35 protein-coding genes and 2 CRISPR repeat arrays are annotated in these 45159 nt (G+C 71.1%); of the genes, 22 read left to right on the top strand and 13 right to left on the bottom strand.

Annotated features, from left to right (window positions below):
- Nucleotides 1–173: 173 nt before the first annotated feature.
- Nucleotides 174–1448 carry a ricin-type beta-trefoil lectin domain protein gene (locus tag ACFXOA_RS27060; RefSeq protein WP_385033764.1) on the bottom strand — a complete coding sequence of 425 codons (1275 nt, stop codon included), beginning with the start codon at nucleotides 1446–1448 and terminating at the stop codon, nucleotides 174–176.
- 388 nt (nucleotides 1449–1836) lie between these two features.
- On the opposite strand from ACFXOA_RS27060, the gene ACFXOA_RS27055 reads away from it, so the two are divergent.
- Entirely contained in the window at nucleotides 1837–2244 is a 408-nt protein-coding gene (locus ACFXOA_RS27055; RefSeq protein WP_385033761.1) for a VOC family protein, read from the top strand.
- Nucleotides 2245–2902: 658 nt separating this feature from the next.
- Nucleotides 2903–4195, top strand: a complete 1293-nt coding sequence (locus tag ACFXOA_RS27050) for a YeeE/YedE family protein (protein WP_385033758.1) — start codon at nucleotides 2903–2905, stop codon at nucleotides 4193–4195.
- A gap of 138 nt (nucleotides 4196–4333) precedes the next feature.
- Here ACFXOA_RS27050 and ACFXOA_RS27045 read toward each other — a convergent pair whose 3' ends face one another.
- A complete protein-coding gene (locus ACFXOA_RS27045; RefSeq protein WP_385033755.1) occupies nucleotides 4334–5485 on the bottom strand; it encodes a PP2C family protein-serine/threonine phosphatase in 1152 nt (383 codons plus the stop codon).
- A gap of 202 nt (nucleotides 5486–5687) precedes the next feature.
- On the opposite strand from ACFXOA_RS27045, the gene ACFXOA_RS27040 reads away from it, so the two are divergent.
- From ACFXOA_RS27040 to ACFXOA_RS27010, 7 genes are all read left to right on the top strand, one after another.
- Nucleotides 5688–8036 (top strand): GH92 family glycosyl hydrolase, encoded by a 2349-nt coding sequence (locus ACFXOA_RS27040; RefSeq protein WP_385033752.1) that lies wholly within the window; start codon nucleotides 5688–5690, stop codon nucleotides 8034–8036.
- 274 nt (nucleotides 8037–8310) lie between these two features.
- A complete protein-coding gene (locus ACFXOA_RS27035; protein ID WP_385033749.1) occupies nucleotides 8311–9840 on the top strand; it encodes a glycoside hydrolase family 43 protein in 1530 nt (509 codons plus the stop codon).
- A 340-nt stretch (nucleotides 9841–10180) separates the two neighbouring features.
- A complete protein-coding gene (locus ACFXOA_RS27030; RefSeq protein ID WP_385033746.1) occupies nucleotides 10181–13216 on the top strand; it encodes a hypothetical protein in 3036 nt (1011 codons plus the stop codon).
- Nucleotides 13217–13486: 270 nt separating this feature from the next.
- Entirely contained in the window at nucleotides 13487–14641 is a 1155-nt protein-coding gene (locus ACFXOA_RS27025; protein WP_385033743.1) for a polyprenyl synthetase family protein, read from the top strand.
- Nucleotides 14638–16170 (top strand): phytoene desaturase family protein, encoded by a 1533-nt coding sequence (crtI, locus tag ACFXOA_RS27020; protein ID WP_385033740.1) that lies wholly within the window; start codon nucleotides 14638–14640, stop codon nucleotides 16168–16170. Before ACFXOA_RS27025 ends, crtI begins: the two co-directional genes overlap by 4 nt.
- The gene (locus ACFXOA_RS27015) at nucleotides 16167–17153 is read left to right on the top strand and encodes a phytoene/squalene synthase family protein (protein ID WP_385033738.1); all 987 of its coding nucleotides are present in this window, start codon (nucleotides 16167–16169) and stop codon (nucleotides 17151–17153) included. The genes crtI and ACFXOA_RS27015 overlap by 4 nt, the downstream gene beginning before the upstream one ends.
- The gene (locus tag ACFXOA_RS27010; protein WP_385033735.1) at nucleotides 17150–18151 is read left to right on the top strand and encodes a DUF5914 domain-containing protein; all 1002 of its coding nucleotides are present in this window, start codon (nucleotides 17150–17152) and stop codon (nucleotides 18149–18151) included. The genes ACFXOA_RS27015 and ACFXOA_RS27010 overlap by 4 nt, the downstream gene beginning before the upstream one ends.
- A gap of 2 nt (nucleotides 18152–18153) precedes the next feature.
- Here ACFXOA_RS27010 and ACFXOA_RS27005 read toward each other — a convergent pair whose 3' ends face one another.
- From ACFXOA_RS27005 to ACFXOA_RS26985, 5 genes are all read right to left on the bottom strand, one after another.
- Nucleotides 18154–19707 (bottom strand): FAD-dependent oxidoreductase, encoded by a 1554-nt coding sequence (locus tag ACFXOA_RS27005; protein ID WP_385033732.1) that lies wholly within the window; start codon nucleotides 19705–19707, stop codon nucleotides 18154–18156.
- Complete coding sequence (locus ACFXOA_RS27000; RefSeq protein ID WP_385033729.1) at nucleotides 19704–20438, bottom strand: class I SAM-dependent methyltransferase; 735 nt, start codon at nucleotides 20436–20438, stop codon at nucleotides 19704–19706. The genes ACFXOA_RS27005 and ACFXOA_RS27000 overlap by 4 nt, the downstream gene beginning before the upstream one ends.
- Nucleotides 20438–21643 carry a lycopene cyclase family protein gene (locus ACFXOA_RS26995; protein WP_385033726.1) on the bottom strand — a complete coding sequence of 402 codons (1206 nt, stop codon included), beginning with the start codon at nucleotides 21641–21643 and terminating at the stop codon, nucleotides 20438–20440. The genes ACFXOA_RS27000 and ACFXOA_RS26995 overlap by 1 nt, the downstream gene beginning before the upstream one ends.
- Nucleotides 21640–22905: an NAD(P)/FAD-dependent oxidoreductase gene (locus ACFXOA_RS26990; RefSeq protein WP_385033723.1), complete on the bottom strand. Its 1266-nt coding sequence runs from the start codon at nucleotides 22903–22905 to the stop codon at nucleotides 21640–21642. Before ACFXOA_RS26990 ends, ACFXOA_RS26995 begins: the two co-directional genes overlap by 4 nt.
- 378 nt (nucleotides 22906–23283) lie before the next feature.
- Nucleotides 23284–24813, bottom strand: a complete 1530-nt coding sequence (locus tag ACFXOA_RS26985) for an alpha/beta hydrolase (protein ID WP_385033720.1) — start codon at nucleotides 24811–24813, stop codon at nucleotides 23284–23286.
- Between the two features lie 91 nt (nucleotides 24814–24904).
- Here ACFXOA_RS26985 and ACFXOA_RS26980 point away from each other — a divergent pair, with 91 nt between their 5' ends.
- Complete coding sequence (locus ACFXOA_RS26980) at nucleotides 24905–25852, top strand: MerR family transcriptional regulator (protein ID WP_385033717.1); 948 nt, start codon at nucleotides 24905–24907, stop codon at nucleotides 25850–25852.
- 271 nt (nucleotides 25853–26123) lie between these two features.
- Here the strand turns inward: ACFXOA_RS26980 and ACFXOA_RS26975 are convergent, their stop codons facing one another.
- The 3 genes from ACFXOA_RS26975 to ACFXOA_RS26965 form a co-directional block, all read right to left on the bottom strand.
- Entirely contained in the window at nucleotides 26124–26549 is a 426-nt protein-coding gene (locus ACFXOA_RS26975) for a hypothetical protein (RefSeq protein ID WP_385033714.1), read from the bottom strand.
- 138 nt (nucleotides 26550–26687) lie between these two features.
- Nucleotides 26688–27899, bottom strand: a complete 1212-nt coding sequence (locus ACFXOA_RS26970; RefSeq protein WP_385033711.1) for a phosphatidylserine/phosphatidylglycerophosphate/cardiolipin synthase family protein — start codon at nucleotides 27897–27899, stop codon at nucleotides 26688–26690.
- 527 nt (nucleotides 27900–28426) lie between these two features.
- Nucleotides 28427–28558 (bottom strand): hypothetical protein, encoded by a 132-nt coding sequence (locus tag ACFXOA_RS26965; RefSeq protein WP_385033708.1) that lies wholly within the window; start codon nucleotides 28556–28558, stop codon nucleotides 28427–28429.
- Nucleotides 28559–28679: 121 nt separating this feature from the next.
- On the opposite strand from ACFXOA_RS26965, the gene ACFXOA_RS26960 reads away from it, so the two are divergent.
- Entirely contained in the window at nucleotides 28680–28955 is a 276-nt protein-coding gene (locus ACFXOA_RS26960; protein ID WP_385033705.1) for a hypothetical protein, read from the top strand.
- A gap of 128 nt (nucleotides 28956–29083) precedes the next feature.
- Here ACFXOA_RS26960 and ACFXOA_RS26955 read toward each other — a convergent pair whose 3' ends face one another.
- Both ACFXOA_RS26955 and ACFXOA_RS26950 read right to left on the bottom strand, forming a co-directional pair.
- Nucleotides 29084–29329: a hypothetical protein gene (locus ACFXOA_RS26955; RefSeq protein ID WP_385033702.1), complete on the bottom strand. Its 246-nt coding sequence runs from the start codon at nucleotides 29327–29329 to the stop codon at nucleotides 29084–29086.
- A 291-nt stretch (nucleotides 29330–29620) separates the two neighbouring features.
- A complete protein-coding gene (locus ACFXOA_RS26950) occupies nucleotides 29621–29992 on the bottom strand; it encodes a VOC family protein (RefSeq protein WP_385033699.1) in 372 nt (123 codons plus the stop codon).
- Nucleotides 29993–30193: 201 nt separating this feature from the next.
- Between ACFXOA_RS26950 and ACFXOA_RS26945 the strand changes: the two genes are divergently transcribed.
- A complete protein-coding gene (locus tag ACFXOA_RS26945; RefSeq protein ID WP_385033696.1) occupies nucleotides 30194–31057 on the top strand; it encodes a metallophosphoesterase family protein in 864 nt (287 codons plus the stop codon).
- Nucleotides 31054–31731 (top strand): 4'-phosphopantetheinyl transferase, encoded by a 678-nt coding sequence (locus tag ACFXOA_RS26940; protein WP_385033693.1) that lies wholly within the window; start codon nucleotides 31054–31056, stop codon nucleotides 31729–31731. The genes ACFXOA_RS26945 and ACFXOA_RS26940 overlap by 4 nt, the downstream gene beginning before the upstream one ends.
- A gap of 257 nt (nucleotides 31732–31988) precedes the next feature.
- On the opposite strand, the gene ACFXOA_RS26935 is transcribed toward ACFXOA_RS26940, so the two are convergent.
- Nucleotides 31989–32366 carry a tetratricopeptide repeat protein gene (locus ACFXOA_RS26935; protein ID WP_385033690.1) on the bottom strand — a complete coding sequence of 126 codons (378 nt, stop codon included), beginning with the start codon at nucleotides 32364–32366 and terminating at the stop codon, nucleotides 31989–31991.
- A 121-nt stretch (nucleotides 32367–32487) separates the two neighbouring features.
- On the opposite strand from ACFXOA_RS26935, the gene ACFXOA_RS26930 reads away from it, so the two are divergent.
- From ACFXOA_RS26930 to cas2e, 9 genes are all read left to right on the top strand, one after another.
- On the top strand, nucleotides 32488–33453 hold the full coding sequence (locus ACFXOA_RS26930; protein WP_385033687.1) for a pirin family protein: 966 nt from the start codon (nucleotides 32488–32490) through the stop codon (nucleotides 33451–33453).
- 487 nt (nucleotides 33454–33940) lie between these two features.
- A CRISPR array of direct repeats spans nucleotides 33941–35001; the repeat unit is 29 nt; unit sequence CGGAACACCCCCGCGTCGGCGGGGAAGAC.
- 279 nt (nucleotides 35002–35280) lie between these two features.
- The gene (gene cas3, locus ACFXOA_RS26925) at nucleotides 35281–38121 is read left to right on the top strand and encodes a CRISPR-associated helicase Cas3' (protein ID WP_385033684.1); all 2841 of its coding nucleotides are present in this window, start codon (nucleotides 35281–35283) and stop codon (nucleotides 38119–38121) included.
- 581 nt (nucleotides 38122–38702) lie between these two features.
- A complete protein-coding gene (gene casA / locus ACFXOA_RS26920) occupies nucleotides 38703–40289 on the top strand; it encodes a type I-E CRISPR-associated protein Cse1/CasA (RefSeq protein ID WP_385033680.1) in 1587 nt (528 codons plus the stop codon).
- 74 nt (nucleotides 40290–40363) lie between these two features.
- Nucleotides 40364–40975: a type I-E CRISPR-associated protein Cse2/CasB gene (gene casB / locus ACFXOA_RS26915; RefSeq protein WP_385033677.1), complete on the top strand. Its 612-nt coding sequence runs from the start codon at nucleotides 40364–40366 to the stop codon at nucleotides 40973–40975.
- Nucleotides 40972–42135 (top strand): type I-E CRISPR-associated protein Cas7/Cse4/CasC, encoded by a 1164-nt coding sequence (cas7e, locus tag ACFXOA_RS26910; RefSeq protein WP_385033674.1) that lies wholly within the window; start codon nucleotides 40972–40974, stop codon nucleotides 42133–42135. Before casB ends, cas7e begins: the two co-directional genes overlap by 4 nt.
- On the top strand, nucleotides 42132–42908 hold the full coding sequence (cas5e, locus tag ACFXOA_RS26905) for a type I-E CRISPR-associated protein Cas5/CasD (protein ID WP_385033671.1): 777 nt from the start codon (nucleotides 42132–42134) through the stop codon (nucleotides 42906–42908). Before cas7e ends, cas5e begins: the two co-directional genes overlap by 4 nt.
- Nucleotides 42905–43555, top strand: a complete 651-nt coding sequence (gene cas6e / locus ACFXOA_RS26900) for a type I-E CRISPR-associated protein Cas6/Cse3/CasE (protein ID WP_385033668.1) — start codon at nucleotides 42905–42907, stop codon at nucleotides 43553–43555. Before cas5e ends, cas6e begins: the two co-directional genes overlap by 4 nt.
- A 56-nt stretch (nucleotides 43556–43611) precedes the next feature.
- Nucleotides 43612–44550, top strand: a complete 939-nt coding sequence (gene cas1e / locus ACFXOA_RS26895; RefSeq protein WP_385033769.1) for a type I-E CRISPR-associated endonuclease Cas1e — start codon at nucleotides 43612–43614, stop codon at nucleotides 44548–44550.
- Complete coding sequence (gene cas2e / locus ACFXOA_RS26890) at nucleotides 44550–44867, top strand: type I-E CRISPR-associated endoribonuclease Cas2e (RefSeq protein ID WP_385033665.1); 318 nt, start codon at nucleotides 44550–44552, stop codon at nucleotides 44865–44867. The genes cas1e and cas2e overlap by 1 nt, the downstream gene beginning before the upstream one ends.
- A gap of 16 nt (nucleotides 44868–44883) precedes the next feature.
- Nucleotides 44884–45157: a CRISPR direct-repeat array (repeat unit 29 nt; unit sequence GTCCTCCCCGCCGACGCGGGGGTGTTCCG).
- Between the last annotated feature and the right edge of the window lie 2 nt (nucleotides 45158–45159).

Below are 45159 nucleotides of genomic sequence, written 5' to 3'. Positions count from 1 at the left end.
CGAAGGACGTCGAACTCGCCGCATAACCCCACCATCCGAACCACCCCAAACCCGACAGGGATGCCTTGACGAACGACATAGAGGCACCCCCCCCGGGGGGAAGACGCGGGCGCTTCCCCGCCCCCCCCGGGGGGAAGACGCGGGCGCTTCCTCGCCCCCGGGGATGACGTGACCTACCGGGTCACCGTCCACTTCTGGTTGGCGGTTCCGGCGCAGGTCCAGATCTGCAGCCGGGTTCCGTTGGCCGATCCTCCGCCGACCGCGTCCAGGCACTTGTTCGCCTGCGGGTTGACGATGTCCCGTGCCGCGGGGACGGCCCATTGCTGGGCCGCCGTGCCGTTGCAGTCCCACAACTGGACCGCGGTGCCGTCGGCGGTTCCGGCGGACGCGACGTCGAGGCACTTCCCCAGGGCGCGGATGGTGCCGTCGGCGCCGACGGTCCAGCGCTGTGCCGCACTGCCGTTGCAGTCGTACAGCTGCACGGGTGTTCCGTTGGCGCTGTTGGCGCTCGGTACGTCGACGCACTTGCCGCCGACGCCGGTGATGGGCCCGCCCGCAGGCTGTCCGCCGTCCGTGCTCACGCGGACGTAGTCGACCAGGAGTTGCTGGGGGAGGGGAGTGCTGCCGTCCGGGTCACCGGGCCAGTAGCCGCCCACCGCCAGGTTGAGGATCACGAAGAACGGCTTGTCGAACACCCACTGCCGGCCACCGAGATCGGCGGGAGTACGCCGCTGGTAGACGGTACCGTCCACGGACCAGGTGATCGCGTTGGGGCTCCAGTCGACGGCGAAGGTGTGGAACGCGTCGGCGAAGGCCTGTCCGCCGGGGAGGCTGTAGCCGGCACCGATCCCGCCGGATCCGGAGTACCCGGGGCCGTGCAGTGTGCCGTGGACCGTGGACGGCTCGAAGCCCACGTTCTCCATGATGTCGATCTCGCCGGAGGCGGGCCATCCGACCTGGCCGATGTCATTGCCCAGCATCCAGAAGGCGGGCCAGATGCCCTGTCCGCGGGGGATCTTCATCCTAGCCTCCACGCGCCCGTACGTGGTGGTGAACTTCCCAGCGGTGTTCAGCCGGGCCGAGGTGTACTCGCACCGCCCGTACCAGCACTGGTAGTTGCCCGGGTTCTCCTTGCGCGCGGTGATGACCAGATGTCCCTGCCCGTCGAGGGCGGCGTTCCGGTTTCCGGCGGTGTAGTACTGCCGCTCGTGGTTGCTCACGTTGTCGCCGGTCTCGGTCTGCCACTTCGAGCCGTTCACGGCTGATCCGGCGGGGCCGTCGAACTCGTCGGAGAACGTCACCGCCGCGGCCGACGCCGCGGCCGCCGTGCGTGCGGGCGCTCCACCGTCGCGGGCGGAGCCCTGAGCGAGTCCGGTCGACAGGGATGCGAGCGTGAGCGCCGAGGCGAGCAGGATCAGCAGCCGTCTCGGCAGGCGTGCGGGGTCCATGAGTTTCCCTTCATGGAGCATGGGAGAAATAGGCATGCGCATGACAGGCATCCGACCGCGCCAGGTGCGGGAGAGGCGGCGTGAGGCCGGTGGGGGGTCAGGGCCTCTCGTCCGGATCGGGCTCCGCTTCCTGATCCGGCCCGATCCAAACGAAAGACCCTATCTCGTTACGTGATTTAAGAAGTGAACGATGGGGGTGTCAAGGGCTTGGTATGGGCCAGAACGTTGAACGGGGGATGCGTTCCGGGGTGCCCGGCCGCCCCTGGTGCGCGGCCCCGCACTCGGTGACGCCTCGGCCGGTCGATCCGGCGGGGGCGGGTTCGTCCGGATTCCGGTCCGCGATGCGTACGCTGGCCCTGCTGATGAAACCTCACAAAAGGGGAATCCGATGACATCTCAACTGAACCCGTACCTCAGCTTCCCGGGGGACGCGCGCCAGGCGCTGGAGTTCTACGCGAGCGCTCTGGGCGGCGACCTCTCCCTCAACACGTACGGCGAGTTCGGCGGGGGCGGTGGCGCCCACAGCGACAAGATCATGCACGGCCGGCTGGAGACGGCCGGTGGACTCACCCTGATGGGTGCCGACAACCCTCCCGGAACCGAGCACAAGCCGGGCAACAACTTCGCGGTGAGCCTGAGCGGTGACGACGCGGACGAGTTGCGCGGGTACTGGGACAAACTGTCCGAGGGGGCCACGGTGTCCGTCCCGCTGGAGAAGCAGATGTGGGGCGATGTGTTCGGCATGTGCACGGACAAGTTCGGCATCGCCTGGATGGTCAACATCAGCGGGCAGTAGCCGTGGAGTTCGCGGGGTGGGCGCGTGAGTCGTGCGGCGGGGCCGTGTTCCTGCCTGCGACCGCACAGGCCGGCGGGTGCGCGGGGCGTTCTGCCGCGCACCCCGCCGACGCGCTCGCGGTGTGCGCCGGCCGCCCCGTCGCCCGGGAAGCCCATGCCGCGAAACCGTCGCCCGGGAAGCCCACGCCGCGAAACCGTCGCCCGGGAAGCCCACGCCGCGAAACCGTCGGAAGGCCCCGCGCCGCGCGGCACGGCTGAGGGCCCTCCCGCGAGGCCCGGTTGGCCGCACGAACCCGGCTACGGCATGTCGTGTGGTCCGGACATCGGCACGCGTTCGGTGCGCGGACGTCCCGATGCCGTGCGACGCGCCGCATCCGACGTCGCGCGCCGGCCCGCCGGGCATCGCGGGACAGCCCTTGGCCCGGTGCCCCGCAGGGAACCCCGCGTGTTTCCGGATGGTGAGACCGCGGTGCATCCGGAGCGGCACCCTCCATATATTCGTACGCATGTCTGCACCGGCCCCGCTCCTGCGCCTCGCGCTCTTCGCGCATTCGGCCTGGTGTGTCGACGACGGGCTCTGTAGCGGCTGAACCAGGGTCGGTGCGCGCCTGCAGCCGACCGCCGTGCCACCAGCCGTCGACCACACCCGGAGACCCTCCGTGACCACCGCGCCACCTGCCGGGCCGGCCGCACCCCCGCGCACCCGGCCCACCCTGTTCGCCCCTTCCCCCACATCGGTCCCGCGGCCGGATGCGCCGCCCCTGCCTCCGGTACGCCGGACGCCCCTCGCGGTATCCGGGCTGATATCCGTCGCCCTGACCGCCTACGTCTGGCTCCAGCACGGCACCAAGCCCGGCGTGCTCCTCCTGCTCGGCCTCGGACTGGGCGTGGCCCTCTACCACTCCCGGTTCGGCTTCACCTCCGCCTGGCGACAGCTCATCGCCGTCGGAAACGGCACCGGGCTCCGCGCACACACGCTGCTCCTCGGAACCACGGCGACACTCTTCGCCCTCGTCATCGGTACGGGCACAGGCCTGTTCGGCTCGCAGCCCGCGCCGTCGGCAGGGCCCGTCGGTATCGGCCTGGCCGTCGGATCCCTGCTCTTCGCCATCGGTATGCAACTCGGAGGCGCCTGCGCCTCCGGAACCCTCTTCGCCGTCGGATCCGGTCAAACTTCCGTCGTGCTCACCCTCGGCGGGTTCATCGCCGGAGCCACACTGGCGGCCTGGCAGTTCGACCTCTGGAAGGACCTTCCCGCCTGGGAACCGGTCGTCCTCTCCGACCACATCGGCTGGTTCGGCTCCTGGGCGGTGACGATCGCCGCCCTGCTCCTGGTCGTCGTCGTCACACGGCGCGTCCAGGCCCGCCGCAACCCTCCGCCGCTCGGCCCGGTGCCCTCCGCGCGCACCACCGCCGCCCGCGTCGTGCGGGGCTCGTGGCCACTGGCGGCCGGAGCCCTGGCGCTGGCCGTTCTCGGTGCCGGTGTCCTGCTGGTGTCCGGGGGAGCCTGGGGCGTCACCAGCGCGTTCAGCCTGTGGGGCTCGGAGCTGGTGGGCGCGCTCGGCGGACACCCGGAGAACTGGACCTGGTGGCAGCAGCCGGGCAACTCCGAGACGCTGGCGGGCCCGGTGCTCGCGGACAAGACCAGCCTCACCGACATCGGCATCATGGCCGGCGCGGCCGTCGCGGCCGCCCTCGGCGGCACCTGGACCCTGCACAGGGGCATCCCGTGGCGCACGGCGGTCGCATCGGTGCTCGGTGGCCTGCTCATGGGCATCGGCGCCCGTCTGGCGGGAGGTTGCAACATCGGCGCCTACCTGGCCGGAGTCGCCTCGGGCAGCCTGAGCGGCTGGCTCTGGGGCGCCGTGGCCCTGGCCGGCACCTGGATCGGCCTCAGGCTGCGCCCCGTCTTCGGCCTCGGCAATCCCGAGCCGGGCGACGGCGTCTGCTGAACCCGGATTCCCTGCTGGGGCCGGGCCGTCGTGGAGGGGGCTTCGCGCCCGCGCCGCGACGGAGCCGACCCGCGTCACGTCGTGTCCTCGCGCCGGGCCCGCGACGTCCGTCCGGTCCGCGAGCCGCCCGGGTCCGGCTCATCCCTCGTCCGGTCCCGGCTCCGCGTGGGTGACCGCCACCAGGGCGAGATCGTCGGCCAGGACCCCGTTCGTATGCCTGTGGACGGCCTTGGCGAGCCGATCCACGACCTCCGGCGGCCCGGAGCGCCACGACCTCATCAGGTCCTCGTCGGGCGTGTAGAAGCGGCCCTCGGCGTCCCGTGCCTCCAGGAGGCCGTCGGTGCACAGCAGCAGCAGATGGTCCGGGCCGAACGGGCGGGTCTCGTCGGCCCACGGCCCGGTGTCGAACTCACCCAGGCCCAGCGGCAGCCCGGGATGCTCAGGCTCCCAGGCCAGGAGCGCGTTCTCGTTCACCAGGTAGGCCGGGCAGTGGCCCCTGCTGATGAGGCGCACCTCGGTTCCCTCGTCCGGGATCTGAGCGATGGCGGCCGTGACGAAGTGCTCGTCGCTCGTGTCGGATCCGCCCTGCACCGCGGTGGCCTCGCGGGTGTGCCGGCTGACCGCCTCGTCGAGACGGTGAGCCAGTTCCGCCAGGGTCGGGGAGTGGTGGGCGGCCTCGTGGAAGCTCCCCACCAGCGCCGCCACGCTGGGCACGGCGTTCAGGCCCTTTCCGCGCACGTCGCCGATGAGCAGACGGACCCCGTAGCGGGTGCGTTCCACGGCGTAGAGGTCGCCGCCGACCGCGGCCGCCGCGGAGGCGGCTTCGTACCGGACGGCGATCCACGTCCTGCCCTGCCAGGCCCGTACGGGTGGGAGAACGGCGCGCTGGGCACTCTCCGCCACCCGCTCGGCCCCCTGGAGCCGTCGCCTCAGGTACAGCCGCAGCCGGCAGAGCGGGACGGACGCCCAGGCGAGGATCACCATGGCGATGTAGTCCACCACGGCGTGATGGCCGTCGGACGACAGATGCCTCGCGAAAAGCAGGACCAGACCGGCGAGACTGTTGAGCGCGGCCACCGCCACCACGGTCCGCAACGCGTAGACGCACGCGGCCATCATGCTGCTGAGGATCAGGAAGACGTCACCGCTGAGCGCCCCGGGCGTGGGCAGGTCGACCGCCAGGGCGAGCGCCACCAGTGCGAGCGGCGCGAGCCGAGCCCACCGGGGGAGGAGATCGCTCTCGTCCTGGTACCTCGGGACCAGCCCGGTCGTGGTGCGGTGCGGACTCATGCGGCGGCTCCGGGTGCGAACGGGCGGTGGCCTCCGCGGTGTGCGGACGGCTTCCTCACTCGACCTTGGCGCGCCCGGAGCGGACCCGCACGTGGAACACCGGCGCCCCGTCACCACTCTTGACGAGTACATGTATTCAGGCCAAGAATGATCGCGCAGTGCGCATGACAACGTTGTCTACGTTTCGAGAGGCGCTCATTCCATGAGATGGACCCACTGGATACGAGGTGCGGGGGCGGCGGTCGCCACGGCTGCCCTCCTCGGCGGCGCCGTCGCCGCGCCCGCCGCCGCGGACGGAGGCGGACACGCCGGGCACGGTCGTCTCACCGATCTCGTCAACCCGTTCATCGGAACCGAGAACGAGGGCAACACCTACCCCGGTGCGGCTGTGCCGTTCGGCATGGTGCAGTTCTCACCCGACACGGGGCACAACACCGGTTACGACTACTCGGAGACCCACATCAAGGGCTTCTCCACCGTCCACATCTCCGGCGTCGGCTGCGGACTCGGCGGTGATCTCCCGGTCCTGCCGACGACCGGCGACATCACCTCCACCGACAACGCCGCCTACGCGGCGGAGTTCAGTCACGACGACGAGAAGGCGAGCCCCGGCACGTACGAGGTCGGCCTCGGGACGGGCATCAGGGCCGAGCTCAGCGCCACCGAGCGGACAGGGGTGCAGCGCTACACCTTTCCCGCCACCGACAAGGCCAACGTCCTCATCAACGCGGGCCAGTCGCTGCACAAGACCCTGAACACCAAGGTCGAGATCCTCGACAACCGCACGGTGCGCACGGCGATCACGGGCAGCGGCTTCTGCCAGGACACCAAGCCGTACACCGTGTACACCATCACCCGCTTCGACCGCCCGTTCCTCGACTCCGGTACCTGGAAGGGGGACACGGTCACCCCGGGTTCGGCCTCGTCCTCCGCCGGCAGTGAACGCAGCGGCGCCTTCGTGCGCTTCGACACGACCAAGGACCGGACCGTCGAGGCGACCACGGCGATCTCGTACGTCGACGCCGACGGCGCCGCCCGCAACCTCCGGGCCGAGGGCGGACGTTCGTACGACCGTGTGGCCAGGGCCGCGCAGGCCGCCTGGGAGGACCGCCTGGGCGACGTCCGGGCGCAGGGGGGCAGCGAGACCCTGCGGCGCACCTTCTACTCGTCCCTCTACCGCTCGTTCCTCGCCCCGAACATCGGCAGCGACGTGGACGGCCGTTACACCGGGTGGGACCAGAAGACCCACCGGGCCAAGGGGTTCACCTACTACCAGAACTGGTCGCTCTGGGACACGTACCGCACCCAGGCCCAGCTGCTCTCGCTCCTGGCGCCCGCGGAGTCCCGCGACATGGCGATCTCCGTCATCAAGATCGACCAGGACAGCGGCTGGCTGCCCAAGTGGGGCTACGGCACGGTCGAGACGAACATCATGACCGGCGACCCGGTCACCCCGTTCCTCACCAACGCCTACCAGCAGGGCCTGCTCAAGGGCTACGAGGAACAGGCCTACCGCGCGCTGAAGAAGAACGCGGACGGAGTCCCGCCGGCCGGGTCGGCACCCGTGGGCCGTGAGGCCAACAAGGAGTACCTCGCCGAGGGGTTCGCGCCGTACATCAAGGGCCGCGCCCATGTGAAGCCGGGTGACTCCGACTACGACCACGGGGCGTCGGCGACGCTGGAGTACGCGCTCTCCGACGCGATGCTCGGACAGATGGCGAAGGAGCTGGGGCACAGGGACGACGCGGCACGGTATGCGGCGCGCGCCCAGAACTACCGCAAGATCTACGACAGTTCGACCGGCTTCTTCCGGGCGCGGGACGAGAAGGGCGACTTCACCGGACCCGCCGACCCCGCGCAGAGCGAGGGCTTCCACGAGGGGACGTCCTGGCAGTACCAGTGGCTCGTCCCGCAGGACCTGCCCGGCATGGTCTCGCTGATCGGCGGTGTCCAGGCGGCCAACCAGCGCCTCGACTCGTTCTTCGCCTACGAGCAGTTGCTCCAGGACCCGGCGAAGACTGCGCGAGAGGTGTGGGTGAACGGGCCGTACGCCTACTACAACGCGGACAAGTACAACCCGCAGAACGAGCCCGACCTCATCGCCCCGTACACCTACCTCTCGACGGGGCAGCCCTGGAAGACGACCGACGTGGTCCACGCCGCGCTCACGCTCTTCACCGACACCCCGACCGGCATGACCGGCAACGACGACCTCGGCACCATGTCCGCCTGGAACGTCCTGTCCTCCATCGGGATCTTCCCCGTCCAGCCGGGCACGGACACCTGGGGCCTTTCCACGCCCGTCTTCGAGCGCGTCGACCTGACGCTCGACCGGCGGTACTACCCGAAGGGGCGCCTGACCGTGAAGGCGCCGGGCACCACCGACGCGGCGCGCTACATCCAGTCCGCCCGCGCCGACGGCGCGCCGTACGGGAAGACCTACCTCACCACCGAGGACATCAGGGACACGCGGGATCTGACCTTCGAGGTCGGCACGTCCCCCTCGACGTGGGGCACCTCGGCCGCCGCGGCGCCGCCCGCGCTGAAGTGACGGACTGAACCGCCGGCTCCCGTCCGACCGCGGACCCGCCCCTCGTCGGAGGGGCGGGTCCGCGGTTCCGTGTCGAGGTGCGACCGCTCGTCGAAGCGCTTCGACCATGTGCCCCTCGATCATCGATCGACGCTCGTGGAGTCGCCCGGCTTTCCGAGTGCGAGCTGTGTTACGTCCTACCCGTTGACACCTCTGCGGTCGGGTGTCATCTTCGAAGCGCTTCAACGATCATGGCCGCAGGACACGGTCCTGGCCCCGACCCGAGGACGGACCGATGACGTTCTTCGACAATCCCGTGCTCCCCGGATTCAGTCCGGATCCGAGCATCTGCCGTGTGGGCGAGGACTACTACATCGCGACCTCCAGCTTCGAGTACGTGCCCGGAGTGCCGCTGTGGCACAGCCGCGACCTGGTCGACTGGCGGCTCGTCGGGCACGCCCTGGACCGGCTGACGCTTCCCGATGACGCCCCGGCCTCCTGCGGGGTGTACGCTCCGACGCTGCGTCACCACGACGGCCGCTTCTGGATGATCACCACGGTGGTCGCGGGAGCGGGCAACGTCCTGGTGACCGCCGAGGACCCCGCAGGACCGTGGTCGGATCCGGTGCCCCTCGGCATACCCGGCATCGACCCCGATCTCGCCTGGGACGACGACGGGACGTGCTGGTGCGTGTACTCCCACGACGGCATCCGGGGGGTGCGCCTGGATCCGGAGACCGGCGAACTCCTCGGCGAACCCGTGGCCATGTGGTCGGGGAGCGGTCTGCAGTATCCGGAGGGCCCCCACCTCTACAGGATCGGCGGGTGGTGGTACCTGCTCCTGTCGGAGGGCGGGACGGAGCGTGGGCACGCCATGTCGCTGGCCAGGGCCCGCAGCCTGCCGGGTCCCTTCGAACCCCATCCGGCCAACCCGGTGCTCTCCCACCGCAGCACCGGCCACCCGGTCCAGAACACCGGCCACGGCGACCTGGTCGAGGCCCACGACGGCACGTGGTGGATGGTCCTGCTGGGCACCCGGCCCCGCGGTGACACCCCGAAGTTCCACGGAATGGGCCGGGAGACCTTCCTCGTACCGGTGAGCTGGGAGGACGAGTGGCCCCTGCCCGGACCGCTGGAACTCCGTGCCCAGGCGCCTGCGCTCGCCCCGCACCCCTGGCCGCGCGAGTCGCCCCGCGACGACTTCGACTCCCCGGCACTTGCCCCCTGCTGGGTCTCCCTGCGTCACCACGACCCGGCTGCCGCGCGCCTGGACGAACGCCCCGGGCACCTGGTGCTGCATGCCCGCGCCGACGGTCTGGAGAAGCCGGGCGCGCTGTTCGTGGGACGCCGCCAGCGCGACACCGACTGCCGCGCGCGGACCCTGACCGACGTGGGAGAGGACGGGCGCGGTGGCCTCGCGGTGCGGATCGACGAGGCGCACCACTACCAGGTGGAGAGGGAGGGCGATGTCGTGCGAGCCGTCGCCCGGATCGGTCCGGTACGCCAGACGGTGGCGGAGCAGGCCGTCCCGCCGGGCCCTGTGACACTGAGGATCGATGTGACGACCGCCGAGGTGCTGCCCCCCACCGTCACCACACGCCCGGCCGACGGCGAAACGGACGTCCTCGCGGGCCTGCGCGTGGGCGGACCCGACACCCTCCGGCTGGGATACGAGAAGGACGACGGGGCGTTCGAGGTGCTCGCGGAGCTCGACGGCCGATACCTGAGCACGGAGGTCGCGGGCGGCTTCACCGGCCGGGTGATCGGCATGTACTCGACCCGGGGCGCGGTGGCCTTCGACTGGTTCGACCTGCGGCCGTCCTGACGCGGAGCCGTCCAGGCCCGTGGCTTCCCGCCGCGGGGCCGTCCTCACCGGCGGCCGTCGTGTCCAGGGCCGTCCTCACCCGCCGCCGGGGCAGGGACCTACCGCCCCGGACCGGTCGTCCGCCCGGCCCGCGCGAGGACGGCCCGCGCGAGGACGGCCCGCGCGAGGACGGCCCGTGCGAGGACGGCCCGTGCGAGGACGGCCCGTGCGAGGACGGCCCGTGCGAGGACGGCCAGGGCAGAAAGATCGTCACAGGTCTTCTGCGCCGGACCGCACGTTCCTACGATGGCGCGATGAACTGTGGGGGCGGGTGGGACGGGTGAGGCCTCGGGCGTCAGTCGTGGTGACGGTGCTGGTCTTCCTGCTGTCCGGCGTGCTGGTGGCCTGGGCACTAGACGGCGCCTTGGGGCTGTCGTTCACGCGGAAGGCCGTGCCCGTCGAGCGGTCCGGCTCCGCTCCGGCGGATCCACCGCGCCCGGCGCCCACGGTGCGTGCGGTGACCGGCATCGCGGGCACCCGGCTGCAGCTCGCCGGACAGGCGGTCGGCGAGGCACTCGCCGCCCGTGGCGCCCACGCCCCCACGCTCCGACCCGACCGCGACGCGAAGCCGGCCGGCGACGAACTGACCGTGCGGGTGGGCAGCCTGTCCGGGGCCGGATCCGCCGAACGCTACCGGCTGACCCGCACCGGGCACGGCTACGTCCTGGACACGGCGTCCGCGGCCGGAGCCGCCGCAGGCCTCTACCGGTTCGCCGACCGGGTCCGCGGCGGTGACGACGTGCTCGCCGACCGGGGGCGCGTGGTGTCCCCGCGTCTGGGCCTGAGGCTGATCGACACCGGCGCGGTCGGCCTGGACGACGACCCGGCCCGCTTCGCCGGCGGCGGTGACTACTCCCTGAACTCCGACGTCGTGGGGACGGCGTTGCTGCCGAAGGCCCCATGGGTCGACCCCGCGGGGGCGGCCCGGATCGGGGCACAGTTCCGCGCGCTGGTCCGCCATGCGCTGAGAGACGGCTACAACGCCGTGGTGGTGCCCGGCTTCCTGGAGTACGTCACCTTCTCCGGCGTCGGCGACGGCCGGGCGGTGTACCCGACGGGCGACGTGCACGTCGCCCGGGCCCGCGCCATGCTCGACGCGTTCGCGCCGGTGTGGCGGTACGCGCACGAGGCGGGCATGCGGGTCTACTTCCAGACCGACATGCTCGCGCTGTCCCCGCCGCTGCGCCGGTATCTGGAGCACGAGTTCGGCGGACTGCACACCGACGACCCGGACCTGTGGTCGGTGTACGCCGCAGGCCTCCGGGAGCTGTACGACGCCATGCCGTTCGCCTCGGGACTGATGATCCGCACCGGCGAGGGAGGTTCCGCCTACCGGCTGCCGGGATGGGACTACACCTCGGCGATCGAGGTGACGACGGCCGGGGCGGTCCGCGCGATGCTCCGCTCGCTGCTGGCCGCGACCGCCCGGGACGGCGGAGACGGGGAAGTGATCTTCCGCACCTGGAGCGTCGGCGTCGGCGCCGTCGGGGACCTGCACACCAGCCCGGCCTCGTACGCGAAGGTGCTCGACGGGATCGACGACCCGCGCCTGATCGTGTCGACGAAGTACTCCCAGGGCGACTTCTACTCGCATCTGCCGCTCAACCCGACCCTGCTGGGCGGCTCCCAGCGGCGGATCGTGGAGTTCCAGGCACGCCGTGAGTTCGAAGGGCAGGGTGCGCTGCCGGACGATCTGACGGAACTGCACCGGACCGCCCTGCGGCGATTCCTGTCCGCCAACCCCCACGTCGAGGGAGTCTGGACCTGGGCGCAGACGGGCGGGCCACTGTACGCCGGTCCACGCTCGCTCTACCTGCGCACCGGTTTCTGGCAGTTGTGGGACGTGAACGTGTACCTGACCGCCCGTCTCGCCCAGGACCCCGACACCGACGTCGCGCGCGCACGAGCCGCCTGGATCCGCCGCACGTTCTCGGACGACCCCGCCACCGTCTCCGCGGTCGAGCGGATCCTGGCGCTGTCCCGCCCGGTGATCACGCAGGGGCTGTACATCAGGCCGTACGCGGACACCTCCGCCAGAGCCCTCGGGCTCGAACCCCCGCCGATGATGTGGATCTTCGAGTGGGACATCGCGACGGGCGACAGCGCCGCCCTGTCCAGCATCTACGCCGCCACCCGCGCCGGGCTGCCCCAGGCGCTCGCCGACGGGCGGCGAGCGGTCGAACTCTCCCGCCGGCAGGAGCGCCTGCTCGCCGGGACGGACCCCGGCACCTGGAGCGACCCGCGGCTGCGCGACCGGCTCGCCGCCGCCCTCGCCTACCAGAGCGACCTGCTGACGGTGCTGGGCGACTACCGGGGCGCGGTGCTGTGGCACCAGCGGTGGCTGGACACCGGCTCGGCCGACGCGTCCACCCGATGGCACGCGGCCGAGAAGAGTTTCCGCGCGGCGGCCGAGGACCACCGGCGGCGGTACGGCTCCGATCTGGACCTGCCTGCCTACAACTTCACCGCGGCCGAACTGGGCCTGCGCAGGGCCGACCGCGACCCGGCCATGGCGTGGTGGGCGCGTGCCCTCCTGCTCGTCCTGCTGCTGGCCGCCGTGGCCGCCGTGACGCTGCGCGGAATGCCGGGAGCGGCGGGAGTGCGCGCCCTGTCGGCCGCGGCGCTGCGCCCGTGGCGGGTGGGGGCGCCGGCCGATCCGCCGGGAAGGCTGGACCGGGCCGTGGTGTGGCTGCTGCCCGGGCTGGTGCTCCTCGCGAGCCGTGCCGTGTTCACCTGGGCGGAGGCGCCCGCGCACCTGACGGTGACGCTGGGCGCCTGGGCGGTGTTCGTGGGCGTGCTGCGGTGCGCCGCCGGGCGTCACGGGTACCGGCTGGCGGCGGCCGTCGGTGGTGCGGCGGTGCTTCGGACGCTGCCTCTGCTGGGCGTCCTGGCCGTGCGCGGGCCCGGCTTCTACTGGTCCGGATTCTGGACCTCGGCGTCGGGCAGGTTCCTCTACGTCACCGTGGCGTGGGCGCTGTTCCTCTGGGTGTTCGCAGCCGCCTGGTGGGCCCTGCGCGCGGGCTACGGCCTGAGCGGCCGACGGGCGTGGGGGTGGCTCCTTGCCGCCGCCGGCGGCGCGGCCTCCGTGTGCGGCGCCCTCGTCTGGGCGACGGGCGCCGAGGCGTCCCTGAGCACCTGGAACGACCAGATGGCCCTGCTCCCGTGGGGACTCCATCGCATCCTGGGACTCACCGAGTACCTGGGAATCCCCGCGACGCTTCCGCGCACCTTCACCCTCACCGCCGCCTTCGCCGCGGTGACCGGCCTGCTGCTGCTCACCGTCCGCCACAAGGGCGCGCGGGCGAACCGGACCGGTGGGCCGGCACGGGAGAGCTGAGGGCCCACCGGCGACCGGTCCCGCCACGCGGGTGGCGACGGAATCCCTGCCGTCCGGGCCTCGTCCCATCAGCCCCGGTCCGTCCCGCACGCTCCGCGGCGGCCCCGCCCGGTGTGTGGCTCGACGTCGATCTCCCCGGCGACGTCCGCCGTCCGGGTGGAATCCGCCGCGACCCCGCCGTGCACAGGGCAGGCATGGACGCATCCGAGGTCCCCTGCACCGGAGGCGCCGTCGGATGCGGTGGCTGACAACCGGGCGAAAGGGGCACTCATGCTCGGTCCACGGGCGACGCGGGCAGGTACGGGGGGAGGTACCGGGGGTCTCGAGGAGGCGCCGCGTACGGCGGCGGAGGCCGCCCGGGCCGTGGAGGCCGTGCTCGGGGAGCACCTCGACACGAGAGTGCGGGAGGCGGCCCGGACGGACCCGGTGTTCGCCCAGGAAGTGGCCTCCAGGGTCGCGTCCTTCGCCCTGCGCGGGGGCAAGCGGCTGCGGACGGCATTCGTCTGGTGCGGATGGCTGGCAGCCGGGGCCACCGGAGACCACCGGACACCGTTGCGTCTGGGCGCGGCGCTCGAACTGCTCCAGACCTGCGCGCTGGTGCACGACGACGTCATGGACGAATCGCCGGTACGCCGCGGCGCCCCCGCCGTGCACATGGACTTCGCCCGCATACACCGCGACAGCCGCATGCGCGGTTCCGCCGCGTCCTTCTCTGCGGGCGCGGCCGTACTGGCGGGCGACCTGGCGCTGACATGGGCCGACGACCTGCTCACGGAGATCGCCCTCTCCGACCCCCACGGCCCGCGACTCCACCAGGAGTGGCGGGGGATGCGCTCCGAGATGATCGCCGGCCAGTACCTCGACATGCGGGCGCAGGCGACCGGATCGGCCGACCCCGCCCAGGCCAGGAACATCGCCGTGCTCAAGAGCGCGCTCTACACCGTCGAACGGCCGCTGGTCCTGGGAGCCTCCCTCGCGGCGGCCGACACCCGGACGACGGACGCGCTCCGCTCCGCCGGACGCTGCGCGGGACTCGCCTTCCAGCTCCGCGACGACCTGCTGGGAGCCTTCGGCGACCCGGCGGTCACGGGCAAACCCGCCGACGAGGACCTGCGTTCACGCAAGGTCACCTACCTCCTCACGGTGGCCCTCCGGCGCGCCGCCGAGTCGGGTGACACCGAAGCCCTGGCCGTACTCGGCCCAGGGACGGCCGCTGCGGACAGGGACACCGTCGCGGACATGCGAGCGGCCCTGCACCGCACGGGCGCGCGGGCGTTGGTGGAGGAGGAGATCACCGCGCTGTCGTCATCGAGCCTGAGCCACTTCGCCTCCTCCGGAGCGGAACGCGAAGCCCGCCGGGAGTTCGCCTCACTGGTCGCCCGGGCGCTGGGCACCGCACCGGCCGCCGACGTGGAGGACGTATGAGGACGGTCCAGGGGCCCACGGACCATGTCGTGGTCGTAGGAGCGGGACTGTCCGGTCTCTCCGCCGCGCTCCACCTCCTCGGGGCCGGCCGCAGGGTGACCGTGGTGGAACGCGACGCCGGACCGGGCGGCCGAGCGGGACGTCTGGAGGTCGACGGGTACCACGTCGACACCGGACCCACCGTGCTCACCATGCCGCACCTGGCCGACGAGGCCTTCGCCGCCGTGGGCGACAGCCTCCACCGCCGGGTCGAGCTGATTCCCCTGGACCCCGCCTACCGAGCCCGTTTCGCGGACGGCAGCCACGTCGACGTCCACACCGACGGGGACGCGATGGAAGCCGAGGTACGCCGGTTCGCCGGTGCGGCCGAGGCGGCCGGATACCGCAGACTGCGGACCTGGCTGGAACGCCTCTACCAGGCCCAGATGCGCCGCTTCATCGACACCAACTTCGACTCACCGCTCCAGCTCCTGCACCCGGACCTGGCACGGCTGGCCGCCCTGGGAGGCTTCGGCCGCCTCGACCCGCAGATCGGCAGGTTCCTCACCGACCCCCGGCTGCGCCGGGTGTTCTCCTTCCAGGCGCTCTACGCCGGGGTCGCACCCGCCCGCGCTCTCGCCGCCTACGCGGTCATCGCCTACATGGACACCGTCGCGGGCGTCTGGTTCCCGAAGGGCGGCATGCACGCCCTGCCCCGAGCGATGGCCGACGCGGCGGCGGACGCCGGAGGCGAATTCCGCTGGTCCTCCGAGGTGAGGGAACTCGAAGCCACCGCCGGGCGGGTACGGGCCGTCCTGCTCACCTCCGGTGAGCGGATCCCCTGCGACGCGGTCGTGCTCACACCCGACCTGTCCGTGGCCCACCGTCTGCTGGGCCGGGCGCCCCGCCGGCCGGCGCGGCTCCGGCACGCCCCCTCGGCCGTGGTCCTGCACGCCGGCACCGACCGGACCTGGCCCGAACTCGCACACCACACGCTGTCCTTCGGCGCCGCCTGGGAAGGCACCTTCGACGAGCTCACCCGGACCGGACGGCTGATGAGCGACCCCTCGCTGCTCATCACCAGGCCGACGACGCACGACCCCTCGCTCGCGCCGTACGGCAGGCACCTGCACTACGTGCTGGCCCCCTGCCCGAACACCACGACCGGCCCCTCGGCGACCACCTGGGGCGACCTGGGCCCGCGGTACCGGGACAGCCTGCTGTCCGTACTCGAGTCCAGAGGGCTCCACGGGTTCGAGGCGTCCCTGGAGCGGGAACTGCTCGTCACCCCCGTGGACTGGACCGCCCAGGGACACGCGGCGGGCACCCCGTTCTCCGTGGCGCACACCTTCGCGCAGACCGGCCCCTTCAGGCCCCGCAACCTCGTGCGCGGCCACGACAACGTCGTCCTCGCCGGATGCGGAACCACCCCGGGCGTAGGCGTGCCGACCGTCCTCGTCAGCGGGAAGCTCGCGGCATCCCGCATCACCGGCGGGCCCCGCACGCCCGGCCGCCGACGCGCCCCCGTCCCCGAGAGGCAGAGCCGATGAGCCGACGCGAACTCGACGCCGCCGGGATCACCGCGCCCGCGCTGCGCGCCGCCTACGCCAGGTGCCGGCGCCTCAACGCCCAGCACGGCAGGACGTACTTCCTCGCCACCCGGCTGCTTCCCGTCGAGCGGCGACCGGCCGTCCACGCCCTGTACGGCTTCGCCCGATGGGCCGACGACATCGTCGACGACCTCGACCGCGGACAGCCTCCCGCAGAACGGGACCGGCTGCTGCGGCGTCTGGAGAGCGACCTCGCCCATGGACTGCGGACCGGAGGCGGCGGCGAACCCGTGGTCCGCGCCGTCGCGGACACCGCCGCCCGCTACCGGATCGACCACGCGCTGTTCGCCGACTTCCTGGCGTCCATGCGCAGCGACCTCACCGTCACCGACTATCCGTCGTATCCGGAACTGCGGGCCTACATGCACGGATCGGCGGCGGTCATCGGACTGCAGATGCTGCCGGTGCTCGGCACGGTCGTCGACCGCGAGCAGGCCGCTCCGCACGCGGCCGCCCTCGGTGAGGCGTTCCAGCTGACGAACTTCCTCCGGGACGTCGGTGAGGACCTGGCACGCGGACGCGTCTACCTCCCGGCAGACCTGCTCGCCTCACACGGCGTCGACCGGCGCCTGCTGGAATGGAGCCGGCGGACCGGGCGCCACGACCCGCGCATCCGGAACGCGTTCGCCGACGCCGACGCCATGATCCGCACCGTCTACGCGTTCGCCGAGCCGGGGATCGCGATGCTCGAACCACGGGTACGGCCCTGCATCCGCACGGCGTTCGTCCTCTACCGGGGAATCCTGGACGCTGTCGCTGCCGACGACTACCGGGTACTGCACCGGCGTGCAGTGGTGCCACGGCGACGGCGCGCCCTGACCGCCTCAGGAGGGCTGGTACGGATCCTCGGCGCAAGGGCGAGACCCCGGCGGGCGGGCGCGGCACCGGAACAGACGGCCGGAGCGAAGGGAGCCCCGCGATGAGCGCCGCCCGGCGAAGGTGGTCGCCACCCCTGCGGGTGCGGAGCGCGCCCCGCTGGGCCGTCCAGCCCCCCACCTGGCGTCGCGCGCGACCTGCCCTGATCGCCGACGCGCTGCGCCGGGCCGGGACGCGGCCCTCGGGCAACTGGTACGTCGTCGGGGCCTCCCGGGAACTCGGCGCGAGGCAACGCCCCTACGGCCGGACCGTCGCCGGAGTGGAGATCGTCCTGTGGCGGACGCCCGACGGCACCCTGCGGGCCGGGCCGGGGGAGTGCCCGCACCTGGGAGCACCCCTCGGCGACAGCCGTGTCGTGTGCGGGACCCTCATCTGCCACTGGCACGGACTCGCCCTGGACGGCGGCCCGTTCGCCGGATGGGAGCCCTTCCCGCTCCACGACGACGGGGTGCTGGTCTGGGTGAGACTCGACGCGGCCGGTGGCGAACCCCCACTGGAACGCCCGGTCGTCCCCGTCCGGCCGGCACCCGACGGCGCGGTGGACGCCGTCTTCACCACGGCCGGCCGGTGCGAACCCGAGGACGTGGTCGCCAACCGGCTCGACCCCTGGCACGGATCCTGGTTCCACCCCTACGCGTTCGTCGGGCTGAAGGTGGTGGAGACCCCGGAGGACGCAGGGGCGGACTCCTTCGCCGTGGACGTGTCGTTCAAGGTCGCCGGACGGCTCGTGGTACCCGTCCGGGCGGTCTTCACGGCGCCCGAGCCGCGCACGGTCGTCATGCACATCACGGACGGGGAGGGTGAGGGGTCGGTGGTCGAGACCCATGCCACCCCGATCACCGCGCCAGGAGCCGCCCACCCCCGCACGGCGGTCGTCGAGGCGGTCGTCGCCTCGTCGGACCGGCGAGGCTTCGCCCTCGCCCGCGCCGCCGCGCCCGCTCTGCGCCCCCTGATGCGCCGGACGGCGGGCAGGCTCTGGCGCGACGACCTCGCCTACGCCGAGCGGCGCTGGTCGCTGCGGAGCACCGGGCGCTTCCCCGGCTGACCTCAGCGCCGCCCGGCGAGCCCCGCCAGCGCGCGCAGGGCCCGTGAACGCCCCGCACGGGGAACGGTCCGCAGGGTCTCGCCGCGCACCCCCCAACCGGCCAGCAGCGCGTTGGCCGCGAGGAAACCCGAGGTGGCGGCGCGCTCCATCAGAGCGACCGGGAGACCGGTACGCACCAGGTCACCCGCGAGCATCACGCGGGGGTGGGGGGTACGGATCCCCGGGCGCCGCCGGTATCCGCCCACCGGGAAGACCGGACAGTCGGCGCGCCACTCGTGACGTGCGTCCACCAGCCGGGCGTCCCTCGTCTCCGGGTAGACCTCGTGCATCCGGTCGAGCATCCTGCGCTGGACCTCCTTGCGTTCCGCCCGCTCGTCCACCGCGTACGCGTGGAGTTCGAGCACCGAACCGCCGGTGCGGGCGGCCCAGCGGGCCGACTCGCCCTCCCAGCGGTCCAGGACACTGATGTTGTCGAGCCCGTCGTACCCGCTGGTCCCGAGGAACCCGGCACGGCTCCCGTCCACCGGGCGGTCCAGCCACAGCCGGGAGACGAGGAACGGCGGGGCGGTACGCAGGGCGCCGATGTCCTCACGCCACCGCGCGTCCCCCAACCGCGGTGATCCGCCCACGACATGGCGCAGACCGTCCGTGTCGAGGGACAGGACGACGCCCTCGTACCGGCCGGTCCCGCCCTCGGCCTCCACGGCGAGGCCGCCGCCCGCCGCCGGACCCACACGGCTGACCGGGCTCCCGGTGCGCACCTCGGTGCCGAGTCCCCGCAGGTACGCCTCCAGCGGTTCCCACAGCGCCTGGGGGAACGGCTCGCGCGGTACGTCGAACAGGAGCCCTTCCGACGACCCCAGGAAGTAGATGTGGAACATCAGCAGGAGTTCGGCGGCCGACAGTTCGCGCGGATCGGCGAAGAAGCTGCGGGAGAACACCTCGAACGCCAGGTGCCGTGCCGCCTCCGGGAAGTCGATCCGCCCGAGGAAGTCCTCGGCGCTCATCCCGTCGAACCGCTCGTAGACCCCGGGGACGCGCACGTCGAGCAGCGGCAGCGCCTCACGCGGATTCATGGCGGCGAGGTCACGCCAGCCGAACGACGGGCTCAGGGCGACGAAGCCGAGCGCGCTCCACGGCGGTGTCCTCGGGACGCGGGCGAAACCGTCCGTCAGCCCGTTGGCGTGCCGGAGGGGGTAGTCCGGCAGCGGGACCAGTGCCGACAGCCCGGGATCGGCGCGGCGCAGCAGCGCCCGCAGGTTGTAGTACTGACGGAAGAAGGCGTGGAACCCCCGGCTCATGGTCGCCGCGGACCCGTCGGCGAGGGTGACGGGCCAGCCGGCGAGGCGGCCGCCCAGACTCTCCCCTCGCTCGTGGAGGGTGACGTGCACGCCGCGCTCCGCCAGACAGGCCGCCGCCGCGATCCCGGCGATGCCACCGCCGACCACCGCGACCGACGGTGCCTCTGCGCCGAAGCGGGCGCGGCCCGGTTCCGGCAGGATCACCTCGGCCCTGCCGTCCCGGCCGTGTCCGCCGGTCCGCTCGCGGGCCCTCATGCCGCACCGGAGCCGACCGGCCCCGCACCGTCGCCGGCCAGGAACGCATGCACGATGCCCGTCTGCCAGCCTCCGACCGGAAGCGTGCGCACGAAGGGGAAGCCCGCCCGGGCGATCCGGTCCGCGAAGAGCGGCGCGGTGTCGAACGCCAGGACGCTGCGCCACAGATGGCGGTACAGCTCGCGGTCGCCGGTCAGCGTCCCCGCCGGCACGATGACGCCTCCGCACACCGCGTTCCACACGGCCCGGTGCACGGGAGAACCGCTCAGGCTGTACTCGTGGACCAGCAGACGGCCCCCCGGGCGCAGGAGGGTGCGCACCGCTCCGAGCACCGCGTCCGGGTCGGCCACGTTGCGGAAGAGGTAGGCGGCGAACACCGCGTCGAACGAACCGTCGTCGTCGGTGGTGGACAGTTCCTCCGCCGACCGGTGCAGGAAACGGACGTTCGCCGGCCACCGCTTGGCGCGCGCCCGCTCCAGCATGCCGGAGGAGGCGTCGACCGCAGTGATCCTCGCGTACGGCGCCGAGCGCAGCAGCGCACGCGTCGACGCGCCCGTGCCGCACCCGAGGTCCAGCACCCGCAGCCCTCTTCCGCCGCGGGGGAGCCGCAGCCGGCGGGCCGAGCGGAACAGGTCCGAGCGGTAACCGGGGTTCAGCGCCGTGAGCCGGTCGTAGGTGAGTGAGGCGTGGTCGAAGGCCCGCGCCAGATCGCGGTCCCGCAGCAGGGTCATCAGGTGCGCTCCTCGGACGGGCCGGTCGGCCGACGGGTCAGGAAGGGGAGTTCGGCCGCCGTGCGGAGCATCGGACCCACCGGGGTCCGCAGGCCGATGCCGAACTCCTCCCAGGGTGAGCTCCCGCCGTCCAGGAACCTCAGAAGGCGCTCCATGGGCACCCGGCGGAACAGATCGGTGAAGAAGCGCGGGCCGTCCACGCGCCCGGTGTCCAGCGCCCTCAGCAGGACCGCGTCCATGGCGAGCGCACGGCGGCCGTGCGGCGGGGGGACGCCGGGGCGGCCCCGCTCCAGCGCCGCCACCACGGCGAGACTCTGGCGCCGCACCGCGGCGAAGGTGTAGCCCGTCGCCGGACGCGTGGCCCCGCCGGCGGTCCCGATCCGGAATACGGCGTGCCCGGCCCGGCGCGGGAACCGCGCGTCGGTCATGGGGATGACGCCCTGTTCGGCGGAGTCCACGGTGAACCGGCCGAGCCGCAGGACGCTCCCGGCGTAGTGCCGCAGCGCCTCGTCGTACGCCGCGGTCGTGAGCGGGGTCCGGGAGAACTGGGTGTACTCGATCAGCGCCCGGTCCGGTGCGAGCGGCAGCACGTAGCCGAACGCCAGCCCGTGGCGCGGCTGGGGCACCCGGAAGTCCATGAGGTCGGCGACCTCCGGATCGAACCGGGGCAGTGATGTACGGACGAACCAGCCCCGGAAGTGCTGCAGCAGCAGCGTGCGGTGCGGCGGTACCCGCCGCACGGGCCGGGAGTCGAAGACGAGGCCGGCGCGCAGGGTGAGCACCTTCCCGTCCGGGGTGGTGCAGCGCACCTCGGCGCCCCGGCGCGCGTCACTCACCTCATGGGCCGTCGCGCGCACGACCCGGGCGGTGCCCGACGCCGCCAGGCGGGAGTGCACGAGCCGTTCGAACGGGCCCGAACGCACCATGCGGTAGCGCAGCGGCGCCGGCTCCGACTCGACGACGCGCCCCTCGGGTCCCCGCACCCGCAGCCGTCGCCAGGATGCGGTGACGGCCTCCTCGAACGTGTCCGTGCCGGCCTCCCAGTAGCACCAGGTGCGCTCCGGGGGCCGCAACGGCCCGTCGGGCGCCTCGACCAGCGTCACCGTCCGGCCGGTGGTGGCGAGGCCGTGGGCCAGGCAGAGCCCCGCCGCGCCGCCGCCCACGACGACGATGCCGTCGGACGGCCTCCGGCCGCGGGCCGTCACGACCCCGGTGTCCGCACACCGGCCCGGTCGGCCAGCACCTCGCGTGCGGCCCTGCTGCCGGACGCCAGCGCGCCCTGTACCGAACCGGTCGCCCTGTGGTCCCCGCAGACGTAACGGCCCCGCGCGAACCGGGTCGTGCGGCTCAGGGGCCAGGGCGGGCGCATCGCCGGGAGGGCCCCCTCCACCGTACGTTCGGCGACCGTCTCCCAGGTGCTGGTGTCCGTGTCGTACAGCTCAGCAAGCCGGGCGCGGACCGTAGGCTCCCCGCCGGCCGGGCCCGTCCCCAGGACCGACGTCGACACCAGTGCCGTGCCCGGCGGCGCGTAGGTGGGGGCTACCTCGGTGAGGACACAGCTGTTGAGAACGGCGAGTCCGCTGTCCACGACCAGGGTCGGCTCGGTCAGAGGGGAACGGGCGGCGGCGTGGTAGTACGTCGTGACCGTCCGGCTGCCCGGCACCGGCAGCCCGGGCAGCAGCCGCGCGGCCAAGGCGGCGTCCGTGGCGACGACCACGACGTCCGCCGGCCGCTCCTCCCCGCCCGCGAGGAGGACCCCGTCGTCGGTCACCTCGGCCACGGCCGCTCCGAACCTGACCGTCCCCTCCGGAAGACCCGCGGCGAGCTGTGCGGGCACGGCGCCGATGCCGTGCGCCGGCAGGCAGAGGGTTCCCCGCGCCATGCTCCGCAGGACCAGGTGCATGAACCGTGCCGAGGTCTCCAGACCTTCCTCCAGGAACACCCCGGAGAGGAACGGACGCAGGAAGTCCTCCACCACCCGTGGTGACAGCCCTGCGCGGACGAGCGCCTGCGACGCCGTACGGTCCGGCCCGCCGGCCACGAGCCGGGCCGGCAGCAGGGCGTCACGGGCGGCGAGTGCGGCGAGGGCCGCCAGATCCCTCCCGGCCAGGACGCGCCCCGGGAGCAGCTGAGCCCCGTCCCGGGGGCGCCTGGTCGGGTCCGTCACCCGCACCCGGCCCGCGGGTGTACGGGCCACGAGCCCCGGGGTGAAGGGGCGCAGGCGCAGGGCGCGCAGATCGACACGCCTCTTCACCTGGGGGTAGGAGGTGTTGAAGACCTGGAAACCGCGGTCGAGGAGGAACCCGTCCCTGCGGTCGGTGCGCATCCGCCCGCCGACCGCGTCGGACGCCTCCAGTACCTCGACGCGCATCCCGGCGTCGCTGAGATCCAGTGCGCAGGCCAGGCCCGCCAGGCCGGCGCCCACGACGACGGCATCCGGCCGCGACGGGTGCTGTCGGTTCGTCATCCGTGTCCCTCGGCTCGCTCCCGTACGACCGACGGGTTGTCAACCCGATCACGTTCCGGGCGCCGAAGCCAGCAGCCGCCACGAGGATGGTCTCTTCGGGTGACCGGTCCTTCCGTCTCCGGCCGCCCGTCGGCCGGGACCGTCGTGGGCTTCACCCTCTTCCCGTGGCTCCTCCGGATCACCTCGTCGCCCTCGCACAGGCCGTCGTCCTCGGTCCCCACAAGGATCTCCTCGCCCGGTGCGGGGGCCGATGCGCCCCCCGCCGGCTTCGGGCGGATCTCCACGAGTCGCACCCCCCGGGCCGGGGAGGGGACTGTCGGGCCCGTCGGCGGCCGACCGTCGCGGAGCCCACCACCTGCCGGACCTCCTGGACACGGATCAGGTGGTCAGGTGGCTGAGCACGGCACGCAACGCCCCGCGCACCGCCTCGCGGGACTCCTCGGTCAGGTCGACCGTCTCGAAACCGTGGTGGCCGTTCGGCACGTCGATCACGTCGAGCGCGGCACCGCAGGCGGCCGCCGCCTGCTCGAACTCCTCGACCGTGGCCGCGATCTCGGCGCTCTCCAGGCCCGCCCGGACGAGCACCAGGGGGAGGGTGCCCGCCCGTGCGACGGCGTCCGAGGTCCGGAACCGGTCGCCGATCCGGCCCCAGTTGGGCAGTGCCGCCATGATCGGGTAGTTGACCGCCAGGCACCGCAGCCACCCGGGTGGCTTCCCCATCCAGTCCGCGGTCAGCGGACCGCTGCCCGAGAAGAACCAGAGCGCGACCCGGTCCGAGTCCACCCGCGGATCGGCCCTGACCCGCTCCACGGCGTCCGCCACGTCGGCCGCAGCCCGTTCGTAGTCGTTCAGGGAGTGCAGACGGTGGTCGAGGATCGCGCCCACCACCCCGCGACCGGCGACCGCGCGGGCGTATCCCTGGAGGACGGGCCAGTCGCGGGGGGTCGGCCGGGCCTCCGCGGGCACCGGCCCGCCGTGGACGAACACCACGGCGGGGTGCGGACCTCGAGCTGCGCACGGTACGTACAGGTCGATGTTGGTGGTGCGTTCACGCGGCACCTCCGGCACATCGATCGGGAACGGCCCCAGGTGCGCGGGCGGCCGCGCGGCGTCCGGAGCCGTCAGGCGGATGCCCTCGCCCGCCGAGGCCCGCAGCAGCGCGTCTGCCAGGGCGGCCGGTGCCGACAGCATCGGCCAGTGCCCCGTGGGCAGTTCGAGGAACGCCCACCCGGCGTCGAGCAGCGGCAGCAGAGTGGGCTCACCCAGATTCACACGAGCCTGGACGAGGGCGATGCTCGCACCGTTGCCGACGCACAGCACACCCGACCTGGGCAGACCGTCGGCCGCTCCGGTCAGACGGAGCGGCTGCAGCAGCGTTCCCAGAGGCTGAGGACGGGCGCGTTCCGTGAGCCGGTCGATCTCCGCAGCGGGGACATCCGCGGTGCTGCCCCAGAGCCGCCACTCCCCGCGCGACGGGGGCGGAAGGACGGCCCCCTGATCCCCTTCGGCAGCGCTGCGCAGCACACTCTCCCGGAGCCCCTGATCGGCCACCGCGGCGAGAGCGGGCACTCCGTCCTGGGGCAGTCCCGAGTCGAGGTACACGATCCGGGCGACCGAACCCGCCCGCCGGTCGGCGGCGCCCACGACGGGATGGATGCCGTAGTCGTGGCCCACGAGCACGATCCCGCCCGCGGCCGTCCGCGCGGCCCCGTCGATCGCCGCGACGACATCGGCGACGTGGGTCTCCAGGTCCACCACCCCCGCCGCCCCGGAGGCGTCTGTGGCACCACCGAGCCCGCTGAGGGCCACGGCGTGCACATCCGCTCCCGCCTCGGCCAGCCGTGCGGCCGTGCCGTCCCAGACATGCGGACCGGTGAACATGCCGGACACCAGAATGAACGTGGTCACTGATTCTCCTCGGTACGCGATTCGGAGCGGACCGGCCGGGTCGGCCGTTCCGTCGCCGGTACGGTAGGAACTCCCCCTGAGGGAGGTTCAAGTGGTGACGTCCTACGACGGGTTGTGGGGAATCGGCGAACTCGCCGAGCGTGCCGGAGTCAGTGTCAAGACGGTCCGGTTCTACTCCGACAACGGCCTGCTGCCCGAGGCCGGCCGAAGCGTCGGCGGCCACCGCCGTTACCGGTCCGGGGCCCTGGACCGCCTGCGGATGATCCGCTCGCTCCGGCAACTGGATCTGCCGCTCCCCGTGGTGCGCCGGGTGCTCGACGAGGAGGACGCCTCCGGCGGGGCGGCTGGCGCTCTGGAGGAAGCCGTGGCCGGGCAGTTGCGCGAGCTGGGCTCGCAGGCCAGGGCGCTTCGCTGGAAGGAGGCGGCCCTGCGCTCGGTGCAGGAGTGCCCGGCCGCCGAACGCGCGGACCGGCTGCGACTGGTCGCCGCACTGGCGGCCCCGCCGAGCACGGCCCCCCTGGTCCGGTTCTGGCGTGCCTGGCTGCCGCCGCGGATGCCGGCCCGGTCGGTCACCGCGTTCATGGACATCGCCGTCCCGCAGCCGCCGGAGCACCCGGAACCGGGACAGGTCCTGGCTTTCGCGGGGTTGAACGCGCTGGTCACCGGCAGTTGCGGCGGATCAGCACCGACCCAGCCGGCAGCTCACCGCACCGCCGACGCCCGGGCCTCCGCCGTGCTGTACGCCGGCCTGGCCGAGGCGTACGAGCTGGCCGGCGCCGAGATGCGGCGGGGGCGGCGGCCGGCCCCTGGTGAGGCGCTGGACGGATTCGTCGACGCCTACGCGAGCGCCGGCGCCACCGCGGACACCCCGGGCTTCCGCCGGGAGCTGTCGCGGCAGCTCGCCTCCGATCCCAGGATCGACCGGTACTGGGAGCTGACGGCCGAACTGACCGCCGTACACGGACGCCCGCCGGAACCGACACCCGGGTCGGCGCACGACTGGCTCGTCGCGGCACTGGACGCCGCATCGGGCCCGTAGGCGGACCTGAGGGCCTGCCGGTCGTCAGGACGACACCTTGACGACCGGCAGGCCCTCAGCACACCGCGTCTTTCGCGTTCCTGCCCCGGCGGCCCCACCACGGCAGGTGAGGCCGGCAGATCACCACGCCGGCCTCGGGGGCCTGTGGTCACCGGGACCTGCCGTCTCGGGGCCGGCGGTCACTGGGGCCGGCGGTCACTGGGGCCTGCGGTGACGCCTGCGGTCACTGGGACCTGCCGTCTCGGGGGCCTGTGGTCACCGGGACCTGCGGTCACTGGGGCCTGCCCAGAGCCCAGCCGGAGACGTCGGCCAGGCGCCCCCGCCACAGGGGGAGACGCAGCGATCCCGTGCCGCCGAGGACCAGGGTCGCGTCCCGCAGATGGATCCAGCGCGGCAGAGCGCCGCCGTCGTCGGCCACGAGCTCTCTGATCCCCTGGTCCACCGTCTCGGGGAACTCCGCGATCAGGTTCGCGCCCTCGCCCTCCACCTGGCGCAGACTCCTCGCCCAGTCCGCCTTCCACGCCTCGTGCCCGATCACATCTCCGTGGAGAACTCCGCCGGCCACCGCGAGCGTGATCGGCAGACCGGAGCGGAGTTCTCTGTCCAGCAGCTGGATGAGCAACTGGAGCTGCAGATCGGGTACAGGCTCCGTTATCACCGTGGCCGTCTCCGGCCGTGTCCCGACGGACTCGCTCATGGACCGCTCCCTTCACCTCACCTGACGAACGGCAGGTGCCAGCCCGTATGCCCCCGTGGGCAGGCGTCACACCCCGATGACCAGGGAGATCCGGCTCTCATGCCGGTGCGGAGCACGCATCCGGCGATCGCTCGCGCTTCACAGCCAGCGCCGGATCGGGATGACGGACGCCTCCCGCAGCCGCTGGACGAGCGGGCGGCGCTTCCAGCGTGCCCCGTCGATCAGGGTGCTGCGTTCGATGTCCTCGTCGAAGTGCCCGTCCAGAGTGACGGTGAACTCCCGGTCCAGGACGGCGAGCATGACCTCCTCGTCGTGGTCCATCGAACGGCGGTTGAAGTTCGTCGAACCGATGAGTGAGGCGACACCGTCCACCGTCAGAACCTTGGTGTGGAGCATGGTGGGCTGGTACTGGTAGATCCGCACGCCACAGGCGTTGAGCGCCTCGTAGTGGTTCTGGCCCGCCAGCATGCAGACCCGCTTGTCGGTGTGCGGCCCGGGGAGGCAGATCTCCACCGACACACCCCGACGGGCGGCGTCGCACAGCAGGCCGATGAAGTACTCGTCCGGCGCGAAGTAGGCCGTGGTCAGCCGGATCCGCTCCTCCGCGGACTCGATGACGACGCGCAACAGGGTCTGCATGTCCTGCCAGCCGAAGCCGGCCGACCCGCGGACGACCTGGACGACCGACTCACCGGGAGAGGAGACCTCGACGAACCGGTCGCGGTCGGTGAAGAGCTCGTCGTGGCACTCCGCCCAGTTCTGGGCGAAGGCGGCGGCCAGTCCGTCCACCGCGGGTCCCTGCACCTTCACATGGGTGTCGCGCCACTCGGTCTCGTCGCGCGCGTCACCGCACCACTCCTCGGCGATGCCGACCCCGCCCGTGTAGGCGGTCTCCTCGTCCGTGATCAGGACCTTGCGGTGGCAGCGGTGGTTCTGCTTCAGGGGCGAGAGGTACAGCGGCTTGCGGAACCAGGCCACTTCCACCCCGGCCTCGTCCATCAGCGCCAGCTGGTCCTTCTCGATCAGACGTGATCCGAACCCGTCGAGCAGGAGTCGCACCCTCACTCCGGCGCGGGCCCGCTCCGACAGGGCCTCCGCGAACTCGCGGGCTATGTCACCGCGCCAGTAGACGAACGTCATCATGTCCACGGTGTGTTCGGCGCTGCGGATCGCTTCCAGCATCGAGCCGAAGATCTCGTCCCCGTTGCGGAGCGGAACGAGCTTGTTCCCCTCGGTCGCGGCGATCCCGATCAGGCGCTCCAGTCTTCTGCGGAGGCGTTGTGCCCGTTCCGCGTGGAAGGCGTCGTCGGGTCTGCTGTGCGTGACTGCTGTGTCTATGTGGCTGGTCATCTTTCACCTGGTGGTCGGGGCCGCTGGGCAGGGGTGACTGTACTCCCGGGATGTGAAGACCCGGCCCGTCGCGGCGGGCGTCCGGCCGGTGCGCGCCGGTGGTGCCTGCCGCGTCCCGGCACCTCCCGCCCGCTCCGCAGGGCGTGTGAGCGCTGAGCGGGATCAGCCGGGGGGACCGGGCCACCTCGGGCAGGCCTGTGTGACGCAGACCACAGGAGACGCGGGAAGCGGGCGGTGTCCCGGTCCGGCTGCTCGACCGGCCGGTCACGGCCCGCTCATCCCCGCCCGGAGTGTGGAGCCCGGCCATGTCGGTCGAGCCGGCTGTCCGCCCTCCTGACGACGCCCCGGCACCGGTCGGCCCGAACCTCCGCATGCGCGGCGCCTGGTCGTCCCTCCGCCCACTGGTCCCGCGCCCGCACGTCTACGCAGGCGTGCTGGTCGCTCTCCGACGAGGACGAGACACGGCTCGCGCCGGCGGTACGGGACGGCGACCCCGAGCAGGCCGACCGCCTCGTACGAGCGCTCCGTCACGACGTCCGCCGGTCCGTCGCCTTCCTCAGCAGCGCGGACCCCAGGCCGCCGACGACCTCACCCAGGGAAGTCCTGCTCCGGGCGTTCACCGCCCTGACCGGCGTCGAAGGCACGTCCTTCGCGCGCACCCCGGCTCCTGGCCATCGCCCGCCGCACCGTCGCTGACAGCCTTCGCCGAGCGGCCGCCCGGCCACGGCTTTACGACGTGACGACCGGCAGCGCGCAGCGGAGCGGACCCAGTCACCCCACGTGCCGGGCCTCGACATGGGGATCCTGCTCGCCGATCTGCTGTCGGCGGTACAGCCGGGCCGTCGCGAGGCTTTCGTACCCGCCCGGATCCTGCGATCCCTCTACGCCGAGGCCGTCATGGTCGTCGGCTGCCCCGCCGGAACCGTCCGTTCACACGTGGCGAGAGCGCTGCGCATGCTGATGGCGTCGCTCGAGGACCCGGACGGACAGGTCCGGCGCGCGGCCCAGGACAGCCTCGACCGCCCGCTCGCCGGACTCCCGCTCGTGCAGGCGTGAGCCGGTGAGGCAGGCTTGTGGGCGGTCCGGAACACGGACCGCCCACAAGCTCCGCGGGTGTCACCTGAGGTCAGGAACACCCGCCCGCGGGACCGCGGGCGGCCGCACTTGACGCGTGCGGCCGCCCGTCAGGCCCCTGCGGGCACCACGTGCCCCGCCACCACCGGATCCAGGTTGCCTGCCTTGGCCTCCTCGACGATCGAACCGAACTGGTCGGCGCTCATCTGCACCCGCTGGCCGAAGTCGTCCGTGATCACGATCCTGCGGTCCGGGGACGCGGCCTCGTCCACGAACAGCTGGGGGCAACCGCAGTTGCACTGACCGCAGAACGTCGCCACGAGTGCAGGCCCACCAGGTTCGATGGAATCCGCCATGATGTCCGCCCTTTCCACGGCCCCCGAATCGGCCTTCAGGGGCGAATGGGAGAGGCATTCCCCACCGCTCGCCCTCCATGCGGGAGGCAACGGCGCATCGGGGGCACGCGCGTAGAAGCGCGTGCCCCCGATGCGCCCCACCGCGAGGGAATGCCGGAAACCGGGCAGGCCGGCCGGCGACAACCTGGGAGGGGACCCGCCTCCGAAGTCTGTGACTCCGGTGACGCCTGCCATTCCTGTGACGCCTGTGACCGAGGGGACGCCGGCATCGCGCCGGCCTCCCGACGGGGGTCACTCCCAGCAGAGGCAGAAGGGGTGCCCCGCCGGATCCGCGTACACGCGGAACGGGCGCCCGCCGCCCTGGTCGTCGAGGTCGAGCGGCGTCGCGCCCAGCGCCAGAACCTCCTTCTCGGCCGGGCCGATGTCCGTCACGTCGAAGTCCAGGTGCGCCTGCTGTGAATTACGGTCCCCCCGGGGCCACTCCGGTGGCCGGTGGTCCGTCGCTCGCTGGAAGGCGATCCTCGCGTTGCCGGGCAGGTGCAGCACGTACCAGTCCTCGTCCGAATTCTTGATCTCACCGCCCAGCACACCCTGGTAGAACGCGGCGAGGGAGGCCGGGTCCGGACAGTCGAGGGCGACGAGGTCGTAGGTGGCGATGGGCATCTGCGGTCCTTCCGTCCGTGGCGTGCGCGATCCGGCGCGCCTGTTCCGTCCCGCACCACCGGACCCTGCGGCTCCGGATGGCCCCGGCGGCGCTGTCGCCGTATTCCCCCGACGTGCTGAGCCAATCATCCTGGGGGACCGAACGGCGGGCATGTCGAGACCTCGGCTCCGAAGACGGCGGCGAGACGATAAATTCGAACAATGAGTTCCCTTCTAGCGGTCAGCGATATCCACGTGGGGATCGCCGACAACCGGCCCATCGCGGACCGGCTCCTCCCGTCCTCGGACGACGACTGGCTCATCGTCGCGGGCGACGTGGCCGAACAGGCGGAGGAGGTCGAGAGGACACTGGAACTGCTGGCCGGACGATTCGCCCACGTGGTGTGGACCCCCGGCAACCACGAACTGTGGACGGTCGACAAGGATCCGGTGCGCCTGCGCGGCCAGGCGCGGTACGACCATCTCGTACGGGTGTGCCGTGAACTCGGGGTGAGCACGCCCGAGGACCCCTATCCCCAGTGGTCCGGAGAGGGCGGGCCGGTGGCCGTAGCCCCTGTCTTCCTGCTCTACGACTACTCCTTCAGGGCGCCGGGGACGACGACCAAGGAGGAGTCGCTCGCCCGCGCCCGCGAGGCGGGCGTCGTCTGCACCGACGAATACCTGCTGCACCCGGACCCCTACCCGGCCCGTGACGACTGGTGCCGGGCGCGGGTGGCGTACACCGAACAGCGGCTCGCCGGGCACGACCCCTCGGTACCCCTCGTGATCGCCGGACACTGGCCCTTGCTGCGCGAACCCACCTCGGTGATGTGGTATCCGGAGTTCGCCCAGTGGTGCGGCACCGAACTCACCGCGGACTGGCACCGCCGGTTCAACGTCGCCGCCGTCGTCTACGGGCACCTCCACATCCCCCGTACCACCTGGCACGACGGCGTCCGGTTCGAGGAGGTGTCCATCGGCTACCCCCGCGAATGGCGCAAGCGCGGTCACCCTCGCGGGCTGTTGCGCCAGATCCTGCCGTACACCGGTGGCGAGCCCGAGAGCCCGAAGGGGGATCCCTCGTGATCGAGCGCCTCCTTCCCGGGTACGTCGCGTGCGCGGAGACCCACGAGAAGGAAGCCCCCGCGGGAAGCCTGTACCCGGAGGAGGCCCGGCTGGTGGAGGCTAGCGTCGAACGCCGCAGGGACGAGTTCGCGTCCGTGCGCGTCTGCGCGCGACGGGCGATGGCCGTCCTGGGCATCCCCCCTGCGCCTGTGCTGTCCGGGCGGCGAGGCGTACCGCTGTGGCCCGAAGGCACCGTCGGCAGCATGACGCACTGCGACGGATACCGCGCCGCAGCGCTCGCCAGAGCGACCGAAGCGCGGGCGGTCGGCATCGACGCGGAGCCCAACGAGCCGCTTCCGTCCGGGGTGTGGGACCTGATCTCGCTGCCCGCCGAGCGGGCCAGGCCGCCTCTTGACGCGGACGGCCCGGTGATCCACTGGGACCGGCTGCTGTTCAGCGCCAAGGAGAGCGTCTTCAAGACGTGGTATCCCCTCACCCGGATCGAGCTCGACTTCGGCGAGGCCGACATCACCTTCCGGCGCACCCGGGCGCCCCTCACCGAGGGCACCTTCACCGCGGAGCTCTCACGGACCGCGCCCGGGATGCCCAGGGTCTACGAAGGCAAGTGGCTGATCGAAGACGGGTTCGCCGTGACCGCGATCGTGCTCCCCGCGAACCCCGGGTCCACCGTCTGACGCGGGGGAGCGGCGGGGTTCCCGGCGTACGGCGGGGTGTCACGCCGGTGGAACGACACCCTCGGCGGTGCGGCACCCCGGGGGCGGTACACCTCGGAGGAGCGGCACCCCGGGGGCGGTACACCTCGGAGGAGCGGCGCCCCCGGCTGAGGCGACATCCGGACAGCCGGGTCATCCGAACACCGTCGGACCACCCGCGCGGGGCCCGGTCGTCCGCGAGCCGCCGGACCACCGGCACGCTGCGGGTCCGTCAGGAGTCAGGCCGGCCTCCGCCGCTCCCCGGCACCGGACGTGCCCAGCACGTCGCCCGCCATCGCGTGTGCGAGCCGCAGATGGGGTGCCGCCTCGGCGTCCCGGCCCTGGCGCTCCAGGGTGCGCCCGAGCATCAGCCGCGCGTACTCCTCGACGGGATCGCGCTCCAGGACCTCGCGCAGCTCGGCCTCGGCCCTGGTGAGCCGAGCCGAGTGGTAGTAGGCCCGGGCGAGCAGCAGTCGCGGGGCGACCTGCTCGGGCATCTCCTCCACCAGGCCGCCCAGGATCCGGGCAGCCGTGACGTACTCCTTCGCCTCGAAGAACATCCGGGCCCGGTCCCAGCGGTCCGCCGGCGTACCGAACTCGTAGTAGGTCTCGTCCACTTCTCCTCCTCGGCAGCAGAGCCTGTCAGGGAGGTGAACACCCAGAGGTTGTTAAACATTCCACTAAATATTCGACGTGGAAACGGGCGCGCGACGGCCTTGCGGGAATAGGTTGGGCGCCATGAGCAATCTCGATCGACAGGCCGCGCCCGCCGTGTGCGGCGGGCGCGGCTTCGTCGTCGCCGAACCCGTGCGCGAGCTCCTCGCCCCCCGCCGTGTCCGCCTCGGGGAGTCCACCGAGGTGCGCAGACTTCTGCCCAACCTGGGGCGCCGCATGGTGGGCGCATGGGCCTTCGTGGATCACTACGGTCCGGACGACATCGCCGACGAGCCGGGTATGCAGGTGCCACCACACCCGCACATGGGGCTTCAGACGGTGAGCTGGCTCCACGAGGGAGAGGTCCTGCACCGCGACAGCCTGGGCAGCCTCCAGCGCATCGGCCCCCGTGAACTGGGCCTGATGACCTCAGGCCGGGCGATCAGCCACTCGGAGGAGAGCCCCAGGCCGCACGCCAGGTATCTGCACGGTGCTCAGCTCTGGGTGGCCCTGCCCGAAGCGCACCGGCAGGTCGAGCCGGCTTTCGAGCACCATCCCGATCTTCCGGTCGTCACCGCGCCGGGTCTCACCGCCACGGTCATCCTCGGAGAGCTCGACGGCGCGGCCTCACCTGGCAGGACCTACACCCCGATCGTCGGTGTGGATCTGTCCCTGACCGCCGGTGCGGAAGCCAGGCTGCCGCTCGACCCGGACTTCGAGTACGCCGTGCTCGCGATGTCCGGCGAAACGGACGTGGACGGTGTGCCGGTCCTCCCCGGTTCGATGCTCTACCTGGGCTGCGGCCGCACCGAACTGCCCCTGCGCGCCACCTCCGACGCGGCGGTCATGCTGCTCGGAGGTGAGCCGTTCGCGGAGGAGATCGTCATGTGGTGGAACTTCATCGCTGGTTCGCACGACGATATCAGTCGCGCACGCGAGGACTGGATGAAGGGGGTCAGGTTTGGGGACGTGAACGGGTATGAAGGGGGGCGCCTGTCCGCTCCTGAACTGCCGCCCGGATCCTTGAAACCGCGGGGTCGTACGCGCTGAGCAGGAGATCTTGCGCACGCAGAGGGCGGGGGTGGTGTGCGTGTGACCTGGACCTGCACGTTGTAGGTGATTCGCATTTGCACGTTTGCAATGAAGGGCGCTTGCGTCCTGCCGGCAAGTGCAGGTGTCGCCAGGTGTGGCCAGGTCTAGCCGGACCAATGCTGACCCAATGCTGACTTTTCTGATGGATCATCAGTTTCTGGACTCCTGGACTTGATGTGTGTCCGGGCTCATGTCGACGGGTGTCCTGGAGCCTGGATGAGGCTGGTGTCCGGCAGTCGGCGGTTTGCGGGCGCGAAAGCTCTGCGGCGGGACCGCTCGCCATGTAGGTGGTGTTACGGCTTTGGAGGGATTCCACAACGGGGCCTCGGTGGCTGTGAGTGCGCTTGCGCGGACAGGACCCGGGGCGGGCAACTCTTACTCGGTGTCATACACCTCTTCTTGCGCGGAGAGGACGGCCGCTGCTCCCCACGGACAGGTTCATGAGAGCCGGACCTCCGCGTCGGCGGGGAAGACGACTCGACACCTCCGCGAAAATGTCCGTGGTCGGACCCCCCGTCGGCGGGGAAGACGCGGCGAGGAGTTCGACCTCCGCGACCACTACCGGAACACCCCCGCGTCGGCGGGGAAGACAGCACCAACGAGGACCGTGCACCCGTCGAGAACGGAACACCCCCGCGTCGGCGGGGAAGACCAGCAGCTGAGCCCGCACACCCCGAGCACACGCGGAACACCCCCGCGTCGGCGGGGAAGACCGTGCGGTCCGCTCCATGGAGGACATGCAGTCCGGAACACCCCCGCGTCGGCGGGGAAGACAAGATGCTGCCCGCGCACCTCGCGGCCGGCCTCGGAACACCCCCGCGTCGGCGGGGAAGACCCCACCGCACCGGCCAAGCCGAAGGCCCCGGCCGGAACACCCCCGCGTCGGCGGGGAAGACCTCGGCAAGGTCATGCGCGGGCTGTCCCCTGTCGGAACACCCCCGCGTCGGCGGGGAAGACTGGGCAGCCCGGACAGCACGCCGGCAGCGTGGCGGAACACCCCCGCGTCGGCGGGGAAGACCGCACCCTCGGCCAGACCCTGGACGCCCTCGGCGGAACACCCCCGCGTCGGCGGGGAAGACTTCTCGAAGTCGCCGCCAAGGCCGCCGAGGGACGGAACACCCCCGCGTCGGCGGGGAAGACACACCCACACCGTGCCCCAGTTCGTCACCAAGCGGAACACCCCCGCGTCGGCGGGGAAGACACACGAAGCGATCCGACGTGAACGACATGCTGCGGAACACCCCCGCGTCGGCGGGGAAGACGGCGTCTCGATGTCGCGCACGGTGCCGTCCAACGGAACACCCCCGCGTCGGCGGGGAAGACGAGCGGCTCGCTGTACTGCATGGCTCCCCCTACGGAACACCCCCGCGTCGGCGGGGAAGACCCGGACTCCAGTTCTGGACCGACTGACGGCAGCGGAACACCCCCGCGTCGGCGGGGAAGACGTCACCGAATCCGCACGCCTCGGCATGAAGAACGGAACACCCCCGCGTCGGCGGGGAAGACACTTCCTGACCTGCGCCTCAAGAAGGGCTTTGCATTATCTTTACCATTCCTGATGAGGTGAGGCGCTCGGGGAGTCGCATGGCATCACCTTATCCAGCCTGAGGCTGACAGGGTTGCCGAGACGAGCGCGGATGCCCGCGTAAGTGCCCGGAGGTACGGCCACCGGAATCCGAGTATCGGCGTCAATGTCAGTGCTGAGTGCTTGGATTGGCTGCGTTTGGTAGCGGCGCTACTTGTACTGCTGGGTAGAGGCCGAGTTGCCGAGTGGAGGGGGTCTACGTGCTGTGCAGCCAGAACGTGCCGGATGAATCTGTGTGGGGGAAGTCCCGCGGGCTGGATCCGGCACTGCCTCCTTACCCGTTGGTGAGACATCTTCTTGATGCGGCTGCCATGGCGCTACATCTGTGGGATGTCTACCTGGCGGACAACCAGAGGATGTGTGTAGCTGAAGGGATGGATCTGGCTGGGGAGCTGGATCGTGCTCGTGCGCTCGTCGGGTTGTGTGCCGGCCTGCACGACATCGGGAAGCTGTCGGGCTTCCAATTCTGTTCACCGCGGGCTGCGCAGTTCCTCAGCAGTGAACTGGCTGTAAGCAGTCAGCAGATGGCCACCGTAAGGGCCGGGCATGACGTGGCGGGCATGACGGCCACGGCCGAGGTGCTGGAAGTGCTCGGTTTCGAGGACGATGGCGAGATGCGCGCCACGGCTCGCGTGGCAGAGATTATTGGCGGTCATCACGGCCGCTTCCACCGCCTGGACGACGGTGTCTGGAAGGCGTTCCTCGGTGACGCAGCGTGGGCCGGGCAGCGGGCTGCGCACGCCACGGCGGTGTACGACGCGCTGGGGGCTCCTGCGGCGCCTGGGGCGTTCAAGGCCCCGGCAGCCGTGTTGGCGACGGGGGTAGTGATCCTCGCGGACTGGCTGGTGAGCCAGGAGAGTTACCTGAAAAAGCGTCAGCTCAAGCTTGAACCGTCACTGACCGAGCATTTCCGGCGCTCGCAGGCGGACGCTGTCGCCTTGCTGCGGGAGGCCGGGCTGACGCCGGTGGGCCTGAAGCGCAGGGACTTCGCCGAGGCATACGGAATCGTGGGGGAACCGAATCCCCTGCAGCAGTCGGTCATGGATGAACTGCCCGCAGCGGCGGGTGCCGGAAGGCATGGAGGCGTCATGCTGGTGACGGCTGCTCCAGGTGACGGTAAGTCGGAGACCGCGCTGGAGGCGGAGCGGATCCTGTCGAAGATCTTCGGTACGTACGGGTACGCGTTCCTGCTGCCGACGATGGCCACCAGTGATCAGATGTACGACCGGGTTGCCAGGACGCTGCGGAATCAGTCGGGGGAGGATGCCGGGCTGACCCTGGTGCACAGCATGGCGTGGCTGAGCAGTGCCTATGCCGACGAGGGCCTGGTTCGCGAGGCGGTGGTGACCTGCGACGGAGATGAGGCTCCGGCGGGGCGCGGCCGCTGGGAGGCCGACATGCGGCCGGGGCGGTGGCTGCGTGGATCGAAGCGGCCGCTGCTGGCGCAGTTCGCGGTTGGGACGATCGACCAGGCGCTGATGGCTGTCCTGCCTGTGCGGCACAACGCTCTGCGCATGCTGGCTCTCTCGAACAAGACCTTTATCGTGGACGAGGCGCACGCCTACGACCCCTACATGCAGGTGCTGCTGGGACGGTTGTTGAACTGGCTCGGCTTCTACGGGGTGCCGGTCGTGCTGCTGTCGGCGACGTTGCCGGGTTCGGTCAGCGACCGTTTGATCAAGGAGTACCTACAGGGTGCAGGCCACAAGTCGACGGCGCTGAAGCGGCGGACCTTCCCGGCTCCTTACCCGGGCTGGCTGTACGTGGACGGCGAGACCGGCAGCTGCACTCAGATGTCTCGAGCTCGTCAGGTGGAGCAGGCGCTTATGCGCAACATGCGGCTCAGGGTGGACGTTGAGCGAGTCGTCCACGGGGACAAGGGTGGGGTGGCGCACCGGATCGCGGTGATCAAGCGACTGCTGGAGCCGGTCGCAACGCGTTGCGGAGGTACCGCCTTGGTGGTCTGCAACACGGTTGGTGAAGCGCAGGAGACGTACCGGCAGCTCAGCGAGGAGATCGACTGTCGTTCCCATGAGGTGGGGGGCGATGTGCAGCTGTTGCACGCCCGCTTCCCTGGAGACGTGCGGGAGGAGCGTACGGCCGATGTCACCGCGGGGCTCGGCCGAAACGGTCCGAGACCGGCCAGGAGGATCGTGGTGGCTACGCAGGTCGTCGAACAGTCTCTGGACCTGGACGCGGACATCGTCATCAGTGACCTTGCCCCCCTTTCCTTGTTGTTGCAGCGGGCGGGTCGCTGCTGGCGGCATGAGAAGCACTGGCAGAACCATGGGTACCCCGACGGCATCGGCCGGCCAGAATGGGCGGATGAGCCGCGTCTCGTCGTCCTCGATCCCTTGTCGGGCGGTGGGCGGATGCCGGTGCAGTGGGGCGAGGTGTACTCCGAGCACCTGCTAGGCAAGACCTCGCGAAAGCTCGCCGAAATCGAAAGGGCTGGCATCGCCATTCCGGGCGACGTGCAGGAGTTGGTCGAGGCTGTCCACGGTGACAGCGAGGACTTCGCCTGGAACGCTCCGGGCAGCCGAGAGGCGAAGAACTGGGCAGAGCACAAGGGCAAGGAGACGGCAGAGCGGAGCATGGCTGCTCTGTGCGCCGTTCGCCGTGCCCGGCAGATCGCCGAGCTCCACGACCTGCATGACATGGAGGGCGAAGAGGATGAGTGGGAGGTGTCGACTCGTCTGGGCGCGGACTCGGTACGCCTTCTGTGTGCCTACGCGCAGGAGGACGGCCTACTGACCTTCGATGTCGAGGGCACGTTGCCGCTGCCTGAAGCGACCACCGAGGGAAGGATGCCGTCAGCAGCCGTACGGCAGGTGATGCGCCGAACGATCCCAGTCCGCGCCGACTGGTTCCGTGACGCCGAGCCGGAGAGCTTTGCTCCGCCCACGTCATGGGCCGAGCACCCCATGCTGGGAGACCTTCGAGTCCTCCGTCAGCCGATCAGCCGAGGAAAGGCCCAGGCCGTGAAGGTCGGCGACAAGGCATTGCGCCTGGATCAGGACCTGGGCCTCGTCCGCGAATAGGCACCCGGGCGCAGCCCACGTGGAGCACTCCCGCATCGGCGGGGAAGGCGTTGAGCTGTTCTCAGCCCCGCTGAAACACCTCGCATCGGCGGGAAGGACGGTGGCGTCCCGGTAAGACCACTGCCTGCCGCGAGGCTGCTGGGGGAAGCCGCGGTACGCCTTCCCGGCCCCAGCCAGAGAAGCACGCACGACCCGACGGTGGACGGGGCAGGCCTGAAGGTGATGACGATGATGGCGATCACCAGCACCCAGGGTGCCGACGAAGCGCAGGGGGTGGGTGCGATCGGAGCTCGGCGCGCGAGGTCTCCTCGGGTCAACTCCAATGCGTTGGGCGGAGGTTCTGCCGGGCTCTGAGCCTAGGGCGCAAATCGATCAAGAACCCCTCCTCCTACTCCGTCCCACGATCTCCAAACTTCCTTAATCTGGATGAATGCAGCACAAAACGGTGCTCTGCTGGAACGGCAGCACGAAATGGGCCCCCTGTGTCAGTGCTGGCTGCTTCAATGCGAAGCGCGACGCAGTGGTCTCTGGGGGCTTTGCCGTGTTGCTTCGCGCTGACCATGTTCGAAGGGGGCTGTTTGATGTCTGGGGGGTTCGACCTGCGGGACGAGCCGTGGATTCCGGTGCGATTACTGACTGGGGAGTCGGTACGGATCGGACTGCGGCAGTTGTTCAAGCAGGCCCACGAGATCGATGACCTGGAGCTGCCGGTGCCGCCGGCAGCGGCAGGGCTGATGCGGATCCTGGCAGCGATCACCGCCAGGGTTGCCACCGATGGAGACGAACGTCTCGATGACCTCGACGTCGCCGAGAACGTCGATGACTGGCTCGATCTGCGTCAACGGGTTCTACGGGCCGAGCGATTCGATCCGGAGGCCGTGGACAGGTACTTCGACAAGGACGTGCCGTCAGGCAGGTTTGACCTGTTCGACGCGGACCGGCCGTTCCTCCAGGACCCGCGGCTGCGTACGGAGTGTGTGGACGCCAAAGGCGCGCCGAACCCGTCGGGTGTGAACAAGCTGGTGATGGGACGGCCCACCGGCATCAATGGTGCAGTGCTTTTCGGGCACTTCACCGACACCGCTCCTGTTCCCGTGCCAGCCGCGGAGGCGGCCTGGCATCTGATCGCCCAGCTCTACTTCGGGCCATCCGGCCAGTGCACACCCCGGCGCATCACCGAGGACCGAACCGGCAGTAGCGATGCGGCACCTCTGCGGAAGTCGGTCTCGTACTTCCCGTGGGGCCAGGACCTGTTCACCTCGCTGATCCTGGCCGTACCAAGGCTGCGGGACGAGGAGCTCGGTGAGGATGAGGACGTCTGTCCGTGGGAGGGGGAACTTCTCAGCCCGTTGAAGCCCCTGACTCCGGTGATCTGGCCGGGCGGGGTGCTGACAGCCCGGTTCCGGCATGCGGTGCTGCTCCTTCCCTCGCCGGATGGTCGGCAGGTGACGAACGCGTACATCACCTGGTCCACGCACGCACAGCCCCAAGTGGTGCGGGACCCCTACCAGATCCTCGAACGGCGCAAGGACGGGAACTTTCAGCCTCGTGAGGCCGACGGTGCCCGTGCGCTGTGGCGTGATCTGGACGCCCTGCTGCTCAAGGACGACCGGCAGGACACCCAGAGGCCGCCTGCTCTTGGCGCACTCCCGAAGAAGCTGCTGTCTACGCTGCGCGTACGCGCCTACGGTTTCGATCAGGACGGCCAGCAGAAGGACAGCGTCTGGTTCGCGTCGACAACTCCTCGGGTCCTGAGCTGGCTGGAGGAGAACGATGAGGGGATGGCGCACCACATCCAGCGCTGCCATGGCTCAGCGGAAGACGTGAGCGACCGGCTGGATTTCGCTGCCAGGGTCGCCTGGAAGGTTGCCACGGATTCTCACGTCGATCCCTCGCCGAAGGCGAAGGTCAAACTTGATGCCCGTAAACCCGGCCCCTGGGCCTCAGTCGCCCTGACCCGGTACTGGCCGAAGGCCGAGACCGAGTTCTGGCAGCTGACCAAGTCTGAGCGGCGGACGGACCGCCCCCTGGAACCGTTCGTCCATGCGGCCTTGTCGGCGCTGGACGAGGCGATCGGCCCGTCCAGCCGGGCAGACATCAGGGTGGCGCGCGCCCGCCACCGCGCGCGCTCCATGCTCCACGCGCTCCTGATCCCCAAAGCCGGCTGAGCCGGCCACAGCCTTCCAGTGCACGCCGACCGCATGTCGGCGATCTCACCCATTCCCCGCGCCAGGGATGCCTCATGACCGATTCCACGGTGGCCGCCGCGCCGCCGAAACACGACAGGTTCATCTCCCATGTCCACGACCTGTGTCAGGACAACCGCACCCGTGCCGAGCTGCGCAGAGGTCTGGGCTTGCCGGTCGAGCGGTGCAACTACATGCACCGATACCTCGTCCCCTGGCTTCACCGGCACGACGACGTCAGCTACCCGGATACCCGCCGGGCCTACTACGGGGTGACCTCGCTGATCGCGGCGCGCCCGCGCGTCGCCCGGCAGACCGAGCTGGCCAACACCTCGGCCACAGCCTGGTATCTGCGCCCGAACCTGGGCTCCGCGCTCGGCGAGGCCGTCAGGAAGGACGTCATGAAGCCGGGCACGGCGGAGAGCGCCTTGCACCTGATCTCCCGGCAGAGCAGCGATGCGGTTCACCGGACGCTCCCGTCCCTGACACGGCAACTCCTGAGCGGTGGCATCGCGGTCGACTGGGCGGTCCTGCTGAAGGACCTGTCCTGGTGGACCCAGGACCGCGACTCCACAGCCACCCGCTGGCTCGACCAGTACTTCCGTCGCTCCAGCCACCCCGGTCTCACCGACCCCACCATCGATCTTCCCGAGGAGAACGAGCGATGACTCTGTACCTGGACCTGAACGCCCTGCAGTCGGTGCCGGTGGCGAACCTGAACCGCGATGACCTCGGGTCTCCGAAGCAGGTGCGCTATGGCGACGCGCTGCGTATCCGAGTTTCCAGCCAGTCCTGGAAGCGGCCCATCCGCCTTGGTGTGGAGCAGGACCTCGGGGAGAAGGCGGCCCGAACCCGTCTCGTGCCGGCGAAGGTGCAGCAGGCGCTCGAGCGGGCGGACTGGCCCACCGACCTGGCCGAGTTCGCAGGAGCCCAGGTGGCGGTGAGCGCCGGCAAGAAGGGCATTGGTCTGGAGGCCGCCGGTCATACCTCGGTGCTGCTGTTCCTTCCGGAGGCGGCCATCGAGGAACTCGCCACTGTATGTGCTGAGCACCGCGATGCACTGGAGGCCGCCATGGCGAAGACCGCGAGCGCCAAGAAGGGCAGCAAGGCCCCGCAAGTACTGCCCCCGAACACGATCGAGAAGATCCTCAAGCGGCGCACCGCCTCCATCAGCTTGCTGGGCCGCATGCTCGCCGAGCTACCGGACGCCAACGTCGACGGCGCCGCGCAGGTCGCGCACGCCTTCACCACGCACGCAGCGGAGCCGCAGCGAGATTACTTCACCGCGGTCGACGACTGGCTGGGGGAGTCCGAGACCGGCAGCGGACACCTGGACACCGCCGAATTCGCCGCCGGCGTCTTCTACCGGTACGCGACCGTAAACGTCACCGACCTGCTGAAGAACCTCGAGGGCGACGCCAAGGCCGCCCGCACGGTACTGACCTCGTTCGCCGAGCACTTCCTGATGTCGTTGCCGCAGGCCAAGAAGAACTCGACAGCACCGCACACACTGCCGGACTTCGCATACCTGGCGGTGCGTGAGCACCGACCGCTGTCGCTGGCCGCCGCCTTCGAAACTCCCGTGACCGCCGACCGGCAAGGAGGCTTCTCCAAGCCGTCCCGCCAGGCGCTCGACACGTACACCGTCAACATCAACCGGCTCACTGGCGACCGCTACCGCCCCTTCCACGGGCACACGGTCATCGACCCGCAGGAGAAGCCCGCGGGACTCGGCGCCGCCCACGATTCCTACCACCAACTCGTCGAGGCCGCCGTCGAGGCCGCGATCAGCGCCGTCGACAGCACGGTCGCGGGAGCCCAGCAGTGAGTGGACTGCTGCTGCGCCTGGCCGGTCCCCTGCAGTCCTGGGGTGAACGCTCGGCGTTCACCCCAGTGCGGGAGACCGCCTTCTTCCCGACTCGTTCTGCACTCGTGGGGATGTTCGCCGCGGCTGAAGGCATCACCCGCGCCGACGTCGCCGGCCTCAAGAAGTACGAGCAGGTGCGGCTCACGGTGCGAGTCGACCGACCCGGCATACTCCTGGAGGATTACCACACCGTCGGCGGGGGCTTCCCCAAGGAACGCACTGCCGCCACCAGCGGCGGCAGCAACAAGGACGCGGCCGTCATCACCCGTCGCCAATACCTGTCCGATGCGGTCTTCGTCGTCGCCGTCACCGCCCCCGACCGTCTGGCAGAGCAGATCGCGTCAGCACTACGGCGCCCCTGCTGGGCGCCGTACCTGGGCCGACGCTCATGCGCACCCGACGAGCCTTTCCTTCTGCGCCGCCACGTCGACAACCCCGAGGCGGAGCTGCTGACCGGAGTGCCGCTCACCGCCCCGGAACCCCGTGAGCACGAAGCGGAAACGATCGCAGTGCAGTTCCTCCGGGAGAGTCCCCTTCCGGAAGGCCGCCCCGGCGCAGCCGCTGACGTCATCGAGATCAACGACATGCCGGTCAGCTTCGCCCAGCACGGACGGGCCCATACCGGCCGCCGTCTCTACCGCACCATCGAGCCGGTCAGCCGCGCCCTGACAGGACCACGGAAGACCCTGCTCACGCGTCTGATCGACTACACCCACGCTGAGGAACGCGCATGAAAGACGAGCCGGTGATCGCCCGGATCCGCCTCAATCCGCACAGCCGCGACGTACAGAGAGATCTACGCGACGCCACCGAAATGCACCGCACGGTGATGCGCATGGTGCCCGACGGCCTCGGCGACTCCCCCCGCAGCCAGGCGGGCCTGCTCTACCGCCTCGACGAGACCGACAACTCCAGCACCCTCCTCGTCCAAGCGAACCACCTCGACCCGGCCCGACTCCCAGCCGGATACGGGAAGGCAGATATCAAGAGCCTCACCCCCATGTTCACAGCCCTGCGCAAAGGGCTGGCTGTTCGCTACCGCATCGTCCTCAACCCCTCCAAGCGCGAGCGCCTCACGCTGGAGGCAAGGGGCAAGCGCGGTCGGATCCTGCCTCTGTCCGGGGCTGACGCCGACCAATGGTGGCTACGCCGGGCTGCTGACGCGGGCTTGCAGATCCACGTCCTCACCCCCACCAACATGCCGCCGATCCGACCCCGCAGGCAGGATTCCGACGGCATGAGGCACAGCCTGATCCGCTACGACGGCACCGCGACGGTCGCCGATCCGGGCGCCCTCCACGACGCCGTCCGGACTGGCATCGGACGGGGGAAGCCGTACGGAGCCGGACTGCTCAGCCTGGCCCCCGCACCGGCCGCATGAGCGCACCCAGAAGGGGAGGCGACGCCCGGCGGCGCCTCGCCTCGCCCACCCTCGCCATGCTGCCCCGCGTCGCCGACTCCCTGTCATTCCTCTACCTGGACATGGTCCGCGTCGTACAGGACGACACCGGAGTCTGCGCCCAGATCCAGGTGGATGCCCAGCGCACCGACCTCGTCTACATCCCCACCGCGGCGCTGTCGTGCCTCCTGCTCGGTCCGGGCGTCTCCATCACCACACCTGCCCTGAACACCCTGGCCCGCCACGGCACCACCGTCGTCTCCGTCGGATCAGGCGGAGTACGCGCCTACGCCGGCATCCTCTCCGACTCCCTGACGACCCACTGGCTGGAGCAGCAGGTCGCCTGCTGGTCCGACCCCGGACGACGCCTCGACGTGGCCGTCCGCATGTACCGCATGCGCTTCCAGGACGCCGAACTTCCCGAAACCGTCACCCTCGACCAACTCCGAGGCCTCGAGGGACAACGGATGAAAGCCTTCTACAAGATCCTCGCCCAGCAGCACGGCATCGGCCGCTTCCGCCGCAACTACCACCCTGACCAGTGGGACTCCCAGGACCCCGTCAACCTAGCCCTGTCTGCGGCCAGCGCCTGTCTCTACGGCATCGTCCACGCCGCACTGCTCGCACTCGGCCTCTCGCCTGCCCTCGGATTCGTCCACACCGGAAAGCAGCACTCCTTCGTCTACGACATCGCCGACCTCTACAAGGCCGAGACGACCCTTCCCTTGGCCTTCGCCCTCCACAACTCAGACAACCCCGAACAGGAGGCCCGTCGCCGCTTCCGTGAAGACCTACGACTCCTCAAGCTCCTCCCGCGCATCGTCCGGGACGTCCAGAGCCTCCTGACGCCGGGTTCGACGGATGCCACCGACGAAGACGAACCGCAGGAGAAGCGCGACGTACAACTGGTCCACCTCTGGGACCCCCAGGCCGGTGCACTTCCTGCCGGCATCAACTACGCGGCCCGAGGTGAATGATGCCGTCCATGCTCGTGATCGCCACCACGGCCGTACCTGATCACCTCCGCGGTGCACTCAGCCGCTGGACCAGCGAGGTAGTCCCAGGCATCTTCGTCGGGAGCGTCTCCGCCCGCGTCCGTGACCAACTCTGGAAAGCCGTCACCGAAACCGTGGGCAATGGCGCCGCAGTCCTCGTCCACCCTGCCCCGACCGAACAGGGCTACGCCGTCCGAACCGCCGGCACTCGCCGCCGCGTCCCTGCTGACTTCGACGGGCTTACCCTGATCCGCATGACTGCCGCACCAAAGGCAATGGAAATGCAAAGCCCCTTCTAAGATGCAGGTCAGGAAGTGTCCTCCCCGCCGACGCGGGGGTGTTCCGTCGCAGCGCGGCGTCGGCATCTACATGGACGGGTCCTCCCCGCCGACGCGGGGGTGTTCCGCTCATCCGGGCATGCGCCCTCACCCCGCACAGGTCCTCCCCGCCGACGCGGGGGTGTTCCGGCGCTTGGCCTAGGATCTGCCCACTTTGGCGGGTCCTCCCCGCCGACGCGGGGGTGTTCCGCTCATCCGGGCATGCGCCCTCACCCCGCACAGGTCCTCCCCGCCGACGCGGGGGTGTTCCGGC

The organism is Streptomyces sp. NPDC059166 (assembly GCF_042755185.1).
Taxonomy (GTDB): Bacteria; Actinomycetota; Actinomycetes; order Streptomycetales; family Streptomycetaceae; genus Streptomyces.
The sequence above is the reverse complement of the archived record's forward strand: the minus strand, read 5'-3'. Positions and strand labels throughout refer to the sequence as shown.

Coding starts and splice junctions, on each gene's coding strand:
- ACFXOA_RS27060 (WP_385033764.1), bottom strand. CDS start 1,448: ATGGACCCCGCACGCCTGCCGAGACGGCTGCTGATCCTGCTCGCCTCG.
- ACFXOA_RS27055 (WP_385033761.1), top strand. CDS start 1,837: ATGACATCTCAACTGAACCCGTACCTCAGCTTCCCGGGGGACGCGCGC.
- ACFXOA_RS27045 (WP_385033755.1), bottom strand. CDS start 5,485: ATGAGTCCGCACCGCACCACGACCGGGCTGGTCCCGAGGTACCAGGAC.
- ACFXOA_RS27040 (WP_385033752.1), top strand. CDS start 5,688: ATGAGATGGACCCACTGGATACGAGGTGCGGGGGCGGCGGTCGCCACG.
- ACFXOA_RS27035 (WP_385033749.1), top strand. CDS start 8,311: ATGACGTTCTTCGACAATCCCGTGCTCCCCGGATTCAGTCCGGATCCG.
- ACFXOA_RS27025 (WP_385033743.1), top strand. CDS start 13,487: ATGCTCGGTCCACGGGCGACGCGGGCAGGTACGGGGGGAGGTACCGGG.
- crtI (WP_385033740.1), top strand. CDS start 14,638: ATGAGGACGGTCCAGGGGCCCACGGACCATGTCGTGGTCGTAGGAGCG.
- ACFXOA_RS27015 (WP_385033738.1), top strand. CDS start 16,167: ATGAGCCGACGCGAACTCGACGCCGCCGGGATCACCGCGCCCGCGCTG.
- ACFXOA_RS27010 (WP_385033735.1), top strand. CDS start 17,150: ATGAGCGCCGCCCGGCGAAGGTGGTCGCCACCCCTGCGGGTGCGGAGC.
- ACFXOA_RS27005 (WP_385033732.1), bottom strand. CDS start 19,707: ATGAGGGCCCGCGAGCGGACCGGCGGACACGGCCGGGACGGCAGGGCC.
- ACFXOA_RS27000 (WP_385033729.1), bottom strand. CDS start 20,438: ATGACCCTGCTGCGGGACCGCGATCTGGCGCGGGCCTTCGACCACGCC.
- ACFXOA_RS26990 (WP_385033723.1), bottom strand. CDS start 22,905: ATGACGAACCGACAGCACCCGTCGCGGCCGGATGCCGTCGTCGTGGGC.
- ACFXOA_RS26975 (WP_385033714.1), bottom strand. CDS start 26,549: ATGAGCGAGTCCGTCGGGACACGGCCGGAGACGGCCACGGTGATAACG.
- ACFXOA_RS26970 (WP_385033711.1), bottom strand. CDS start 27,899: ATGACCAGCCACATAGACACAGCAGTCACGCACAGCAGACCCGACGAC.
- ACFXOA_RS26955 (WP_385033702.1), bottom strand. CDS start 29,329: ATGGCGGATTCCATCGAACCTGGTGGGCCTGCACTCGTGGCGACGTTC.
- ACFXOA_RS26950 (WP_385033699.1), bottom strand. CDS start 29,992: ATGCCCATCGCCACCTACGACCTCGTCGCCCTCGACTGTCCGGACCCG.
- ACFXOA_RS26945 (WP_385033696.1), top strand. CDS start 30,194: ATGAGTTCCCTTCTAGCGGTCAGCGATATCCACGTGGGGATCGCCGAC.
- ACFXOA_RS26930 (WP_385033687.1), top strand. CDS start 32,488: ATGAGCAATCTCGATCGACAGGCCGCGCCCGCCGTGTGCGGCGGGCGC.
- casA (WP_385033680.1), top strand. CDS start 38,703: ATGTCTGGGGGGTTCGACCTGCGGGACGAGCCGTGGATTCCGGTGCGA.
- casB (WP_385033677.1), top strand. CDS start 40,364: ATGACCGATTCCACGGTGGCCGCCGCGCCGCCGAAACACGACAGGTTC.
- cas7e (WP_385033674.1), top strand. CDS start 40,972: ATGACTCTGTACCTGGACCTGAACGCCCTGCAGTCGGTGCCGGTGGCG.
- cas6e (WP_385033668.1), top strand. CDS start 42,905: ATGAAAGACGAGCCGGTGATCGCCCGGATCCGCCTCAATCCGCACAGC.
- cas1e (WP_385033769.1), top strand. CDS start 43,612: ATGCTGCCCCGCGTCGCCGACTCCCTGTCATTCCTCTACCTGGACATG.
- cas2e (WP_385033665.1), top strand. CDS start 44,550: ATGCCGTCCATGCTCGTGATCGCCACCACGGCCGTACCTGATCACCTC.